This is a genomic window from Pseudomonas sp. LM13, assembly GCF_041381355.1.
Taxonomy (GTDB): domain Bacteria; phylum Pseudomonadota; class Gammaproteobacteria; order Pseudomonadales; family Pseudomonadaceae; genus Stutzerimonas; species Stutzerimonas frequens.
Genome location: NZ_JACBXH010000027.1, coordinates 1 through 56056 on the forward strand (window position 1 = coordinate 1; position 56056 = coordinate 56056).

The 56056-nt window shown below is 63.6% G+C and carries 54 protein-coding genes and 5 tRNA genes (1 of these 59 cut by a window edge); 23 read left to right on the plus strand and 36 right to left on the minus strand.

What is annotated here, in order from left to right; translation table 11 throughout:
• Positions 1-2640, plus strand: a 2640-nt coding sequence (gene pulA / locus HZR81_RS16095; RefSeq protein WP_500128692.1) for a pullulanase-type alpha-1,6-glucosidase, incomplete at its 5' end; no start/stop codon positions are given.
• Positions 2641-2709: 69 nt separating this feature from the next.
• Here the strand turns inward: pulA and ccoM are convergent.
• From ccoM to HZR81_RS16115, 4 genes are all read right to left on the minus strand, one after another.
• The gene (gene ccoM / locus HZR81_RS16100) at positions 2710-2820 is read right to left on the minus strand and encodes a cytochrome c oxidase subunit CcoM (RefSeq protein ID WP_011914065.1); all 111 of its coding nucleotides are present in this window, start codon (positions 2818-2820) and stop codon (positions 2710-2712) included.
• Positions 2821-3083: 263 nt separating this feature from the next.
• Complete coding sequence (locus tag HZR81_RS16105) at positions 3084-3245, minus strand: hypothetical protein (protein WP_166082524.1); 162 nt, start codon at positions 3243-3245, stop codon at positions 3084-3086.
• Positions 3242-3859 (minus strand): alpha-ketoglutarate-dependent dioxygenase AlkB family protein, encoded by a 618-nt coding sequence (locus HZR81_RS16110; protein WP_500128693.1) that lies wholly within the window; start codon positions 3857-3859, stop codon positions 3242-3244. The genes HZR81_RS16105 and HZR81_RS16110 overlap by 4 nt, the downstream gene beginning before the upstream one ends.
• A 1-nt stretch (position 3860) precedes the next feature.
• The gene (locus HZR81_RS16115; protein ID WP_102839914.1) at positions 3861-4157 is read right to left on the minus strand and encodes an aspartate-semialdehyde dehydrogenase; all 297 of its coding nucleotides are present in this window, start codon (positions 4155-4157) and stop codon (positions 3861-3863) included.
• A 148-nt stretch (positions 4158-4305) separates the two neighbouring features.
• Between HZR81_RS16115 and rapA the strand changes: the two genes are divergently transcribed.
• Positions 4306-7155 carry an RNA polymerase-associated protein RapA gene (gene rapA / locus HZR81_RS16120; protein ID WP_500128694.1) on the plus strand — a complete coding sequence of 950 codons (2850 nt, stop codon included), beginning with the start codon at positions 4306-4308 and terminating at the stop codon, positions 7153-7155.
• A 60-nt stretch (positions 7156-7215) separates the two neighbouring features.
• Here rapA and HZR81_RS16125 read toward each other — a convergent pair whose 3' ends face one another.
• The 5 genes from HZR81_RS16125 to HZR81_RS16145 all read right to left on the minus strand — a co-directional run bounded on the left by HZR81_RS16125 (position 7216) and on the right by HZR81_RS16145 (position 12801).
• A complete protein-coding gene (locus tag HZR81_RS16125) occupies positions 7216-8139 on the minus strand; it encodes a CHAD domain-containing protein (protein WP_500128695.1) in 924 nt (307 codons plus the stop codon).
• Positions 8140-8243: 104 nt separating this feature from the next.
• A complete protein-coding gene (locus HZR81_RS16130) occupies positions 8244-9509 on the minus strand; it encodes an Hsp70 family protein (RefSeq protein ID WP_500128696.1) in 1266 nt (421 codons plus the stop codon).
• 159 nt (positions 9510-9668) lie between these two features.
• The gene (locus tag HZR81_RS16135) at positions 9669-11015 is read right to left on the minus strand and encodes a spinster family MFS transporter (RefSeq protein WP_500128697.1); all 1347 of its coding nucleotides are present in this window, start codon (positions 11013-11015) and stop codon (positions 9669-9671) included.
• Between the two features lie 119 nt (positions 11016-11134).
• Complete coding sequence (locus tag HZR81_RS16140; RefSeq protein ID WP_500128698.1) at positions 11135-11917, minus strand: hydroxypyruvate isomerase family protein; 783 nt, start codon at positions 11915-11917, stop codon at positions 11135-11137.
• Positions 11914-12801, minus strand: a complete 888-nt coding sequence (locus HZR81_RS16145) for an NAD(P)-dependent oxidoreductase (RefSeq protein ID WP_500128699.1) — start codon at positions 12799-12801, stop codon at positions 11914-11916. The genes HZR81_RS16140 and HZR81_RS16145 overlap by 4 nt, the downstream gene beginning before the upstream one ends.
• A gap of 245 nt (positions 12802-13046) precedes the next feature.
• Between HZR81_RS16145 and HZR81_RS16150 the strand changes: the two genes are divergently transcribed.
• From HZR81_RS16150 to HZR81_RS16185, 8 genes are all read left to right on the plus strand, one after another.
• Positions 13047-13859 carry an undecaprenyl-diphosphate phosphatase gene (locus HZR81_RS16150; RefSeq protein ID WP_102839908.1) on the plus strand — a complete coding sequence of 271 codons (813 nt, stop codon included), beginning with the start codon at positions 13047-13049 and terminating at the stop codon, positions 13857-13859.
• A gap of 470 nt (positions 13860-14329) precedes the next feature.
• A complete protein-coding gene (locus HZR81_RS16155; RefSeq protein ID WP_063542571.1) occupies positions 14330-15181 on the plus strand; it encodes a putative selenate ABC transporter substrate-binding protein in 852 nt (283 codons plus the stop codon).
• Between the two features lie 19 nt (positions 15182-15200).
• Entirely contained in the window at positions 15201-16055 is an 855-nt protein-coding gene (locus HZR81_RS16160; RefSeq protein ID WP_500128700.1) for a phosphonate ABC transporter ATP-binding protein, read from the plus strand.
• On the plus strand, positions 16049-16882 hold the full coding sequence (locus tag HZR81_RS16165; protein WP_500128701.1) for a PhnE/PtxC family ABC transporter permease: 834 nt from the start codon (positions 16049-16051) through the stop codon (positions 16880-16882). The genes HZR81_RS16160 and HZR81_RS16165 overlap by 7 nt, the downstream gene beginning before the upstream one ends.
• On the plus strand, positions 16879-17646 hold the full coding sequence (phnE, locus tag HZR81_RS16170) for a phosphonate ABC transporter, permease protein PhnE (RefSeq protein WP_500128702.1): 768 nt from the start codon (positions 16879-16881) through the stop codon (positions 17644-17646). The genes HZR81_RS16165 and phnE overlap by 4 nt, the downstream gene beginning before the upstream one ends.
• Positions 17647-17730: 84 nt before the next feature.
• On the plus strand, positions 17731-19089 hold the full coding sequence (locus HZR81_RS16175) for a CHASE2 domain-containing protein (RefSeq protein WP_500128703.1): 1359 nt from the start codon (positions 17731-17733) through the stop codon (positions 19087-19089).
• The gene (locus HZR81_RS16180; protein WP_500128704.1) at positions 19023-19481 is read left to right on the plus strand and encodes a hypothetical protein; all 459 of its coding nucleotides are present in this window, start codon (positions 19023-19025) and stop codon (positions 19479-19481) included. The genes HZR81_RS16175 and HZR81_RS16180 overlap by 67 nt, the downstream gene beginning before the upstream one ends.
• Positions 19394-20959, plus strand: coding sequence for a M48 family metalloprotease (locus HZR81_RS16185; RefSeq protein WP_500128705.1), 1566 nt, complete (start codon positions 19394-19396; stop codon positions 20957-20959). The genes HZR81_RS16180 and HZR81_RS16185 overlap by 88 nt, the downstream gene beginning before the upstream one ends.
• Positions 20960-21013: 54 nt before the next feature.
• Here the strand turns inward: HZR81_RS16185 and HZR81_RS16190 are convergent, their stop codons facing one another.
• Entirely contained in the window at positions 21014-21331 is a 318-nt protein-coding gene (locus tag HZR81_RS16190; RefSeq protein ID WP_500128706.1) for a DUF2288 domain-containing protein, read from the minus strand.
• Between the two features lie 200 nt (positions 21332-21531).
• On the opposite strand from HZR81_RS16190, the gene HZR81_RS16195 reads away from it, so the two are divergent.
• From HZR81_RS16195 to HZR81_RS16230, 8 genes are all read left to right on the plus strand, one after another.
• Positions 21532-22650 (plus strand): branched-chain amino acid ABC transporter substrate-binding protein, encoded by a 1119-nt coding sequence (locus tag HZR81_RS16195; protein WP_500128707.1) that lies wholly within the window; start codon positions 21532-21534, stop codon positions 22648-22650.
• Positions 22651-22904: 254 nt separating this feature from the next.
• Positions 22905-23828, plus strand: coding sequence for a high-affinity branched-chain amino acid ABC transporter permease LivH (livH, locus tag HZR81_RS16200; protein ID WP_102839898.1), 924 nt, complete (start codon positions 22905-22907; stop codon positions 23826-23828).
• The gene (locus HZR81_RS16205; protein ID WP_102839897.1) at positions 23825-25081 is read left to right on the plus strand and encodes a high-affinity branched-chain amino acid ABC transporter permease LivM; all 1257 of its coding nucleotides are present in this window, start codon (positions 23825-23827) and stop codon (positions 25079-25081) included. The genes livH and HZR81_RS16205 overlap by 4 nt, the downstream gene beginning before the upstream one ends.
• Positions 25078-25845 carry a high-affinity branched-chain amino acid ABC transporter ATP-binding protein LivG gene (gene livG / locus HZR81_RS16210; protein WP_500128708.1) on the plus strand — a complete coding sequence of 256 codons (768 nt, stop codon included), beginning with the start codon at positions 25078-25080 and terminating at the stop codon, positions 25843-25845. The genes HZR81_RS16205 and livG overlap by 4 nt, the downstream gene beginning before the upstream one ends.
• 2 nt (positions 25846-25847) lie before the next feature.
• The gene (locus HZR81_RS16215) at positions 25848-26549 is read left to right on the plus strand and encodes an ABC transporter ATP-binding protein (protein ID WP_063542550.1); all 702 of its coding nucleotides are present in this window, start codon (positions 25848-25850) and stop codon (positions 26547-26549) included.
• Between the two features lie 171 nt (positions 26550-26720).
• Positions 26721-27527 carry a dienelactone hydrolase family protein gene (locus tag HZR81_RS16220; protein ID WP_500128726.1) on the plus strand — a complete coding sequence of 269 codons (807 nt, stop codon included), beginning with the start codon at positions 26721-26723 and terminating at the stop codon, positions 27525-27527.
• A gap of 95 nt (positions 27528-27622) precedes the next feature.
• On the plus strand, positions 27623-28057 hold the full coding sequence (locus HZR81_RS16225) for a hypothetical protein (protein WP_417797288.1): 435 nt from the start codon (positions 27623-27625) through the stop codon (positions 28055-28057).
• Positions 28057-28461 carry an META domain-containing protein gene (locus tag HZR81_RS16230; protein ID WP_500128727.1) on the plus strand — a complete coding sequence of 135 codons (405 nt, stop codon included), beginning with the start codon at positions 28057-28059 and terminating at the stop codon, positions 28459-28461. Before HZR81_RS16225 ends, HZR81_RS16230 begins: the two co-directional genes overlap by 1 nt.
• A gap of 251 nt (positions 28462-28712) precedes the next feature.
• Here the strand turns inward: HZR81_RS16230 and HZR81_RS16235 are convergent, their stop codons facing one another.
• From HZR81_RS16235 to dinB, 17 genes are all read right to left on the minus strand, one after another.
• Positions 28713-32078 (minus strand): DUF6701 domain-containing protein, encoded by a 3366-nt coding sequence (locus tag HZR81_RS16235; RefSeq protein ID WP_500128709.1) that lies wholly within the window; start codon positions 32076-32078, stop codon positions 28713-28715.
• Between the two features lies 1 nt (position 32079).
• A complete protein-coding gene (locus HZR81_RS16240) occupies positions 32080-32436 on the minus strand; it encodes a pilus assembly protein MshP (RefSeq protein WP_247655402.1) in 357 nt (118 codons plus the stop codon).
• 49 nt (positions 32437-32485) lie between these two features.
• Positions 32486-33328, minus strand: a complete 843-nt coding sequence (locus HZR81_RS16245; RefSeq protein ID WP_500128710.1) for a prepilin-type N-terminal cleavage/methylation domain-containing protein — start codon at positions 33326-33328, stop codon at positions 32486-32488.
• Between the two features lie 56 nt (positions 33329-33384).
• Positions 33385-33816, minus strand: coding sequence for a type IV pilus modification PilV family protein (locus HZR81_RS16250; RefSeq protein ID WP_267935082.1), 432 nt, complete (start codon positions 33814-33816; stop codon positions 33385-33387).
• A 259-nt stretch (positions 33817-34075) separates the two neighbouring features.
• The gene (locus HZR81_RS16255) at positions 34076-34513 is read right to left on the minus strand and encodes a pilus assembly FimT family protein (protein WP_500128711.1); all 438 of its coding nucleotides are present in this window, start codon (positions 34511-34513) and stop codon (positions 34076-34078) included.
• A gap of 183 nt (positions 34514-34696) precedes the next feature.
• Positions 34697-35143, minus strand: coding sequence for a prepilin-type N-terminal cleavage/methylation domain-containing protein (locus HZR81_RS16260; RefSeq protein ID WP_500128712.1), 447 nt, complete (start codon positions 35141-35143; stop codon positions 34697-34699).
• A 23-nt stretch (positions 35144-35166) separates the two neighbouring features.
• On the minus strand, positions 35167-35691 hold the full coding sequence (locus HZR81_RS16265) for a prepilin-type N-terminal cleavage/methylation domain-containing protein (RefSeq protein ID WP_110776224.1): 525 nt from the start codon (positions 35689-35691) through the stop codon (positions 35167-35169).
• A 44-nt stretch (positions 35692-35735) separates the two neighbouring features.
• Complete coding sequence (locus tag HZR81_RS16270; protein ID WP_500128713.1) at positions 35736-36974, minus strand: type II secretion system F family protein; 1239 nt, start codon at positions 36972-36974, stop codon at positions 35736-35738.
• A 57-nt stretch (positions 36975-37031) separates the two neighbouring features.
• Positions 37032-38756, minus strand: a complete 1725-nt coding sequence (locus tag HZR81_RS16275) for a GspE/PulE family protein (RefSeq protein WP_500128714.1) — start codon at positions 38754-38756, stop codon at positions 37032-37034.
• The gene (locus HZR81_RS16280) at positions 38753-40114 is read right to left on the minus strand and encodes a tetratricopeptide repeat protein (protein ID WP_500128715.1); all 1362 of its coding nucleotides are present in this window, start codon (positions 40112-40114) and stop codon (positions 38753-38755) included. Before HZR81_RS16280 ends, HZR81_RS16275 begins: the two co-directional genes overlap by 4 nt.
• A complete protein-coding gene (locus HZR81_RS16285) occupies positions 40111-41040 on the minus strand; it encodes an ExeA family protein (RefSeq protein WP_500128716.1) in 930 nt (309 codons plus the stop codon). The genes HZR81_RS16280 and HZR81_RS16285 overlap by 4 nt, the downstream gene beginning before the upstream one ends.
• A gap of 5 nt (positions 41041-41045) precedes the next feature.
• Complete coding sequence (gene mshL / locus HZR81_RS16290; RefSeq protein WP_156244663.1) at positions 41046-42647, minus strand: pilus (MSHA type) biogenesis protein MshL; 1602 nt, start codon at positions 42645-42647, stop codon at positions 41046-41048.
• A complete protein-coding gene (locus HZR81_RS16295) occupies positions 42644-42871 on the minus strand; it encodes a Type II secretory pathway component (protein ID WP_232244563.1) in 228 nt (75 codons plus the stop codon). Before HZR81_RS16295 ends, mshL begins: the two co-directional genes overlap by 4 nt.
• A gap of 91 nt (positions 42872-42962) precedes the next feature.
• Positions 42963-43637 (minus strand): type II secretion system protein GspM, encoded by a 675-nt coding sequence (locus tag HZR81_RS16300; protein ID WP_500128717.1) that lies wholly within the window; start codon positions 43635-43637, stop codon positions 42963-42965.
• Positions 43630-44235 (minus strand): PilN domain-containing protein, encoded by a 606-nt coding sequence (locus HZR81_RS16305; RefSeq protein ID WP_102839881.1) that lies wholly within the window; start codon positions 44233-44235, stop codon positions 43630-43632. Before HZR81_RS16305 ends, HZR81_RS16300 begins: the two co-directional genes overlap by 8 nt.
• Positions 44235-45155 carry an MSHA biogenesis protein MshI gene (locus HZR81_RS16310; protein ID WP_500128718.1) on the minus strand — a complete coding sequence of 307 codons (921 nt, stop codon included), beginning with the start codon at positions 45153-45155 and terminating at the stop codon, positions 44235-44237. Before HZR81_RS16310 ends, HZR81_RS16305 begins: the two co-directional genes overlap by 1 nt.
• A gap of 325 nt (positions 45156-45480) precedes the next feature.
• On the minus strand, positions 45481-46545 hold the full coding sequence (gene dinB, locus HZR81_RS16315; RefSeq protein WP_500128719.1) for a DNA polymerase IV: 1065 nt from the start codon (positions 46543-46545) through the stop codon (positions 45481-45483).
• A gap of 94 nt (positions 46546-46639) precedes the next feature.
• Here dinB and HZR81_RS16320 point away from each other — a divergent pair, with 94 nt between their 5' ends.
• Positions 46640-46891 carry a hypothetical protein gene (locus tag HZR81_RS16320; protein ID WP_500128720.1) on the plus strand — a complete coding sequence of 84 codons (252 nt, stop codon included), beginning with the start codon at positions 46640-46642 and terminating at the stop codon, positions 46889-46891.
• A 9-nt stretch (positions 46892-46900) separates the two neighbouring features.
• Here HZR81_RS16320 and HZR81_RS16325 read toward each other — a convergent pair whose 3' ends face one another.
• The 7 genes from HZR81_RS16325 to uvrB all read right to left on the minus strand — a co-directional run bounded on the left by HZR81_RS16325 (position 46901) and on the right by uvrB (position 51794).
• Entirely contained in the window at positions 46901-47350 is a 450-nt protein-coding gene (locus HZR81_RS16325) for a thioesterase family protein (RefSeq protein ID WP_494319906.1), read from the minus strand.
• 183 nt (positions 47351-47533) lie between these two features.
• Positions 47534-47609: transfer RNA gene (locus HZR81_RS16330), tRNA-Glu, on the minus strand.
• Positions 47610-47651: 42 nt separating this feature from the next.
• Positions 47652-47727: transfer RNA gene (locus HZR81_RS16335), tRNA-Ala, on the minus strand.
• 44 nt (positions 47728-47771) lie between these two features.
• Positions 47772-47847, minus strand: a tRNA-Glu gene (locus HZR81_RS16340).
• Positions 47848-47914: 67 nt separating this feature from the next.
• Positions 47915-47990, minus strand: a tRNA-Ala gene (locus tag HZR81_RS16345).
• 177 nt (positions 47991-48167) lie between these two features.
• Positions 48168-49649, minus strand: coding sequence for a glutamate--tRNA ligase (gene gltX / locus HZR81_RS16350; protein ID WP_500128721.1), 1482 nt, complete (start codon positions 49647-49649; stop codon positions 48168-48170).
• 129 nt (positions 49650-49778) lie between these two features.
• Positions 49779-51794: an excinuclease ABC subunit UvrB gene (gene uvrB, locus HZR81_RS16355; protein WP_063542512.1), complete on the minus strand. Its 2016-nt coding sequence runs from the start codon at positions 51792-51794 to the stop codon at positions 49779-49781.
• A gap of 274 nt (positions 51795-52068) precedes the next feature.
• Here uvrB and HZR81_RS16360 point away from each other — a divergent pair, with 274 nt between their 5' ends.
• Both HZR81_RS16360 and HZR81_RS16365 read left to right on the plus strand, forming a co-directional pair.
• Positions 52069-53265 carry an amino acid aminotransferase gene (locus tag HZR81_RS16360; protein WP_500128722.1) on the plus strand — a complete coding sequence of 399 codons (1197 nt, stop codon included), beginning with the start codon at positions 52069-52071 and terminating at the stop codon, positions 53263-53265.
• Between the two features lie 99 nt (positions 53266-53364).
• Positions 53365-53440: transfer RNA gene (locus HZR81_RS16365), tRNA-Asn, on the plus strand.
• A gap of 141 nt (positions 53441-53581) precedes the next feature.
• Here HZR81_RS16365 and HZR81_RS16370 read toward each other — a convergent pair.
• Together HZR81_RS16370 and grxD are read right to left on the minus strand one after the other, a co-directional pair.
• The gene (locus HZR81_RS16370; RefSeq protein ID WP_063542508.1) at positions 53582-53944 is read right to left on the minus strand and encodes a VanZ family protein; all 363 of its coding nucleotides are present in this window, start codon (positions 53942-53944) and stop codon (positions 53582-53584) included.
• 195 nt (positions 53945-54139) lie between these two features.
• The gene (grxD, locus tag HZR81_RS16375) at positions 54140-54466 is read right to left on the minus strand and encodes a Grx4 family monothiol glutaredoxin (RefSeq protein ID WP_003299217.1); all 327 of its coding nucleotides are present in this window, start codon (positions 54464-54466) and stop codon (positions 54140-54142) included.
• 274 nt (positions 54467-54740) lie between these two features.
• On the opposite strand from grxD, the gene argF reads away from it, so the two are divergent.
• Together argF and HZR81_RS16385 are read left to right on the plus strand one after the other, a co-directional pair.
• Positions 54741-55661, plus strand: coding sequence for an ornithine carbamoyltransferase (gene argF / locus HZR81_RS16380; protein ID WP_013983610.1), 921 nt, complete (start codon positions 54741-54743; stop codon positions 55659-55661).
• Positions 55658-56056 carry the start of an ABC transporter ATP-binding protein gene (locus HZR81_RS16385; protein WP_500128723.1) on the plus strand. It continues 699 nt past the right edge of the window, so 399 of the gene's 1098 nt are visible here — the first part of the coding sequence; it begins with the start codon at positions 55658-55660; the stop codon falls past the right edge of the window. Before argF ends, HZR81_RS16385 begins: the two co-directional genes overlap by 4 nt.

Here is a 56056-nt window from a genome sequence, read left to right on the forward strand (position 1 = left end):
CTAGCGCTGGTGGGCGGCGCACCGGGCGCCAGCCGCGTCGAGTTGCGCTATGCCCACGATGCCAGCATCCGCATCGACGGCGAGGCGCGCACTGTCAGCGGCGGGCAGGTCCTGGCGATGCAGCCGTCCAGCCTGCGCAACGGCCTCAGGCGCCAGCACCCGCATCTGGCCGACGCCCCCGCTTACCAACTCACGGCAGGTGTGAGAGACATTCGCCGCGCCGTGATGAGCCAGCTGGTGGTAATTGCCTATGATGCGGACGAGCGGGTCATCGATGCCACCGAAGTGCAGACCGCCGGCATCCTCGACATGCTGTTCGCCTACAACGGCAAGCTGGGCGCGACGCTCGATGCCAGAGGTGTGTCCTTCAAGCTCTGGGCACCGACCGCGCAGCGGGTTCGCCTGCATGTCTTCGATGCCGCCAAACGGCTGCTACCGGGATACCCCAAGCCTATGCGAGAGCGGCTCGGCGTCTGGAGCCTGGAAGGCCCGCGCTCGCTGGATCGGCAGTATTACCAGTATGAAGTCACTGCCTACCGACCCAGTACCGGCAGCGTCGAGACGACGCTGGTCAGCGACCCCTACGCCCTGAGCCTGTCACGCAACAGCCAGTACGCCCAGGTGGTCGACCTGAACGCCGATGACCTCAAGCCCGCCGGCTGGGATGCGGTGCGCCCGCCACGCCCGGAGCGTCCCGAAGCGAGCGTGATCTACGAAACCCATCTGCGCGACTTCAGCGCCAGCGACACCAGCCTGCCGGCGGAGCTGCGCGGCACCTACGCCGCGTTTACCCAACAGCACAGCAACGGCATGCGTCACCTGCGTGACCTGCAGAAGGCCGGGCTCACCCACGTTCAGCTGCTGCCGGTGTTCGACATCGCCACCATCGACGAGGACCCCGCCCGGCGGGTCGGCCTCGACGACCCCTTCGCCAAACTCTGCGACCTGTCGGATCAGGCCCGCCAGCGCTGGGCGCAGCATTGCGGAGCGGCGAGCATCCGTCAGGTGCTCGAGGGCTTCGATCCGGCCAGCGGCCAGGCGCAATCGCTGTACGACGACCTGCGCGGTCTGGACGATTTCAACTGGGGTTACGACCCCTTCCACTTCACCGCGCCCGAGGGCAGCTACGCCAGTGACGCCGAAGGCGTGCAACGCATCATCGAGTTCCGCCAGATGGTGCAGTCGCTCGCCAATAACGGACTGGCCACGGTGATGGACGTGGTCTACAACCACACGAACGCCTCGGGTCTGGCCGACAAACCGGTTCTGGACAAGGTCGTGCCCGGCTATTACCACCGCCGCAACCCCACCACCGGCGCGGTGGAAACCTCGACCTGCTGCGAGAACACCGCCAGCGAACATCGCATGATGGCCAAGCTGATGATCAACTCGCTGAAGGTCTGGGCCCGCGACTACAAGATCGCCGGCTTTCGCTTCGATCTGATGGGTCACCACATGCGCGAGCAGATCGTCGATGCCTATCGCGCGGTCCGCCGCATCGATCGCGAGACCTATTTCTACGGCGAAGGCTGGGAATTCGGCGAGGTCGCCGGCAACGCACGCGGCATCAATGCCAACCAGCTGAACATGGCCGGCACCGGCGTAGGCACCTTCAATGATCGGCAACGTGATGCAGTCCGTGGCGGCAGCCCCTTCGATGGTGGCGACAGCATCCGTCGCAACCAGGGCTTCGCCAACGGCCTCTACCTGCGGCCCAACGAGCTGAGCGGTACCGGGGCTCAGGAAAAAGCGCAGCTGCTGCACGCCGCCGATCTGATCCGCGTCGGCATCGCCGGCGGGCTGCGTGATTTCCAGTTCGTCACCGCCGACGGCAGCACGCGCAAGGGCAGCGAGATCGACTACAACGGCCAGCCCGCCGGCTATACGCTGGACCCGCAGGAAACGGTCAATTACGTCTCCAAGCACGATAACCAGACACTGTGGGACAACAACCAGTACAAGTTCGCCAGCAGCCTGTCGGTTGCCGACCGGGTCCGCCTGCACCTGGTGGCGCTGTCGGTGCCGCTGTTCAGTCAGGGCGTGCCGTTCATCCATCTCGGCTCGGACATCCTGCGTTCAAAGTCCATGCAGCGCGACAGCTACGACTCGGGGGATTGGTTCAATGCGGTGGATTTCGGCTACCAGGACAACAATTGGAACAAGGGCTTGCCGCGTGCAGACAAGGACGGCGACAACTGGCCGCTGATTCGCAGGATCATCGTCGACCCACAGGCCGAACCGGGCGCTGCCGACATCGTCACCGCAAAGCGGCGCTTTCTGGAGCTGCTGAAAATTCGCAGCGACAGCGCACTGTTCCAGCTCGACAGCGCCCGCGAGGTGCAACGGCGTCTGCGGTTTCACAACACCGGTCCCGAACAGAAGCCTGGCGTGATCGCTTTCAGCCTGGCCGATGGCCCGCGTGACGGCCGCGACCTGGACCGCCGCTACAGCTCGCTGATGGTGGTAATCAATGCTTCGGACAAGCGGGTTCGCCTGCCGGGCGCGGACGGCTACGCGTTGCATCCACTACTGAAGAACTCCGTCGACCCGATCATCCGCCAGGCCGAGGTAGCCGGTGGGAAGTTCGAGATACCGGCGTTCACCACAGTCGTGTTCAGCCAACCTCAGACCCGTCGATAAATCGTGGGCAAAAAAAAGGCGACCATAGGTCGCCTAAATGCCTTGCGTGCTCTTTGAATCGGGAAGAACTCAGCGCTTCTTGTGCGCGTCCTTCCAGATGAAATATCCGAAGCCTCCGAGGAAGGCGACCATCAGGCCGACCGTGACCACCCCTGCGAGCACCACATTATCGACAAACATGAGACCTACCTCCGAAACCTGATTCGCTGTTCGATGGGTGCAAGGTAAACCCGGGTGATCGGGAAAAAATTGACCCGGGTCAATGGCCGCAAAATGCCGATCCCAGGCGCGCGCAACGACTGATCCAGGTCAAGAAAATGGGGGTATTGGAGGAAGGGTTCGGCCGAATTCGCCCTGAAATGGGCAGGCCGCAAATAGCGGAGGCGATCGCTAATAGCGAATCGGTATGGACTGCCGGTGTGGCGCGCGAGCTGGCATGCCGATCAACGTTTCTTTGTCGGCTTCTTGCCCTTCTTCTTCGATTTGCCAAGCGGCAGGACCTGCTCGAAGGTCTTGCGCATCTCCTCGAGTCGCTTGTCGTTCAGGTCATGAATGCGGCGTGCACGCTCGGCGCTGAAATCGATCAGGTTCTCGTCACTGCTCATGCGTTCGTTCCCGGCCGGATAAGGCGAAAGGTCAGGTTGAGGCGCGGCTGCGATACCTTGCTGGTCCGCGCGATCTGGTGCTGCCAATGATGCTGCGTCGCGCCGCTCATGACCAGCAACGAGCCATGCCCAAGCAGCAGCGAGTGCTGAATACGCCCGCTGCCCTTGCGCCGCAGGTCGAAGCGTCGTTCGGCTCCCAGGCTCAGCGACGCCACGACCGGATCGCGACCCAGCTCGGCTTCGTCGTCGCTATGCCAGCCCATGGCATCGCCTCCGTCGCGATACAGGTTGAGCAATACGCCATTGAAGCGATGGCCAGTTTCGTTCTGCAGACGCTGACGGATGTCTTGCAACAGCGGTGTCCAGGCCAGCGGGTCATGCCGCAAGCCGGAATAGCGGTATCCGGCCTCGGCGTCGCCATACCAGGCGACCAGCCGCGGTACCGCAACCCGGCGGCCGTAGATGCGTATCTCCGGTTGCGTCCAGGGCGTGGCGCGGAGCAGCTCCTGCTGCCAGGCGTCGGCAGTATCGCCGTCTACCCAGCCCGCCCGGTAGTCCAACACGGCGCCAGGCAACCCGATCGATGAAACAACGCTTGGGTCGGTCGTCAACACCTCAGACCTCGACGTCGACCCAGAGGCCCTGCCGTGGAAGCTCTTCCAAACCGGCCTGATCCTGCTCGTCGGTCTCGCCCTTCGCCAGCTCTTCCGGGGTGTAACCGCGGCGTTGCCGGCGCCTTTGCTCGTCGCGCAGCATTTCCGCGCTCTCCTGCGGATGCCGACGATCGAGGGTGACGGCGCTTTCGCCGGAACTTGGCTGCACCGGAGCCACCGGCGCCACCTCGGGGCGCGGCTTGACCGCGTCCTGCTGGGCGCTGACCGGGAATACGCCGCTTGGAATGGGTGGCAGCATGTTTGAGCCCTCTTTGCCGATGAGTCGGCGCAACACCGGCCAACTTTAGCAGGACCGCTACACTTCATGCGTCGAGCAGTCGCCATCGGCGTCGCTCTCCCGGCGACGTTCCGTTACCATAGCCGGCTTTTTCACAGCGGGAGGCAGCATGGCGCAGCAGTATCTACCGGGGCAACGCTGGATCAGCGACAGCGAGGCGGAACTCGGCCTCGGAACCATCCTCACCCAGGATGGACGGATGCTCACCGTGCTTTACCCGGCGACCGGCGAGACCCGCCAGTATGCGACGCGCAGTGCGCCACTGACCCGCGTACGCTTCGTCCCGGGAGACGAGATCACCCACTTCGAAGGTTGGAAGATGACCGTGCGCGAGGTCGATGACGTCGATGGCCTGCTGGTCTATCACGGCCTGACCGCGCAGAACGAAGCCCGCACCCTGCCGGAAACCCAGCTGTCGAACTTCATTCAGTTCCGCCTGGCCAGCGACCGCCTGTTCGCCGCGCAGATCGACCCACTGGCCTGGTTCAGCCTGCGCTACCACACCCTGCAGCATCAGAGCGCCCAGTTGCAGTCCTCGCTGTGGGGCCTCGGTGGCGTGCGGGCGCAACCCATCGCGCACCAGCTGCACATCGCCAAGGAAGTCGCCGACCGCATCGCCCCGCGCGTGCTGCTGGCCGACGAAGTGGGTCTGGGCAAGACCATCGAGGCCGGCCTGATCATCCATCGCCAGCTGCTCTCCGGCCGCGCCAGCCGGGTGCTGATCCTGGTACCGGAGAACCTCCAGCACCAGTGGCTGGTGGAGATGCGCCGCCGCTTCAATCTGGAAGTTGCGCTGTTCGATGCCGAGCGCTTCATCGAGAGCGATGCCAGCAACCCGTTCGAAGACACCCAACTGGCGCTGGTGTCGCTGGAGTGGCTGAAGGAAGACGAGCGCGCCCAGGATGCGGCCTTCGCCGCCGGCTGGGACCTGCTGGTGGTGGACGAGGCGCACCATCTGGTCTGGCACCCGGAAAGTGCCAGCGCCGAATACCGGCTGGTCGAACAGCTGGCGGAAGTGATCCCCGGCGTGCTGCTGCTGACCGCAACCCCGGAACAGCTGGGCCTGGACAGCCACTTCGCCCGTCTGCGCCTGCTCGACCCGAATCGCTTTCACGACCTCGACGCCTTCCGCGCCGAGAGCTCCAGCTACCAGCCAGTGGCCGAAGCCGTGCAGGAACTGCTCGACGAGGGTCGTCTCTCGCAGCAGGCTCATCAGACCATCCATGATTTCCTCGGCGCCGAAGGCGAAGCCCTGCTCGCCGCCGCCACCGATGGCGATATCGAGGCCAGCAGTCGGCTGATCCGCGAGCTGCTCGACCGTCACGGCACCGGCCGCCTGCTGTTCCGCAATACGCGCGCCGCCGTGCAGGGCTTTCCCGAGCGCCAGCTGCACCCCTACCCGCTGCCCTGCCCCGCCGAATACATGGAGCTGCCGCTGGGCGAGCACGCCGAGCTGTATCCGGAAGTCGCCTTCCAGAGTCAGCAGGAACCGGCCGACGAGCAGAACCGCTGGTGGCAGTTCGACCCGCGTGTCGAGTGGCTGATCGACACCCTGAAGATGCTGAAGAAGTACAAGGTGCTGGTCATCTGCGCCCACGCCGAGACTGCGCTGGATCTGGAGGACGCGCTGCGCGTGCGCTCCGGCATCCCGGCCACGGTATTCCACGAAGGCATGAGCATCCTCGAACGCGACCGCGCCGCGGCCTACTTCGCCGACGAGGAGTTCGGCGCGCAGGTGCTGATCTGCTCGGAAATCGGCAGCGAAGGCCGCAACTTCCAGTTCAGCCACCATCTGGTGCTGTTCGATCTGCCGGCTCATCCGGACCTGCTCGAGCAGCGCATCGGCCGCCTCGACCGTATCGGCCAGCAGCACACCATCCAGCTGCACGTGCCGTACCTGGAGACCAGCCCGCAGGAGCGCCTGTTCCAGTGGTATCACCAGGCCCTGAACGCCTTCCTCAACACCTGCCCGACCGGCAACGCACTGCAGCACCGCTTTGGTCAGCGGCTGCTGGCGCAGCTGGAAGAAGGTGACGACGACGCTTATCAACTGCTGATCGACGAAGCCCGCGCCGAGCGTGAACGCCTGGAAGCCGAGCTGCATGCCGGCCGTGACCGCCTGCTGGAGCTCAATTCCGGCGGCGGCGAACAAGGCAAGGCGCTGGTCGAAGCCATCGAGGAGCAGGACGACCAGTTCGCCCTGCCGATCTACATGGAGCAGCTGTTCGATGCATTCGGCATCGACAGCGAAGATCATTCGGAAAACGCTCTGGTACTGCGCCCCAGCGAAAAGATGCTGGACGCCAGTTTCCCGCTGGGCGACGACGAGGCCGTGACCATCACCTACGACCGCGAGCAGGCGCTGGCCCGCGAGGACATGCAATTCCTCACCTGGGAGCATCCCATGGTGCAGGGCGGCATGGACCTGGTGCTGTCCGGCTCCATGGGCAACACCGCGGTGGCGCTGATCAAGAACAAGGCGCTCAAGCCGGGCACCGTGCTGCTAGAACTGTTGTTCGTCAGCGAGGTGGTGGCGCCGCGCGCCCTGCAGCTGAGCCGCTTCCTGCCGCCGCTGGCGCTGCGCTGCCTACTCGACGGCAACGGCAACGACCTGGCGGCCAAGGTGGCCTTCGACACGCTCAACGATCAGCTGGAAAGCGTGCCACGCGCCAGCGCCAACAAGTTCGTCCAGGCCCAGCGCGACGTACTGGCCACGCAGATCGCCGCCGCCGAGGCGAAGATCAAGCCGCGCCATGTCGAACGGGTCGCCGAAGCCCAGCGCAAGCTCAAGGCCGGGCTGGACGAGGAACTGGCGCGACTGGTGGCGCTGCAGGCGGTCAACCCGAGCGTACGTGACAGCGAGATCGACGCCCTGCGCCAGCAGCGCGAAGACGGCCTGGCAGCGCTGGAGAAGGCTGCCTTGCGCCTGGAAGCGATACGCGTGCTGGTTGCCGGATAAGCTGGCGCATCCCGGCCATGATCGGCGGGCTGAGGCCCGCCCTCAGGGCCACGTGCGAAGCTAACGGCGCTCCGCCCGGGCGATGCACCAGTAGGCCGCAATTCGGGTGACCAGCGCCTTCGGCCCTTCGGCGTAGAGCCGCCGACCAAGGCGCAGCGCTCGTTGCTGCAGCTGCTCGCGGCGCTGTTCGATACAACACCGCAACTGTTCTCGAGTCTCCGGCGCGCCGAACAGGTCGGGCTCGCGTTGCATCAGATGCGCCATCATCGCCAGATCGTGGTCATCGCCCAAGGCATCGGCGACCTGCTTGAGCTGCTCGGCGCGGCTTTCCAGCGCATCCGGCCAGCACGGCGAGAGCAGCTGGCAGTGATACCAGTGATCCTTTACCCGCTTGCGCCATTCGTGCAGCAATTCATCCGAACCGTCCCGCTCAGCCCGTTCCAGGTCCCGCAGCCCATCGCTGTAGGTGCGGCGCAGCCCATTGGCGAGCAGCCCGAAACCCTTGCCCGACAGCTTCCAGTGCTGCACATCCTGGGTCAGCGCACGCAGTTCGCCCAGCACCTCGGTCAGCTCCGTCTCGAAATTCCCGTGCACCTCACCATCCGGCGCAGCGCGCTGCTGCAATTGCAGACGGATCTGGCGGAACGCGTCGCTGACGAACAATGGCTGGTTGGCCCGCGCCAGCGCATCCCAGCTTTCCAGCATCGCCGTAGCATCGCGAGACTCGGCCAGGCACCGCCCCACGTCGCGCAGCCGCCGGTTGTCGAGCTTGAAACGTGCACCGAGCGGCTCGCGTACCAGCCGCAACAAGGCTCGCAGTTCCTTGAAGCGCTTACGCGCCTGATGCACCCCTTCCGCGCGCTCATCCGCCTCGACCGTAAGCGCCTGGATCGCCTTGTCGATGCGCTGCAGGGCGGCCTTGCGCACTTCCTTGGCGGCATTGCGAGTAGGTCGGATGCGATAGGCCATCGAATTGCTCTCCATGAAGACGCTCCGCTTGAGCACCGTTAATGGGACCCGCAGCCTGCACCCGACGTTGACCCGTCAGTGTGAAGTTTTTGTGTCAGCGAATGACGTTGCGGCCCGGCTCAACCGTAGCGTTTGCGCGCCTCGATGGCCAACCCGCTGCCGATGCTGCCGAAGCGGTTGCCCTCGACATGACGCGCCCGCGGCAGCAGCTCGGCGACGCTGTCGCGCAGCGCGGGAATGGCACTGGAACCGCCGGTGAAGAACACCGTGTCGACCTCCTCGGCACGCACCCCGGCATCGGCCAGTAGCTGTCCAATGCTGACGCCGATGCGTTCGAGCAGCGCGGCGATGGCGCTCTCGAAACCCTGCCGGCTCAGCTCGAAGCGCAGATCCGGCTCGATGCGCTGGAAGTCGATGGCGAAGCGCTGCTGCTCGGTCAGCTCGATCTTGCCCTGCTCCACCTGCATCGCCAGCCAGTGCCCGGCGCGCTGCTCGATCAGGCGGAACAAGCGGTCGATACCGGTGGGATCGACGATGTCGTAGCGCATGCTCTGCAGCGCGCGCTGCGACGCTGGCGCGTAGACCGCATTGATGGTGTGCCAGGTGGCGAGGTTGAGGTGGGTGCTGGTGGGCATCGGCGCATCGCTCTTCATCCGGCTGCCATAGCCGAACAGCGGCATCACCCCGTGCAGGCTGAGTTGCTTGTCGAAGTCGGTGCCTCCAATATGCACGCCACCAGTGGCGAGGATATCCGCCTGCCGGTCGTCCACCGCGCGGCGCTCGGGCGCCAGACGCACCAGCGAGAAGTCGGATGTACCGCCGCCGATATCCACGATCAGAACACGCTCCTCGCGTTCGATGCGCGACTCGTAGTCGAAGGCCGCGGCGATCGGCTCGTACTGGAACGACACCTCCTTGAAGCCGATCTTGCGGGCGGCAGCGGCGAGGGTGTCCGATGCCTCGCGGTCCGCCTGTGGGTCGTCGTCGACGAAGAACACCGGCCGCCCCAGCACGACTTCCTCGAATGGCCGGCCGGCGGCCGTCTCGGCACGCTGCTTGAGAGTGCCGAGGAACAGGCCAAGGATCTCCTTGAACGGCATGGCGCTACCGAGCACGGTGGTTTCGCTCTTCAGCAGCTTGGAGCCGAGCAGGCTCTTGAGCGAGCGCATCAGCCGGCCTTCGTAGCCTTCGAGGTATTCGTGCAGCGCCTGGCGACCGTAGACCGGGCGGCGCTCTTCGAGGTTGAAAAACACCACCGAGGGCAGCGTCGGCTGATCACCCTCGAGGGCGATCAGCGGATCGGCATCCGGCCGCCACCAGCCGACCGTGGAGTTGGAGGTGCCGAAATCGATGCCGCAGGCGCGGGCGGGTGAAGCATTGAGCATGGCGTGGTCCGCGGGTACAGAAAAAACGGCCGCGCAGTGTAAAGGAGGTGGTCCACCGTTGCAGGCCTATCGTCGGTCAACCCCTCGCCGGCTTTGTCCAGATGAAAAAAATGCCCGGCCATTGCTGGTCCGGGCACAAACCCCATGACGCAACGTGTATCAGGCAGGCACCGCCTCCGCGCCGGGCGCTGCGGCGGTCATCCCCGCCGTCATGCGTTTGGCATCGGCACAGAAGGTCCGCGAGGCCTGGAACAGGAACACCATGGTCAGCAGCAGCGACGCCGGAATCAGGTACATCGCCCCGTGCAGCCCTTCGGCACGGAAGGCCTCGGCCATCTCGCTGGCGCCTGCCGCGAGCATCGCCGCCTCGGCGAAGTGGTCCGAAAGCAGCCCCACCACCACGGTGCCCATGCCGCCACCGAGCAGGTACAGACCGGCGAAGAACAGCGCCATGGCCGTGGCCCGCAGGCGCGGTTCGACGACGTCCTGGATCGCGGTGTAGACGCAGGTATAGAAGTTGTAGGAGAACAGCCAGCCGATGCTGAACACCGCAACGAACACGCCCACGTCGATCCGCCCGGCGAGCAAGGCGTAGCCGGTCGCGAGCGTGGCGACCAGCATGCTCACCGCGGCGAATATCAGCCGGCCACGGGCAAAGCGCTGATGGATGCGGTCAGCGACCCAGCCGCCCAAGGTCAGCCCGATCAAACCGGTCAGGCCGACGATCACGCCGGTGGCGACCGATGCATTGACCAAAGAGACCCCGTGGTAACGCATCAGCAGCGGCACCATGAAGGCGTTGCAGGCGTAGGTGGCGAAGTTGAACGCCAACCCGGCCAGCACCAGCCACCAGAAGGTACGAATGGCCAGGACTTTGCGCACCGGCTGCTGCACCGGCTCCTGCGAGACCTTGACGGTCTCCGCCGCACCGCGCTTAGGCTCGCGGATCAGGAAGATGAACAGCGCCAGCACCAGCCCCGGCACCGCGGCGATGAAGAAGGGCGCACGCCAACTGCCGAACGCCTCGACCATGGAGCCGATGGTGAAGAATGCCAACAGCAGTCCCAGCGGCAGGCCCAGCATGAAGATGCCCATGGCCCGTGCCCGCTTGTGTGCCGGGAACAGGTCGCCGATCAGCGAGTTGGCGGCCGGCGCGTAGCTGGCCTCGCCGATGCCGATGCCCATACGCACCAGCAGGAAGCTCCAGAAATTCCAGGCCAGCCCGTTGATCGCCGTCAGGCCGCTCCAGGCGGTGAGCCCCCAGCCCATGATCTTGCGCCGCGAACCGAGGTCGGCCATGCGCCCCAGCGGCAGACCGGCAATGGCATAGACGATGGTGAAGGCGGTGCCGATCAGGCCGAGCTGGAAGTCGTTGAGGCTCCATTCCAGACGAATCGGCTCGGCGATGATCGCCGGGATGGTGCGATCGAAGAAGTTGAACAGGTTCGCCAGAAACAGCAGAAACAGCACGCGCCAGGCGTTGGAAGCTTGGGTGGAAGGCTGCATGACGTCGGTCTCGATTGTTCTTATATTCCGGCCGCAGACCAGCCGGGACTCGACGATGACTCTAGAGTCTGTACCTGATCCTGTCTCCGAACATCAGCCTCGCTTATGCCGCGCGATGGTCAGCGGGCACGCCAATCGGCCAGCCATCCCAGACTGGCCTCGCTGCCCTGCTCGCCCGGCTTGTATTCCGCGCCCAGCCAGCCCTGGTAGCCGCTGGTCTGCAATGCCTGCAGCGCACCCGCAAAGTCCACTTCGCCGCTGCCCGGGGCGCCGCGCCCGGGGCAATCGGCGAACTGTACGTGACCGATACGCCCGGCCAGCTGGGTGATGCACCCCGGCAGGTCCAGTCCCTGGCGGGCCATGTGGTAGAAGTCCAGCTGCGCCATGCAGTTGGGGTGGTCAACCCGCTCCAGCAACGTCGCCAGATCCGCCGCGCTGTTGACCAGAAAGCCCGGCATGTCGAGCGGGTTGATCGCCTCGCAGAGCACGCGGATGCCGAGCATGTCGAAGGCATCGGCGGTCTTCCACAGGTTGTGCTCCAACGTCTCCAGCGCCAGTTCGCGCTCAACGCCCTCCGCCAGTCGGCCCGGCAGCACGTTGACACACGCCGGGCGCGCCATCAGTGCGTAGGTCAGCGCCTCCTGCAAGGCATTGTCGAAGGCTTCCTGCCGCTCCGGCACGGCCGCCAACCCGGGACCGCCCTGCATCAGATCGCCGGCCGGCAGGTTGATCAGCACCAGTGGCAGGCCGGCGCGCTCGAGTTGCGCGCGCAACTGGATGGCCGGCACCTCATAGGGAAACTGGATTTCCACGCCATCGAAGCCGGCGACGCGGGCGGCGAGGATGCGCTCGGCCAGGGGCAGCTCGGTAAACAGCAGCGAGAGGTTGGCGGCGATCTTCACTGGTCGCCCTCCCGGTACATCTCGACCAGCGTTGCCGGATCGCGCTCCAGATTGACCTGGCTGCCGTGCAAGCGCATCAGCTGCGCGGCCAAACCGCTCAAGGGGGTCGCCGAGCCCTGCTCGCGGGACAGTTTCACTGCGGTGTCGAGATCCTTGAGCAAGGTGCGCACGTGCCATTTCACCGGCTCGAACTCACTTGCAGCCATCTGCGGGGCAAGAATCTGCAACGGTCTGGAATCAGCGAAACCGCCCGCCAGTGCCGGCGCCAGCAGGCTGGCATCGACCCCGGCGCGCTCGGCCAGCGCCACCACCTCGGCGATCACCAGGGCGTTACAGGCGACGATCATCTGGTTGCAGACCTTGGTCACCTGCCCGGCACCCACCTCACCCATATGGGTCAGACGCTGGCCCAGGTTCATCAGGATCGGGCGCACCCGTTCGACGTCCTCGGCGCGCCCGCCGGCCATGATCGCCAGCGTGCCGGCTTCCGCGCCGGCGGTGCCACCGGAGACCGGCGCATCGACCCAGCGCATGCCACTGCGGAATTCCAGCTCGGCGGCCATGTCGCGGGTCGCTGTCGGCTCCAGGCTGGAATGGTCGACCAGCAGCTTGCCGGCCTTGCCGCCCTCGGCGATGCCCCCCTTGCCGAACAGCACCTCGCGCACGGCGGCGGTATCGGCCAGGCAAAGCAGCACGATGTCGGCCTCGGCACACAGCTCCGCGGGGGTCGCCACGGCCCTGGCGCCAAGTTCGATCAGCGGCTGGCACTTGTCGGGCGAGCGGTTCCAGACGACCAGCTGATAACCTGCCGCGAGCAGGCGGCGACACATCGGCAGGCCCATCAGACCGATACCGGCGAAGGCGAGAGTTGGCAGATCGGACATGGACGGCTCCTTGGCAAACAAGGCCCTGATTCTAGCGCCGCACCATCGCGAACGGCCATGTGATCCGCCTTCGGTTCGCGCCGACGAGCCGTACATCGAGACGACCGACGAGCAAATCGCCAAGCCAACCGGAACGATCCGCCCTCGTGCGCCTCTGAAGGAAGCTCCGAGGCCCGGCCTCATCACGCCACTCAACCACGCGCCCTGCTGCGGCGCGCATTCGAACAGATCGCAGGAAGTACGCAATGGAATTAGTTCAGATCATCGTCCTGGCCATCGTGCAGGGGCTTACCGAGTTCTTGCCGGTTTCGAGCTCGGCTCATCTGATCCTCTTCCCACACCTCGTGGGCTGGGACGACCAGGGACTGGCATTCGACGTGGCGGTTCACCTCGGCACGCTCGCCGCCGTGGTCTGGTATTTCCGCCAGGAGGTGTTCGGCATGACCCGCGACTGGTTTACCTCGCTCGGACGCCGCGAGCGCGTCGGCGACAGTCGGCTCGCCTGGGCGGTGATTCTCGGCACGATTCCGGTGGGCATCGCCGGTCTGCTGTTCAAGGGCTTCATCGAAGTGCACATGCGCTCACCGCTGGTGATCGCCTGGGCCACCATCGGCTTTGGCATATTGCTGTGGTGGGCGGATGTGGTCAGCCGGCGTACCGCGCAACCGCGCGACGAGCACAGCCTCTCCTGGAAGGACATTCTGCTGATCGGCTGTGCCCAGGCACTGGCGCTGATTCCTGGTACCTCGCGCTCGGGTGTGACCATGACCGCCGGCCTGCTGCTCGGCTTGTCGCGCTCGGGCGCGGCGCGCTTCTCTTTTCTGCTGTCGATTCCGGTGATCGTGCTCGCCAGTGCGCTGAGCACACTGGATCTGGTCGAAGGCGGCGCGCCAGTGGATTGGCCGGCGATGGGGCTGGGCGTGGTGCTGTCGGCGGTGAGCGCCTATCTGTGCATCCACCTCTTCCTCAAGCTGCTTGAGCGTGTCGGCATGCTGCCATTCGTGATCTACCGACTGATACTCGGTGTCGTGCTGCTGTTGCTGTTCAGCGCTGTCTGAGCAGCCCGCCGCGAATGCCCTGCCGCAGTGATCCGCGGCAGGGAGGTCGAGGTTCGGCCTCAGGTCTGGGGCAGGTCGATGAGCAGTGGCCCGAGCAGAACCACGGCCAGACGCGCCTCGACCAACATCTTCTCGCCAAGCGGTGCATTGCGCGGGGGCACGGTGTCCGGCGAGCTAGCCTCTATCCGTGCAACCTCCCTGAAGGAATGACCATCCGCCCAGACCATCGTCGTTTTCCGCCGCTTACCGCCTTTCACATTCGTATCCCTTGCCCTGCGCGGGTGGCACTTTGCTGATATTCGGCCACTACAGATTCCTTAGGTATGGCCGCTGAAAAAAGTTCGCCGAGCGAGCCGATTTCCTTGCCTGGCGCCGCGCCGAGGCACGGATGGCGCTTTCCCTTGCCGCGATGTGCCGCAGAGGTTCTATAATCCGCGCGCTTTTTCCGCTATTGAACCGGAGAACCCTCAATGCTGAAGCGCTCCCTGGCAGCCGTCGCCGGCCTTGCCCTGTCCCTGTCTATTACGGCCACCCATGCGGCTGAAACCCTTCGGGTTTCCGCCATCCCCGACGAAGCACCGACCGAGCTGATCCGCAAGTTCAAGCCGCTGGGCGAGTATCTGGAACAGCAACTGGGCATGCCGGTGAAATTCACCCCGGTGTCAGATTACGCCGCCGTCGTCGAATCCCTGGCCTCCGATCGCCTCGACCTCGCCTGGCTCGGCGGTTTCACCTTCGTCCAGACCCGCCTGAAGACCGGCGATGCGATCCCGCTGGTGCAGCGCGAGCAGGACGAGCAGTTCACCAGCAAGTTCATCACCGCCGACCCCGAAGTCAAATCGCTGGCCGACCTGAAGGGCAAGACCTTCGCGTTCGGCTCGGTGTCCTCCACCTCCGGCAGCCTGATGCCGCGCTACTTCATGCTCAAGGATGGCATCGAGCCGGAGAAGTACTTCAAGCGCATCGCCTACTCCGGTGCCCACGACGCCACCGCCGCCTGGGTCGAAGCTGGCAAGGCCGACGCCGGCGTGCTCAACGCCTCGGTCTGGGACAAGCTCGTTGCGGCCGGCAAGGTCGATACCGATAAGGTCCGGGTGATCTCCACCACCCCGCCCTACTACGACTACAACTGGACGGTACGCGGCAATCTCGATCCGGCGCTGGTCGAAAAGATCAGGGCAGCCTTCCTCGCCCTCGATCCGGCCAACCCGGAGCACAAGGCGATTCTCGACCTGCAGGCCGCCTCGCGCTTCATCGAGACCAAGCCGGAAAACTACAAAGGCATCGAGGAGGCTGCGCGCGCGGCCGGCCTGCTGAAGTGACGCCACGTTCGCGTCGCTCATGAACAACTTGCAAACCACCCAGACGCCGGACCATGCCGCAGCGCACGGCCCGGCGCTGAGGCTTGCCGGTGTCGATCACACGCACGCTGGTGGCCAGCTGGCGCTACGGGGCATCGACCTGGCGGTCGCACCCGGCGAGCGCGTCGCCATCATCGGCCCGTCTGGCGCCGGCAAGACCACCCTGCTGCGTCTGCTGGCCACGGCACTCAAGCCCGCCAGCGGCGAAGTCGAGCTGCTCGGACAGCGTCCCTGGTCGCTCTCCGCCGGGGCTCGCCAGCGCCTGCGCACGCGCATTGGCCTGATCCACCAGGCGCCGCCGCTGCCACCTCGGCAACGGGTCATCACCGCGGTGCTGGCCGGGCGTCTTGGCCAGTGGTCGCTCGCCAAAAGCCTGCTCAGCCTGATCTACCCGCTGGATCGCCAGGGCGCTGCCGACGCACTCGGTCGCCTGGACCTGGCAGACAAGCTGTACATGCGCTGCGATCAGCTCTCCGGCGGCCAGCTGCAGCGCGTCGGTATCGCCCGCATCCTCTACCAGGGTGCGGACCTGATCCTCGCTGACGAACCCGTTTCGGCAATGGACCCGGTGTTGGCTAACCACACCCTCGGCCTGCTCAATCGCGAGGCGCAACGGCGAAACGCCACCCTGCTGGCCAGCCTGCATGCGGTGGAGCTGGCACTGGAGCATTTCCCGCGCATCGTCGGCGTGCGGGACGGTCGCATCCTGTTCGACAAACCCGCCGCCGCGGTCGGTCAGGACGAGCTGACCGCGCTGTACGCCAACGAGCAGCTCGGACGCCCGCCAGCATCGGCACCGGCGCCGCGCGTGCAGCTGAACATTCCGCGATGCTGAACCCCGCGCTCGTTCCCCGCGACCCTGCCGCCACCTCTCGCCTGCTGCTGACACTGCTGGCCGTGGCGCTGCTCTGGCCGGGCCTGCGGCTGAGCGAGCTGGACCTGAGCGTCCTGTTCGACGGCAGCAACGCCGATACCATGGGCAGCTTCGTTTCGGCCTTCTGGCCGCCGGAACATGGCGGCGAATTCCTCGCCCTGCTCTGGCAGGCGACGCTGGAAACCCTCGCCATCGCCACCGCCGGCATGACCCTGGCGCTGGCCATCGCCATCCCTTGCGCCCTTCTCGCCACCCGCGCGCTGTCACTTTCGGCGCTCAGTCGAGGCGGCCGTCCGGCCTGGTGGACCCACGCCCTGCGCTGGCCGGTGCGCGGCCTGCTGATCGTGCTGCGCAGCATCCCGGAAATCGTCTGGGCACTGCTGTTCGTCCGCGCCGTCGGCCTCGGCCCAACGGCCGGCGTGCTGGCCATCACCATCACCTACGCCGGCATGCTCGGCAAGGTCTACGCAGAGATTTTCGAATCGGTCGACCCGCTGCCGGCCCGCGCGCTGCTCGGCGGCGGCGCATCGCGGCTGCAGGCGTTCTTCTACGGCGTGCTGCCGCAGGCCACCGGAGAGATGCTGTCCTACAGCGTCTACCGCTGGGAATGCGCGATTCGTGCATCGGTGGTGATGGGCTTCGTCGGTGCCGGCGGACTGGGTCAGCAGATGGATCTGTCGATGCGCATGTTCGCCGGCGGCGAGGTGGCCAGCATGCTGTTGACCTTCCTCGCCCTGGTGCTGCTGGCGGACCTGCTCAGCCGGCTGCTGCGCTGGAGGTTCGCATGAGGCTGCTGTCGCGCCTGCTCATCCCGCTGGGTCTGCTCGGTGCCGTGGTGGCAGCATTCGCCTTCCTGCAACTGGACAGCGCCGCGCTGCTCAGCCGCGACGGCCTGACCCAGATGGCTGCCTACGCGTCGGGTTTCACGACCCCGGATCTATCGGCCAGTCATCTGCGGGCGATCGCCCACGGCACGCTGGAAACCCTGGCCATGTCGGCCATCGGCACCCTGCTCGCGGCAATTCTTGGCCTGTTGCTGGCGCTACCGGCCGCGGGGCGCTTCGGCCTGGTTGCGCAAGCTGCATCGCGGCTGTTGCTCAATGCGCTGCGGGCGATTCCGGAACTGGTGTGGGCGGCGCTGATGGTGCTCGCCGCTGGCCTAGGACCGAACGCCGGCACCCTGGCGCTGGCCCTGCACACGGCCGGAGTGTTGGGGCGGCTGTTCGCCGAGGCGCTGGAGAACACCCCGCCGCCCCCCGCCGACGCCCTGCGCCTGGCCGGTAGCGGCCGGGTCGCCGCGTTCTGCTACGGCACCCTGCCGACTTTGTGGCCGCAGCTGGTGGCCTACACGCTGTACCGCTGGGAGAACAACATCCGCATGGCCAGCGTGCTGGGCTTCGTCGGCGCCGGCGGCCTGGGGCAGATGCTCTACATGAGCCTCAGCCTGTTCCAGGAAGCCCAGGCCTCGACCGTGATCCTCGCCATGCTGGCGATCGTGCTGGCGGTGGACAGTCTGAGCGCCTGGGCCAGGCAGCGCTGGGTAAGAGGCTAATCGTCGCGGCCGACTCCGTTGACTTTTGTGAGCTAATTCACCGAACATCCGTGATGTCGTTTTGGAATCATCAAGGATGATGAAGTGCCGGCCCTACCGCGCCAGTTGTCTACGTTAAGAACCGTATTGGCATTGCTGGCAATCCTGCTCGATCCCTTCGGCCTGACTACGGCCACCGATGGCGCATCGTCCCGCCTGCTCAACCAATTGCAAGCCAACGCCTACGGCGATGCCGGCGCCAGAGAGCAAATCGCCGTTGTCATCATCGATGACGCTTTTCTGCGCCAGCGCGAAAGCCATTGGCCACTGCCCTACAGCGAACAGAGCAAGCTTTTCCGCCAACTCCTGGCCTATCGGCCAGCCGCGGTCATGGTTGACCTGATGTACAGCTATGACCACTCCCGCGGACGCAACAGCGATAGCAGCCGACTCCTGTCCAACGTGTTCGAACGCTATCGAGCTGCCGGCGTGCCGCTGTATCTCGCCAACTCCGGCAGCGCTGAATCCAATGCCCTGCCGATCTTTACCGAAGTCAGCGAGCCGGCACTCGTGAGCTGGAGCGGTTATGAAGATCAGTATCCGCTGGCAGCCGAAACCGCGTACGGCTGGATGGACAGTGCGGCCTTCGCGTTGTACCGACGCTACTGCTCAAGCCATGCCTGCCCGCCGCTACCAGCAACGGCGCAGCTCGCCGGGGAGCAGCCGCCGATCGCTCTGCAATGGGGCGGTGACCCGGCGCGAGAGCAGCGTCTGGTGAGCGACGTCAGCCAATGTGCTTCGTCATCCGGACTCTGGAGCAGAATTCTTAGCCAGATTGCTCAGGCAGTGTTCTGGCGCATCAGCGCTCCTGCGGAAGCACGCTGTCCGTATCACCTGACGATTACCGCGAGTGCTCTGGCTACGACCGTACCGGAGGAGCGAGCCTTGTTGCGAGAGCTGCTTGGCGATCGCCTGGTTTTGGTCGGTGCCTCGATCAGCTCCGCCGAGGACCTCACCAGCTCCCCAGTTCACGGCAAGCTGCCGGGCGTTTACGCCCACGCCATGGCGCTGGATAACTTGATCGAGTACGACCAGAAATACATCGCCGCACCACCCCAGCTGTTGAATACCGAAATCGATGTCCTGGACCTGCTCGAGTTCTTCTTTGCCCTGATCATTCTCTGGTTTCACTCGGCCCGCGCAGGACTATCGCCCAAGCATCGCCTGGCGTTCGCGCTCGGCGCGACGCTCTGTCTGCTGCTAATCAGTCTGCTGCTTTATCACTTGCGTGTCTCTCCAGTGAACATCCTTGGCTTGTTGCTGCTGATTGGCGTGCTATTGCCAGAAGAACCGGAATGCCCCTCCCTCCCCTCGACCAGCACACGAAAGGAGTCATCATGCGCACCCCCCTCACCCTGCTCTGCGCCCTGCTGCTCAGCAGTACCAGCTACGCGGCCGGATTGACCGTCGAGCAATACACCAACGATCCGATCGCCCTCCTTGATGCGGAGGGTCGTTTGCTGAAGAAGGTTGCACGCGCCGAGTTACCCGCCACACCACTGGCCGCACAGCAGTGGAATGACGATCTTGAACTGGTGCAGGTCGAGGTAGCCGGGCAGCTGGTCTGGCTGGACGGTGTGGATGTCCGCCTGAGTCAAGGCAAGACCGTGCCCAATGCCGTGTGCAGCGCTACCCAAGGCCCGCGCAGAAAGCGCAACCAATCTCTCCACCATTGGGTACGGGGCCGGCTGTGCGAAGAACTGATCTATTGCCTAAGCCGGCCGCATTGGCGTCGGCCCTACTGCTGGCTTGTCTCGGCGGATGCAGCACGCTCAAAGGAGCACCCGACGCGCTGATCAATCTTGCCGGGCAAAGCACACAAAGCAGATTCCAGGGCAAATACCTGGAGCAGGAGGAGGTTCGCAGTTACTTCCGCCTCGATCCGCAACACACCCAAAACCTGCGACTTAGCTATGACGGTCGTAACCTGCCAGCCAATGAAATCCGCCAACAGAACGTAGTGCTGATTCCTGCGCTGCAGAACTATCTGCAAGGCATCGTCGAACGCCTCGCCAAGGGTTGGCCTGGTGAACAGCCACAGTTGCGGATAACGGTCACCGACAGTTACTCGTTCGGGCCATCAGCCGACCCGTACGGCAATCTCTACGTGCCGCTCGGCATGCTGGAAAGCGTAGAAAGCGAGGACGAAATCGCGGCGATGCTGGCCCATGAAATGAGCCATGTGCTGCTGCGTCACCATGATCGCCGCCAAGCCTTCAACGAGCAGCGCGAACTGCTGACCAACATTGCCACTACCGCGGTCATTGCGACGATGGTCGCAGACTCTCGTCTGGATCGCGGAGCATCGAAGTGGAAGGTGGTCAGCAAGAATCCGCAAGCCACGCAGAGGGCTATCGGCGATACAGTGCTCTACACCTCTCTCGCCAACACCTTTTCGGACAACGTATGGAACACCGCCTGGGGTCGTGCCCAGGAAGACCAGGCAGATCTGCTAGGTACCGATCTGCTAATCCGCGCGCATTACGCGCCGCGCGGTGCCAGCCATAGCCTGCAGCGACTCAGCGACTTTCAGGGCAAGCAGGAACCCCTCATGGCTGGTTTCATACAGGCTAGACGGAGCGCGATGCAGGATTCGCTGCAGCGCCTCGACCTGAACGGCTTTACTCAGGAGATCAACACGTTCGTCAATCAGGGCCTGATGACCACCGTCAGCGCAGTCGGCCAACACCTCACCCGCTCACACATGTCAGCCCAGCGTCGCGACGACGACCTGCGCCATTATCTGCAGCGCGAGTACGATGCCGAGCGCTACAACCGGGTGAATAAACGGAACTGGCTTACAGTCCGCAACGCGCCAAGCGTGAAAGCCTCACTGGACGCGTACAGGAACGCCTACGGAGCCAATGAAGCCCTGGCTCAGAAGAATCTCAAGGATGCCCGAACCTTGGCCGAGCGAGCCCTCAAGTCTCCGGTGGCTAACCAGCCAGGCATTCGTCGTAGCCTTTTCAACGTCCACATGGCAACCGGAGACAAACGTCGTGCCCTGGCACAGCTCAACGCGATCAAGGACTGGTCGCTAGCGGGACCGGAAGTCTACGAACAACTGGTTCACTACCATCTGAACAATGGCGATCCAGGTGCAGCCCTTGCGACCATTGAACGGGCTGAACGCCACCTGGGTTCACAGGAACAGTTCATTGTCGAAAAGATGCTCGCCCATAAGCTCAAGAACAATGAGAGTGAACTGCGCGCACTCAGCGAAAAATGCAAGCAGATGCCAAACCGCAAAGAGGTCTGCAAGAAGCTCGGCTAAACCTTCGGGTGCGGGCTGGCTCCACACCTGGCAGCTCGCGAGCCTCGCCCCTTTTCAGTGCAGTGCAGGTTTGCCGACGCGTTCCTGCACCAGCACCCAGGGCGCGACGACCACGGCCCAGAGGTCAGGATCGCGCTCCAGCCAGTCTTGCGCCTGCTCGGCAGGCATCTTCGTCAACTGCCCACTGGTCAGCCAGGCGGCCACCTTGGCCTGATCGTCCTCGGCTACCGCCACCGCTACCTCGACCAGATCGGCCTCGCCAGCCACCTGCAGCAACGCGCCGCGGGCGAAGAAAGGCTGCAGTTCCTGCCAGGTGATCGCTGCGGTTTCGCCCAACAGCTTGGCATAAAGAGTGCTTGCGTCGTCGGCCATGGGATTCGTCCGTAACGAAAAAGGCGCCATGATACCCGCGCCCCGATTCCCATCAAACGGTTGAATCTGCCGGCTGTGCAAACGGGAGGAGACACTTCTACACTGTGCCGGTACAGTTGCCGGAGCGTTTCGGGATGTTCGCCTCTTAACGGCACTCCGGCCCGCAGGATTCAAACAATAACGATGCAAGTGGAGCACTTATGAAGACCAACCAGCGTCTTTCGAAAATTTTCCTGGCAATGGCACTGACCGGCGCAGCCAGCTACAGCCTGGCCGCCGACACGATCCGCATCGGATTGGCAGGGCCGGTAACCGGGCCGGTGGCGCAGTACGGGGACATGCAGTTCATCGGGGCCGAAATGGCCATCGAGCAGATCAACAAGGCCGGCGGGGTGAACGGTCAGCAACTCGAGGGCGTTCGCTACGACGATGCCTGCGATCCGAAACAGGCCGTGGCGGTGGCCAACAAGATCGTCAATGACAACGTCAAGTTCGTCGTTGGCCACCTCTGCTCCAGCTCCACTCAGCCGGCGTCCGATATCTACGAGGACGAAGGCATCCTGATGATCACCGCGGCGTCCACCAGCCCGGACATCACCTCCCGCGGTTACGAACTGATCTTCCGCACCATCGGCCTCGACAGCCTGCAAGGCCCGACCGCCGGCAACTTCATTGCCGACCACGTCAAGCCGAAGAACGTCGCGGTCATCCACGACAAGCAGCAGTACGGTGAAGGCATCGCCACTGCCGTCAAGCAGACCCTGGAAAGCAAGAACGTCAAGGTCGGCCTGTTCGAAGGCATCAATGCCGGCGACAAGGATTTCTCCTCGCTGATCGCCAAGCTCAAGCGCGAAGGCGTGGACTTCGTCTATTACGGCGGCTACCACCCGGAACTGGGTCTGCTGCTGCGCCAGTCCAAGGAAAAGGGCCTGAATGTACGCTTCATGGGTCCGGAAGGCGTCGGCAACTCGGAAATCTCCGCCATCGCCGGCCCGGCCTCCGAAGGCATGTACGTGACACTGCCGAAATCCTTCGACCAGGATCCGCGCAACAAGGAATTGGTCGAGGCCTTCAAGGCCAAGAAGCAGGATCCGAGCGGCCCGTTCGTGTTCCCGGCCTATGCTGCGGTTCAGGTCATCGCCGAAGGCATCGAGAAGGCGGGCAGCACCGACACCGACAAGGTCGCCGAAGCGCTGCGCAGCAACAGCTTCGATACCCCGACCGGCGTTCTGGAGTTCGACGAGAAAGGCGACCTGAAGAACTTCAACTTCGTCGTCTATGAATGGCACCAGGACGGCACCAAGACCGAAGCCAAGTAATTTCCATCAGCCTCGCAAAGCCCACACTCGCTTGTGGGCTTTGTTTTAGCGGGCGGCCCTGCCACAAGCACCGGGCCGTCTTGCCATACCTGTAATCCAGCGAGCGGCCTGAACAGCAGGCCCGCCTCGAACCGGCGCCGTGCGTGATCCGCAGGGGGCCGTACCGCAGTGGCGCCGCGCCAGGGTGGGCGGTGTGTTCGACGTGGGCAGCGCAGCCAGACCGGATGGAATTGCAGGGACTTCGGAGAGCAGTGATGCCTGAGCTTTACCACTACCTACAACAGCTGATCAACGGGCTGACCGTTGGCAGCACCTACGCGCTGATCGCCATCGGCTACACGATGGTGTACGGCATCATCGGCATGATCAACTTCGCCCACGGCGAGGTGTACATGATCGGCTCGTATGTCACGTTCATCGCCATTGTCGGCCTGTCGATGATGGGCCTGGACGCCCTGCCCATCCTGATGATCGGCGCCTTCGTCGCGGCCATGATCGTCACCAGCGCCTACGGCTACAGCATCGAACGGGTCGCCTACCGCCCGCTGCGCGGCAGTAATCGGCTGATCCCGCTGATCTCGGCGATCGGCATGTCGATTTTCCTGCAGAACGTCGTGCTGCTGGCCCAGGACTCCAAGGACAAGGCCATCCCCAACCTGATGCCGGGCAATCTGGTCTTCGGCGAAAGCACCATGAATGGCGTGGTGATCTCCTACATGCAGATCCTAATCTTCGTGGTCACCTTCGTCGCCATGTACGGCCTCACGCTGTTCATCTCCCGCTCGCGCTTGGGCCGTGCCTGCCGCGCCTGCGCCGAGGATCTGAAGATGGCCAACCTGCTGGGCATCAACACCAACGGCATCATCGCGCTGACCTTCGTCATCGGCGCAGCTCTGGCTGCCGTCGCGGCGGTGCTGATCAGTATGCAGTACGGCGTGATCAACCCGCACATTGGCTTCCTGGCCGGCATCAAGGCATTCACCGCCGCGGTTCTCGGCGGCATCGGCAGCATCCCCGGGGCCATGCTCGGTGGTCTGGTGCTCGGCGTGGCCGAAGCCTTCGGCGCCGACATCTTCGGTGATCAGTACAAGGATGTGGTGGCCTTCAGCCTGCTCGTGCTCGTGTTGCTGTTCCGCCCCACCGGCATCCTCGGCCGCCCGGAGGTCGAAAAGGTATGACCGGCAATCTTCGTACAGCCTTCTTCAGCGCCCTGCTGGTCATCGCCGTGGCGGTGCCGGTGTTCGGCCTGAAGCTCACCACCGTCGGCATCCGCGTCGAAGTGCATGGCGCCGAGGCGAGCACCTTCTGGATCATCGCCGCCTGTGCGGTGGCCATGTTCGTCTGGCAACTGTTCCGCACCCATCTGGCCGCCGGCTGGGCGGCCAGCCCGAGCCTGCCGAGCGTGCCAGCCGGTGCCGGTAGCTTCCTTACCCTGCCGTCGACCCAGCGCTGGATCATTCTGGGCCTGATCGTGCTCGCGCTGGCGTGGCCGTTCTATGGTTCGCGCGGCGCGGTGGATATCGCCACCCTGATCCTGATCTACGTGATGCTCGGCCTCGGCCTGAACATCGTCGTGGGATTGGCCGGCCTGCTCGACCTGGGTTATGTCGGTTTCTACGCCGTCGGCGCCTATACCTATGCGCTGCTCTCGCATTACTACGGGGTCGGTTTCTGGACCGCGCTGCCGATCGCCGGGGCGATGGCCGCACTGTTCGGCTTCCTGCTCGGCTTCCCGGTCCTACGCCTGCGCGGTGACTACCTGGCTATCGTGACCCTCGGCTTCGGCGAGATCATCCGCATCCTGCTGCGCAACATGACCGATCTCACCGGCGGCCCGAACGGCATCAGCGGCATCGAAAAACCGACGCTGTTCGGCCTGTCCTTCGACCGCCGCGCCGCCGAGGGCATGCAGACGTTCCACGAGTATTTCGGCATCGCCTACAACTCGGTGAACAAGGTGATCTTTCTCTACCTGATCGCCCTGCTGCTGGTGCTGCTGACGCTGTTCGTGATCAACCGTCTGCTGCGCATGCCGATCGGTCGCGCCTGGGAAGCCCTGCGCGAAGACGAGATCGCCTGCCGCGCCCTGGGCATGAACCCCACCGTGATCAAGCTCTCGGCCTTCACCCTCGGCGCGACCTTCGCCGGCTTCGCCGGCAGCTTCTTCGCCGCACGCCAGGGGCTGGTCTCGCCGGAGTCGTTCACCTTCATCGAGTCGGCGATCATTCTCGCCATCGTCGTGCTGGGCGGCATGGGCTCGCAGCTCGGGGTGATCCTCGCCGCCATCGTGATGATCCTGCTGCCTGAGCTGATGCGCGAATTCAGCGAATACCGCATGTTGATGTTCGGCGCCCTGATGGTGCTGATGATGATCTGGCGTCCGCAAGGCCTGCTGCCGATGCAACGCCCACACCTGGAGCTGAAGCAATGAGCCGCCCGATTCTAGAAGTACGCGGCCTGATGATGCGTTTTGGCGGCCTGCTGGCTGTCAACGAGGTGGGGCTGAAGGTACATGACAAGCAAGTGGTATCGATGATCGGCCCCAACGGCGCCGGCAAGACCACGGTGTTCAACTGCCTGACCGGCTTCTATCAGCCGACTGCGGGGGAAATCCTCCTCGACGGCACGCCGATCCACGGCCTACCTGGCCACAAGATCGCGCGTCAGGGCGTGGTGCGCACCTTCCAGAACGTCCGCCTGTTCAAGGACATGACGGCGGTGGAGAACCTGCTGGTGGCGCAACACCGGCACCTGAACACCAACTTTCTCGCAGGTCTGCTGAAGACGCCGGCGTTCCGCCAGAGCGAACGCGAGGCCATGGAGTTCGCTGCACACTGGCTGGAACAGGTGAACCTCACGGATATCGCCAACCGCCCGGCGGGCACCCTCGCTTACGGCCAGCAGCGCCGCCTGGAGATCGCCCGCTGCATGATGACGCGCCCGCGCATCCTCATGCTCGACGAGCCGGCCGCCGGCCTGAACCCGAAGGAGACCGAGGACCTCAAGGCGCTGATCGCCATGCTGCGCGACGAGCACGGCGTCACCGTGCTGCTGATCGAGCACGACATGAAGCTGGTCATGAGCATTTCCGACCACATCTACGTGATCAACCAGGGCACCCCGCTGGCCAACAGTACGCCCGAGCAGGTCCGCAACAACCCGGACGTGATCAAAGCCTATCTGGGAGAGGCGTAAGCATGCTGACTTTCGAAAACGTCTCGACCTTCTACGGCAAGATCCAGGCCCTGCACGACATCAACGTGCAGGTTGAACAGGGCGAAATCGTCACCCTGATCGGCGCCAACGGTGCCGGCAAGTCGACCCTGCTGATGACCCTCTGCGGCACGCCGCAGGCGGCCAGCGGCAGCATCCGTTTCCAGGGTGAAGAGCTGGTCGGCCAGCAGACCTGCGACATCATGCGCAAGGCCATTGCCGTGGTGCCTGAAGGGCGGCGGATCTTTGCTCGTCTGACCGTTGAAGAGAACCTCTCCATGGGCGGTTTCTTCACTGGCAAGGCCGATTTCCAGGAGCAGCTGGACAAGGTGCTCGGCCTGTTTCCGCGGCTCAAGGAGCGCTATCAGCAGCGCGGCGGCACCATGTCCGGTGGTGAACAGCAGATGCTCGCCATCGCCCGCGCGCTGATGAGCAAGCCCAAGCTGCTGCTGCTCGACGAGCCGTCGCTGGGACTGGCGCCGATCATCATCCAGCAGATCTTCGAGATCATCGAACAGCTGCGCGAGGATGGCGTGACCGTGTTCCTGGTCGAGCAGAACGCCAACCAGGCGCTCAAGCTGGCTGATCGGGGCTATGTGCTGGAGAACGGCCACATCGTCATGCAGGGTAGCGGCGAGGATCTGCTGACCGATCCGAAGGTGCGCGACGCCTACCTGGGCGGCTGACACCGCAACCATGCTCGACGAACGAAGCCCTGCCAGCCGGCGGGGCTTTTTCGTTTTCAGCCATCCCCATCGCGTCGCCAGACGAACCCGGGCGCTGCGCGCGCAGTCGAACACCCGCTATTCTTCGTCGAACCGCCTCTTTCACCTCATGCCCGTCAAGGAGACCTCATGATGCGCCACTGCCTACTCGGCCTGCTCATGGCTGCCAGCGCTACCGCCAACGCCGCGGTACAAACCCAGGAACTCCCCTATACCGCTGCCGACGGCACCAAGATGATCGGCTATTACGCCTACGACGACGCCATCGAAGGCAAGCGCCCCGGCATCGTCGTGGTGCACGAATGGTGGGGCCTGAACGACTACGCCAAGCAACGCGCCCGCGACCTCGCCGAACTCGGCTACAGCGCTCTGGCCATCGACATGTACGGTGAAGGCAAGAACACCGAGCACCCCAAGGACGCCATGAGCTTCATGCAGGCCGCACTGAAGGACGCCGATGCGGCCAAGGGCCGCTTCAATGCCGGGCTGGACCTGCTCAAGGAGCAGGCACAGACGGATACCGACAAGCTGGGCGCGGTCGGCTACTGCTTTGGCGGCAAGGTGGTGCTGGACATGGCGCGCCAGGGCGTGCCGCTGGACGGCGTGGTTAGCTTCCACGGCGCATTGGCCACCGAAACCCGCGCCGCGCCGGGTAGCGTCAAGGCGCGAGTGCTGGTCGAGCACGGCGCCGAAGACAGCATGATCAGCGCCGACGATGTCGCGGCCCTGAACGTCGAGATGGTCAAGGCCGGCGCCGACTACCAGTTCGTCAGCCTGCCGGGGGCCAAGCACGGTTTCACCAACCCCGGTGCCGATGCCCATCAGAAGAACGGCCTCGACGTGGCCTATCAGAAAGCCGCGGACGAACGCTCCTGGCGCGACATGCAGCGCTTCTTCGAGGACACCTTCGGCAAGTCGAACCCCGCTCCGGCACAGTGACCTTCGATCCCTCACGCTCGATTCGTCCCGGCGGCGCGCCTGCCGCCGGGGCTCGTGCTAGCATTGCACGCACAACTCAGCGTCGAACACGAGTCATGGCCGAACACGACTTCCGCTACACCCTGCTCAACCCCGCCCACACGCTCACCGAATGCCGCGCACTGGCGCCGGGCCGCTATCAGGTCACCGGTAATGGCGGTTCGATTCGCAGCGGCGACACCCTGCTGGTAACCCTCAAAGGCAGCCGCGACCTTTCCCAGCGGCTGACCGTTGAAAAGGTCCGTCACCTGATCAACCCGCCCGGGCAATGGATGGCCGTGGCCAGCGGGCCGGTATTTCGCGAGCTGGCAATCCATAACTGGCAGGTCGACTGCAATGGCTGCGGCAAACAGCTGGCCTTCGAGTTCGCCGTCGACGCGGCACTCGGTGCAACCGCACAGTCCCCGGCAGCCGAAGCCCGGATCGCCGAACTCGGCTGGGCCAGCCGGGACGGTCAGCATTTCTGCCCCACTTGCAAGGAAGCTCGATGATGCACCGCTACACCCTCCCGTTGCTCGCCATCACGCTGGCCGCCTCCGGCTGCGCCGTGGAACCGCTGACACTGCAGAACGACGTCACCTATGTCGCCGAATGGATCGGTGATGATGCGGTGGTCGGCCGCACGCCGGTTTCGCTGACCCTCTCGGCCGAGCGCGCCTACGGCAATGCCGGCTGCAACCACTGGTTCGCCAGCTATCACCTGGAAGGTGAAACCCTGCGCTTCGAGAACATCGGCAGCACGCGCAAGATGTGCATGCCAGAGCTCATGGAGCAGGAACAGCACTTCCTCGATCTGCTCAGCCGAGTCGAGCGCTGGGACGTGTCGAACATCGACCAGTTGCGCCTGTGGCCAGCAGAGGGCGCGCCAATCCGCTTCTGGCCCGACCAGAACTGACGCGCCACAATCGGGCACAGCAGCCAGCGCTGCACCGAATCCGAACGCAGACCGTTACCTCGACCCGTCGGCCAATCGCAGCAGCGCGACCGCCGCCAGGCAGATCGCGCCCTTGGCCGGTCACCGAGACTGAAACGAAACTGGCACACGCAGTGCATATACTCTAGCGACCAGTTTCGGGGACCTCGGTACAGGCAGGCCGGGAATCCCCTCTTTTATTCGTAACGCCCGACGGCCGCTCACTGAGCTGCTCACATACCGCGGTAGATCTCGCGACGGAAGATCAAAGGTCGCGGGCCAAGGTAGATACCAAAGCTGGCAAGGCCCCGACTCGCCTCGCGCCCCTTGCCCTGCCAGTCATACCAGAGCCATTCCGGCACATCGGGAAACCCGATACGAGCTTCGCCGGTGGCTTCTGGCTTACCGATCACCAGGCTGCCTTCATACCCCGTCTGTCCGCCGTCGATCTGAAGGCTCTTACTCGCCAGGTTGCCCACCTGTTCGAATGCCTGCGCGTTTCCCCAAATCGGAGCACTGCAGGTATCACCGCCTTCAGGGAGAAAGATATTCGATGCCTGCCAGGTCTCGATGACCCAAGGCAGGCTCAAGTCCTGCAACTCCGAGCCATGGCCATTGCCGATGCGCAGCCGGCCCAGGCGGAACTCGCTTTGATCAAGGATTGTCTCGGAATCCTGGCAACCGCTGCCGTTACAGACACCGTCTCTGTCGGTCAGCTCTTGCGCAGTGAAGCGCAAGAGCATCTGGAATGGATGATCATCGGCATCCGGTTGCTCAGCGCGAAGGTAGCGTAACCAGCCCGCATCCCAGGTATAGGTGCGCTGCCCGTCACCGTCGTTATCCCCGCTCTGGCTGGGCATGAGGTCTTTGATGGACTGCCAGGTCAGCGCCTCCGGCATGCCCTTTCCCTGGTCCAGTCGAGGGGTGAGGTCCAGATTCCCGCCAGCCGCCAACCAACTCGGGGCTGGGCTGCTAGCGAACCCCCAGAAGCCATCGAAATCGTAGTTCTCGGTGGGGTACTCCGCCCCGTCGGCAACGCCGTAGCCGGTGATCGTCAGCGCAGGCGGCGTAGCCACGGCGACTGGCTGATCCTGATAGCTGAACACGCCACACCCCGCCTTCAGCGCGCCCTCGATTCTTGCCTTCAGGTATCGCGGGATAAACCGCCCGATCGGAGCCGAATCGCTGGCTGGCACTGCCACACCGAGATAGGGAGGCGGCTCGACGCGCAGGCGAAAAACGCCAACCTCCGAGAGCGCCACATCCTCGACAACGGTTCCATCCCAATTCGCTGGCGATCCGGATGGCAGATGATCGTAGTGCCCGTCTACCGGTGCGAGCACCCGTCCAACCACCCCACCGATAAGCGGAGAGGGGGCTAACACCACCGGGCGTAGCTGCAGCTGATCCTGTCGATAGTTTCTTGTCGTGCTCGCCTTACAGAGTTCGCCATCGGCACGCCAGGCTACCGGTCTGATCGTTGTTGAAAATGTCTGCCCAACCTTCCGGAACACATCGCAGCTGCTGTCTCCCGCCGAGCAGGTCTGCGATGGCTCGATGCAGAACCCCGCCGGCGTAGAAACGAAGTCATCGCTGCCGCTCATCGGCCCGCTGTCACCCTCCTCCGCGCTGCCCGGATAGTAGGCATTGAGCAGCATCCGGCCGGCTTCGGCGTAGTTCACGTCGAGCGAGGTGGCGCCGTTCTGATCGAAACGAAGCGCGAACGGCCGAGCCTCTGCAAAGTTCTGCCCGACCGATTCGGCATTCACCTGAACTGGTTTCGAGCTGTCCGACAGCTCGCTGACTGACGGAGTGACGAAGCTGCTCCAGAAACGCACCTCACGCGTGCTGTCGGTGAACGCCGGCTCGCAGCGTGGGCTTCCTTCGTCACCGACGTCGATGACCGCACGCATGGGCACAATTGGCTGCCCGCGACCGGCCTGCATATCCGGAACATCGAAGATGAAGCCGCTCTGCGCGAAGTTCAGCAGGCAGTCGGAAGAAAGCGGCGCATCGCCAATGCGGCAAAGTGTCGATCTAAGAGCATCGGGCTTTGAAGCGTCGACGGCCAAGGGCATCTGCAGCTGTAGCCCCTGCAGCTTAAAGGTCCCTATGCCGCCACTGAGCGTCTGCTGATTGCCGCCGAGCCAACCCTCCCCCCTGAGCGTTACCGATACGTCACCCTGGTAGGGCTGGCAGGCGCCGGGCGGGGCGTTGGTACAGGCCATGAGCGTGACCGTTTGGGGGCTGCAGGTATGTGCCAAGGCACTGGTGGTGAACTCGAAGTGATCAATGCTTGCTGGCGTGCCACACCAATGGCGCGCTGCCATCTGCCTCTTGTAGTCATCTATTGTCCAAAGCCCTTGCTGTAACCGAACCTCGTCGATCGATCCGACCAGACCACTTGGATCACCTGCGATGATAAGAGGCGCAGTGTCGTTCGGAGTTGAACCAAACAAGAATGTCTCACTGGATACCGACTCGGCAGTTCCATCCAAATAGAGTGCCCCTTCTAGCCTGTCTATGCCTAAGAAGACGACCGTTAGTTTGAGGTGAAAGCCTACATGGACCCACTTACCAATCGGGAGTGGACCAGATTCAACCGTCAAAGCCCTTCCGCCGAACCAGGTAGGTGCTCGCGAAGTTAGTACCAACCGCCGTTGGTTATCTAACTCGAGCCTGTATGTAGCTCCCTTCGTAAATACGGCGACGTTACCGCTCGGCGTTGCCTCCACCTTGAGCCAGAAACTCGCACTCAATTCACGCTTGAGATCAAGTGAGTCGTGATCTCGTACCCATACCGCGCTTGCGGGCGCATCGAATCGCCCATATCGACACGTACCTTCGCCCAGACGATCCACCGGCCAGGCTGGATCAGCCCCGGCGGTAACCGCCCCGCCAAGCACCTGGATGTCGAACGCCCCTCGCCCGGTATTGGCCGGTACGCCCCAGCTAGCCTCGTCGAAGCGCAGGTAAAGCGGAATGTTCTCCGAATCCTGGCAAAGATCGCCTTGAGCAAAGGCCGAGGCGGCCACCTCGTCGTAGGTAATGATGTCCTTGACCTTGGTATCGATGCTGCCTTCGGCTGTTAGGGCGCCCTCTATGTGGGCGCTGGGATTGGCGGTGACATCGCCGGTCACATACACCAAGGCATTGATATCGTTCTTGGTGCCGATGCTCAGATTGCCGCGCACGACAATCAGCAAGTCGGACGCCGAGCCGTTCGGGTTGATTCTGCTATGCGGCGCGAGCTCGAGATCGCCATCGACGAACATCCGCACAGGCCGGCCGGCCGTTACCGAGATGGTCTCGCCATTGTCCAGCTTGCCAGCGTTGTAGAAATAATCCCCAGCCGTGGCGTACGCCGCGCCGCGGGAGGGAAAGGGGCCGTAGGGCTGGCGATCCATTACGGCAAGGACGAGTGTCGCGCCAGTATCCGGTGTCGCGTCCTGCGGAAAGACATTTGAACAGAGCGCCGCCGACGCGGTTGAGCTGCCCAGACAGGCAATAGCGAGCAAGCAGAGCACTGCGAGCGACGATGTTTTCACCCGCATCCAGCCCGCCAGTCTCCGCCAGCTGCCCCGTGTGCTCTCGGGCATGTCAGTCATCCTTTTCCACGACGGCACTCAACTGCCGATACACATAATCCGGGCTGCCCGGCGAGGCGTATTGTGCGCTGGCCTGCAGCGAGATGAAGCGCAGGCTACGGTCTTCCTCAGGCAGGGAAACGGCAGTAGCGGACTTGTCGCACTTCACCTCTACCTTGAAGCCCTCCAGCATGAACTGATCTTCACAAGAAAGATCGGCCATTGCCCTATGGATCCCCCACTCAATCCCGGCCCGCGCTGCCTGATAGGCCCGCGCCTGCTGGATCGCCATGCTGCTGGTGGCGCTCTGGGTTGCGGACATCCGCGCCATGGCCGCGACCGCGCCGGCGATGACGATGATGACGAACATCGCGGCGACTAGCCCGAAGCCGCCCTGGCGACCCTGTAGGAAGGAAGAGTCAGGGCGCATTATCGACCTGGACCTGCTGCAAGAGGGTGACGGTTCCGCCAGCACCAGCCAGCACCAGCTTGAGTGTCACCAAGCCGTTGCGCGTGTTGTTGCCGGGGTCGTAGCTGAACTGGCTCTGGCCGCAATCGACACTATCGATCAACGTGGCGGCACCGGAATAATCAGATGCGGCCAGTTCGCCAAATTCAGCGCGAACAAGCACACCATTTTGGCAGCGATAGCCGACGACCCGGTCGGCCAGAAAAAACCGATGTTGCGGAGAGGCAAACTCGAAGCGGAAAGCCGAGAGGTCAGCCTCAAGCACGCCGTTCTTCCAGGTGAAGGACTTGGGTGAAATCGGCGAAACCGCCCCATCGACGGGCTCGGGGCGCCCGACGAGCGAACCGGTGTTATAGATAATCAGCCAATGCTTGTTTTCTCCGCTATCTGCCGGCGCTATCGGGCTGAGGATATCGATCACGCAGCGGCCGGATGTCTGCGTACAGGCCGGTGGATCCTGACGTGGCCCATCGGACACAGGCAGATTGGCCCGATAGCGTCCTGCGGCCGCAATCGGAACGAGCCTGATTTCATCGCCCGTGTTGGCTACAAGGACGGAGTTTGGTACGGCTAGCCGAATGTCGCGCGCCATCCGGTTGAGCGCGATCGCCGCCCGATCGGTCAGTTCGGCCCGCTGACTATTGTCGGCGAAGCCTAGCAACGGCCGCGACATGACCGTACCGACCATCACCGCAACGAGTCCGGCCAGCGCGATCACCATGATCAGCTCGACCAGCGTGAACCCATTGGTACTGCCGACGGTTTGCCTGAAGCCCTTGCGGGAGAATGCCAAGCCAGCGCCCGCAAAGGGCGCTTCTCGCCGACTGTGCTGGCGCCCCGGCGCTCGCATCAGAGGCATAGGTCATTCCCCGCCGCATCGTACTCGCCGTAGCAGGTGCGCCAACCGGAGAGCTGTAACGACTGGTTCTGCGGATCGGTCACCGTCACCTCGATGCGGGTGGCGTCAACACCGTTCAGCTTGGCAGCACCATCGACCGACAGCGCGACCGAGTAGCCGGCCAGTTCGTTAACCGGTTCGCCAGCAAGATTCCGCGGGGCAGCGGGCGATTGCGCCGCGCTGCTCAACTGCGCGTAGGGCAACGCCAGCGCCGTCGACAGATAGCTTTCGGCGATCATCACGCTCTGCTGGCGCAGCAGCGGATCGGCCGAGCGCGCGGTGATGCTGGCCATGGCGGAAAACAATGTCGCTGCGGCGATGCCGATGATGACGATGGTGATAACCAGCTCGACCAGAGTCATGCCGCGTTGAGGTCGGATCACGGCTGATACCTCGGTCCCGTGGCACAGCTGTAGGGTGGAAAACCGCGCAGCGTTTTCCACCGCGGATTCGGATTATGACCGGTGGCATAAGGCACGTTCATGGATGGGTGAAGCGTCATCCATCCTACGTTGAAGCCCGCTAGGCTGTGGGGGCAAATGGCGGCGATGTTTAATGCGCATCGAAGCAATGACCGGAGCGTACCGATACTCTGCTCGTTGGGCTTCGCAGGCTCAACCCAACCTACGGACCGGAATCGAGTCATTGGCCCACCTCGATAAAGCCGGTGGCGGCGTGCACGGTGAAGGTGTGGCTGCCAATCGTGGCCACACACCGCCCGCCTGGGCAGGTTTCGTTTACGCTACCGAGGGAATTGAAACTTATGGCGAGTGTTTTAGTGACAGCAACGCCAATCGGCAGCGACTTAACGTATTCGTTTCCGACAGACATAACACCGCAATCGCCACCGCTGTAACTCAATGAATACCCAGAACTATCGATTTGAAAGGCAATGGGGCAACCACTCGCCACAGCCAGTTTCTGCCCATAGCGAAAAGTCGAGAGTGCCTCCTCGAAGTAAAAGCGTTCATCGAAATTCTTGCGATCAAAAAAGCGCGGAACGGCTACGGCGGAGATGATGCCGAGAATCACGATCACCATGATCAACTCGACGATCGTAAAACCGCGCTGTTTAACCATTGGCCGGTCCTTTCATCGAAACGGGTTGGAGCCTGGAATAAACCATCCTCCGGAAATTGTGGCACCCGGTCGAAGCCGGGTTGCGGTATAGCACCGTAGGGCGAATGCAACAGTCGAAGCATGTCGAAATGACTATCAGCGGCGGGTTGCACCCCACCCTACATGACTGCACAAGTTTAAAAATTAGCAATCCGTCCCAGTAATGTCAGAAACTACCGAACTTTCATCAGCCGAGTCAGCTTCTGTATAAGTAAAGGAGCAGTTCCCTAGCGTCACTGTTGTCACTCCCGAATCGTGGCCTATCGTATAGTCATTTGTAGACAATTGAGCCGCACGAACAATCCCGTTAGCGCTAGCCTGCGGATAGCCAAAAACAACGCTAATATCTGCTCCTTCTAAGGTAATAGTCGCCGGAGTTGTAGAGTTCCCCGTCACATTACCAACCAAAGCGGCCGAATGAACAATAGCATTGGAGCTCTTAACTGCACCAAGCGCACCTTCCAACGAGGCACGACGAGCATCAGCCCCAAAATCCGCAAACTTCGGCAATGCAAACGCCGCCAAAATCCCCAAGATTACAATCACCATAATCAATTCAATCATGGTGAAACCGCTCTGCTGCTTCTTCATAGTTGTCGCTCCTTGTTTCTGAATCATTGAAAGTTGACGAAGACTTCGCCGGTATTGGCGTTGTATTCGATGACGTCGTCGCCGCCATCGAGGTTGTAGGTGAACAGGCAGCGGGTGCCGTTGGCCGTGGCGGTGAATGCCGGATTGGTGCCGGTCAGGCTCTGCGAGGACGCCTGCAGCAGGTTGCTCCAGAGGTTGCGGCATTCATCGGCGGACATGCTGGTGTTGGCGAGCGGAGTGCCGCTGCGTTCGGTGCCGATGGGCCAGCCAGCGGCATTCACATCCATCGCGCCGTTGCCGTAGCCCTGGACGTTGATCTGGCAGTTGCCGGCCAGGCAGGCATTGCTGCCGCCGCCGCGATTCAGCTCGTACTGGCCGCGCACAAGCGAGACGGCGGATGTGAGCGCACCACCAGCGCTGCGTACGCTGGCGCGGTGGGCGTCCTTGGCCGAGTCGATGAAGTGCGGCAAGGCCACCGCGGCCAGGATGCCGAGGATGGCGATGACCACGACCAGTTCGATCATGGTGAAACCCTTGTGTCGTTGCATCGTGCCTCCGTGGCTTCTGTGGAATGTCGCGATTCGTATGTCCATCAACCCCTCCCCTGTGCCGCGCTACCCAGCTCCCACATCGGCAGAAACACGCCGAGCGCGAGAACCAGCACCATCACGCCCATGGCGACGATAAGAATCGGCTCGATGGCATCGGCCAGCTGCTTGAGGTCGTAGTCCACCTCCTGCTCGTAGAAGTCGGCGACTTCGATGAACAGGTCATCCAGCGCGCCGGTTTCTTCGCCGACGGCCATCATCTGCAGTACCAATGGAGTGAACAGGCCGGAGTTGTGCGCCGAGCGGGTCAGCGCTTCGCCGCGTTCTACGCTTTCGCGGATGCCGAGAATCGCCTGGCCGATATGCTGGTTGCCGACGCTGGCGCTGTTGATCGAGAGGGTCTGCAGCAACGGCACGCCGGCGCGGTACATCATCGCGAAGGTGCGGGTGAAGCGCGCCAGGGCGATGCGTTCGAAGATGCCGCCGACGATGGGCAGGCGCAGCTTGATGCGGTCCCAGCGCAAGCGGCCGGCGTCGGTTTCGATCCATTTGAAGAAGGCGTAAAGCCCGCCAACGATGCCCAGCAGCAACAGCCACCAATAGTCGCGCATGAAGTTGGAGGTGCCGATCAGCACGCGCGTGGCCCACGGCAGTTGCGCGTGGAACTGGGCGAAGACTTTGGCGAACGCCGGGATCACCAGGAGGTTGATGACGCCCAGCGCCACCCCCATGGCCACCAGCACGAAGACCGGATAACGCGTGGCCTGCTTGATGCGCTTGCGGGTCTCGCGTTCCAGCTCGAGATAGGCAGACAGCTGCTTGAACGCCTGATCGAGCTGGCCGGTGTTCTCGCCAACGCTGACCATGCTGACGAACAGATTGTTGAACACCTTGGGATGCGCGTTCAGCGCCACGGCCATGGACTGGCCGCTTTCGAGGCTGGCGCGCACGTCCTGCAGGATGCCGCGGAAATACAGGTTGCGATTGGATTCGGCCAGGCCGCCGATGGCGCGAATGATCGGGACGCCAGCCTTGTTCAGGCTGTACATCTGGCGGCTGAAGATGATCAGTTCGTCCAGATCGACACGTTTGCGCCGCAGCTTCTCGCGCAGCACGGCAAACACGTCGACGCTATCGGCCTGGGCACGCTCCGCATCGATGGTCAGCGGGGTGATCTGCCGCGAGATCAGCTCGCTGGCCACGGCGTCGGCACTGGCACCTTCCAGCGCGCCGCTTACCCGCGCGCCACGCATATCGCGGCCGGTGTAGCGAAAGCTAGGCATCGCCGGCGGCCCCCCGTTGGCGAGCCGGGCCGGTCGAACGCGTCATGCGCCGCAGCATCATGCCGCCACCTCATCATCGGCGAGCGTCGCGCAGACTTTCAGCACCTCTTCGATACTGGTGACGCCGGCGATGGCGTAATCCAGCGCGCAGGCCGCCAAGGGTCGATAGTGCGCCTGCAGGCGCGCGGCCTCGGCGAAGCCTTGCGGATCACCCCGACGAAGCGCGGCGATCATCGGCTCGTCCAGTTCGAGCAGTTCGTAGACGCCAACGCGGCCGGCATAACCGGAGTTGTGGCAATGGTGGCAACCGCTGCCACGCTTGAAGCGGTAGTCGCTGAGCGGCGCGTCATGCAGGCTCTGCAGCCAGGCCAGCTGGCGCGGATCGGGCGTGTCGTCCTCCATGCAGTTCTCGCACACCCGGCGCACCAGACGCTGGGCCAGCACGGCGTTGAGCGCGGTGGCGACGAGGAAGGGCTCGACGCCCATGTCGATCAGGCGCATGGCGGAGGTCAGGGCATCGTTGGTGTGCAGCGTCGAGAGCACGAGGTGGCCGGTCAGCGCGGCGCGCAGGCCGATCTCGGCGGTTTCCTGGTCGCGGATCTCACCGACCAGCACGATGTCCGGGTCCTGGCGCAGCGCGGCGCGCAGCACGCGGGCGAAGGTCAGCTCGATCTTGGCGTTGACCTGCACCTGATTGATCCGCGGCAGGCGGTACTCCACCGGGTCCTCGACGGTGATGATCTTTTTCTCCGGGCTGTTCAGCTCGGAAAGCCCGGCGTAGAGCGTGGTGGTCTTGCCCGAGCCGGTCGGGCCGGTGACCAGCACCATGCCGTGCGGACGCTGCAACAGGCGCCGGAAGCGCTCGAGCATCGCCGGCGGCATGCCGGTGCCTTCGAGCTTGAACATCGCGCCGCTCTGGTCGAGCAGACGCATGACCACCGACTCGCCGAACTGCACCGGCATGGTGGAGACCCGCACATCGAGGTTGCGGTTCTTCACGCGGATGTTGAAACGGCCGTCCTGCGGCAGGCGCTTTTCCGAGATATCCAGGCCGGACATGATCTTCAGACGCATGACCAGCGCCGAAGCCACACGGTGTTCCTTCATCACCTGTTCGTTGAGCACACCGTCGATACGCTGGCGAATCCGCACCACGCCTTCGTCCGGTTCGATGTGAATGTCCGAGGCCTTCATTTGCACGGCGTCCTCGAACAGCGTCTGCAGCAGGCGCACCACCGGCGCGTCGCTGTTGCTTTCACCGAGGCGCGAGAGGTCGAAGTCGCTTTCCTGCAGCTCGCCTTCCAACTCGCCGGCCAGCGAGGCGATTTCGCTGGTGCGGCGGTAGAGCTGGTCCAGGGCGCCGAGCAACTCGCTCTCACGCACCACCGCCGGGTGGACGCGCTTGCCCAGCAGGCGCTCGATCTCGTCCTGGGCGAAGATGTCCAGCGGATCGGTCATACCCACCAGCAAGCCGTCGCCCTGTCGCGACAGCACGATGACGCGGAAGCGCCGGGCGACCGCCTCGGGCAGGCTCTGGGTCAGCCCATTGTCGAATTTGTAATGCTTGAGTTCGACGAAGGGGATCTGCAGCTGCTCGGACAGGGCGCGCAACAGACGGCCTTCGTCGATGAAGCCGAGGTCGAGCACAGTACGGCCGAGCTTGGAGCCGGTTCGTTTCTGATCCTGCAGGGCCAGTTGCAGCTGAGCCTCGCTGATCAGCCCGGCCTGGACCAGCAGGTCGCCCAGGCGGATCTTGCGTTGACGCATGTCTTGCTGGGTCATCGACCATCTCCCAGGGCGGCAGCCCGTTCGGCGGCGAAACGCCGTGCATTGCCGTCCAGCCCCTGGCCACGTACGGCCAGCTGATAGCGTTCGGCGGCCTGGGTCGGCTGGTCGAGCTGCTCCAGCGCGATGGCCAGACCCAGCTGCCAGGCGGCCTGCTGCGGCTGTAGCGCGACCAGCTGCCGATAGAGCGCAGCGCTGCCCGACCAATCGCCGACCTGCTGCCGCAATGCGGCCAGCAGCGCGTGATAGCCCGGGTTGGCCGCAACAGCTGGCGAATTCTGTTCGAGGGTGGCGAGCGCCGCGGCCTTGTCGCCGCCAAGCAGCTGTGCCCGACCCAGCAGCATGCGCAGCTCGGCATCCTCAGGCCGGGCCCGCAGCTGCCCAGGCAACCAGGCCAGGAGCGCTTCGAGCTGGTTGTCAGCCAGGTAGGCCCGGGCCAACCAGCGCGTTGCCTCCGGGTTGTCCGGTTGTGCCTCGTGCAGCGATTGCAGCAGCTCGACGGCACGTGGGTAGTTCTGCTGCTGCAAGGCCTGCTGCGCCTCGAGCAACGGGTCCGGCCGGTGGCTGCCGATACGCAGCGATGCCTGCGCGGCAACCTCCGGCGCGGGCACGGGCTCGACGGTCGTTTCGGTGGGCTGTCGCGCAGGTGGCACAACCTCGGCGGTCACGGCTTCCGGCACGGTGCGGGTCACCCAGTCGGGTAGATCCGCTTGCACGTCGGCGGCTTCGGCCACCGGCAATGCAAGGGCCTCGCTCGTAACCGCCGGCTCGTTCGCTTGCCGCTTCACCTCCAGCCAGAGCTGAGCATGGCCACCGGCCGGCTCGAGGCGATCACGGATGTCGAGACGCTCGGTCAAGCCGAACAGCAGCACTCGCACCTCGTCGCCGCGAGCCTCGACACGCCAGGACAGGCTCAGCCCATCCTGTTCGAAACGTCCGCTAAGCGCCTCACCGGCAAGCTCGGCACCAGACAATCGCAGACTGACCGCGCCACCCTCATCGGTACGCTGGTAACTGACCGGGCGATCCAGCAGCAGCTGCAGCACGAAACGGCCTGGCTCCTGATGCGGCAGCACATCGAGCAGGCGTACCACCTCGACCGACGTCGAAGCGGGCACGGCTGCAGGCGCCTCGGCGCGTTCGGGCACCGCCGCCCAGCGCTCCACGGCAAGCCCGGCGCCGGCCGCCACAACGACCACCGCCGCCAGCAGCAGCCAGCGCCTGATGCGCGCCGACCGCTGCCGGCGTAGCGCCGCAGCTTCATCCACCGCTTGCATGCCGAGCAGCGGCCCTTGCCCGCCGGATGCGGCGCCGCGGGCTTCCAGATCACGCAGCATGTCGTTGACCAGACTCATGGCTGCACCTCGATCAGGCGCGACAGCCAAGGCCAAACACCCAGCAACAGGCTCAGGGTGGCGACGCCGGCAGCCATCGCCCAGCGCAGTGGCGACGCGCTCTGCAGGAACGGGCGCGCCCCTTCGGTATCCGCCAGTGCCCTTTGCACGTGACGCCGCGTGATCCGTGGTCGCCCCTCACCGAAGGCGACCATCAGGCATTTGTTGGCGAGAATGTTGAGCAGGCGCGGAATGCCGCCGCTGCCCCTGGCCAGCAATCGCACCGCGGCAGGCCCGAACAGCGGGCTGCCCTGGTAGCCGGCCACCGCCAGGCGCTCATGCAGATAGCGACCGACATCGCTGGCATCGAGCGGCCGCAACCGATAGGAAAAGGTGATGCGCTGGCGCAGCTGGCGAAAGCTCACATGGCTCAGCGTCGCGTCCAGTTCTGGCTGACCGAACAACACCACCTGCAACAGCTTGCGCTGCTCGGTCTCCAGGTTGGTCAGCAAGCGCAGGGCCTCCAGCGTCTGCGCGGGCAGCGCCTGAGCCTCATCGATCAACAGCACGGTGCTACGTCCGGCGGCTGCCAGCTCGATCAGCCGACGATGCAACGCGCTCAGCAGACCGTGATCGTCCAGGCGCTCGACATGGGCGACATGCAGCTCATGCGCCAGTGCCTGACGCAACGCCATCGGGCCGAGCGCCGGGTTCGGCAACCAGGCGACCTGATAGCGTTCGGCGTCCAGCCGCTTGAGCAGCTCGCGGCAGAGCAGCGTCTTGCCAGTTCCGACCTCCCCGGTCACCTTGATGAAGCCCTCGCCTTCGGCCAGCGCCACGCGCAGCAGGTTCAGGCAGTCCTGATACGACGGCAGGCGCACCATGAAGCCGGTGTTGGGCGTCAGTGCGAACGGCTTTTCGCGTAGCCCGAAGAATGCCTCGTACATGCGCCCTACCTGACCTGGCGGAACGATTCGGCGCTGCGCCGCAGCTCGTCCAGCCAGACCTGATCATCGATCACCTGCGGGCGCATCAGAATCACCAGCTCGGTCTGCTGGAACGCCTTGCGTTGCTGCTGGAACAGGCCGCCGACGATGGGCAGCTTGGACGCCCAGGGAATGTTGGCATCGTTGTTGGTATTGCGGTTCTCCAGCAGACCGCCGATCACCACCACCTGACCGCTACGAGCGCGCACGATGGAATCCGACTGGCGCGTGGTAGACAGCGCCAGGGGCAGGTTGAAGACATTGTCGGAGCTGCCCAGCTGGATGCTCTTGTTCTGGTCCTGCACGCGGCTGACGGTCGGCCGCACATGCAGCGTGACCTGCTCGTGCTCGTCGATCTGGGGGGTTACGTCCAGCGAAATACCGGAGAAGAACGGCGTCAGGGTGATGTCCAGGTCGGGCGCGGTGGTACCGCCGGCGAGCGACGTGGTGGTGGTCGAGACGTCGGTGACGAAGAACTCGTCGGTGCCAACCTTGATCACTGCCTTCTGGTTGTTCAGCGTGGAAATGCGCGGGCTGGACAGTACCCGCACATCACCCTGGGTCTCGAGCAGCTGCAGCACACCGCTGAAATCGCCGACGCTGACTGCTGCGCTGAACACGCCGCCGACGTTGTTCACGCCACTCAGCGCGTCGCCCTGCACGCCCAGGGCGAACTCGGCGTTGCCCATCGATCCCAGCTGCGCCCAGTTGATGCCGGACTGGAATCCGTCGGAGAGATTCACCTCGAGAATCTTGGTCTCCAGAATCACCTGGCGCTGCAGATTGCGCTGGGCCTGCTGCAGGAAGCGCTCGACGCTTTGCTGGTCGCTGCTCGACGCGCGCACCACCAGCAGGCCGGCCTGCGGATTGACTACCACACTGTTGCCAGCCTCGCCGCCAATCATCATCGCCACCACCTCGCGTACTTCGCTCCAGAAGTCGACATTGCTGCTGGTCAGCAGCTGGCTGGCATTGACGGTGCTCGAAGTGGTGCTGGTCGTGGTGCCGCCAGCACCCGTGCCGGTATTGTCGCTGGTCGTGACCTGGCCGGAGCTGACCCGCGTATCGCTCATGCCCTGGCGCTGCAGGTTGAGGTAGTTCAGGTCATAGGTGCGCGTCACCGCGGTATTGGCCTGGATCTGATAGCCGTAGCTGGTGCGGCGGTAGTCATAACCGTAGCTGTCACGCACCGCTGCCAGCACCTCCTCTAGCGTCACGTTGCGCAGGCTGAAGGTGATATTGCCGGTCACGTCAGGGTGTACCAGCAGGTTCTGCCCGGCGTTGTCCATGAGACTGAGAAAGAACTCGCGGGCCGGCATGTCGTTGGCCACCACGTCGAAGCGCGGACCGCTGGCGAGTGCGTCGCCCGCGATGTCGAGCGGCGGAATCAGCGCCGCCTGTACCGAAGGTGGTGGCACTGCCTTGGCCTGGCTCTGTTCCAGGCTCTGCTCGAACAGCCGATTGCTCTGCTCGTAAAGACGCTGATCGCCATCCTCGAAGGTCTGACAGGCGGCCAGAAGACAGAACAGGCTCAGCAAGCCGAGGCGCGGCAGAAAGGTCGGCATCATGGTCGGGTTTGGCTCGGGGTGACGATAGGCGCAACCAGACGCAGCAGTTGCCGCTGGCCGTCGCGCTCGATCAGAACGGAGTTGGTATTGATGGCCAGCAGCCGGGCCTCGGCCAGGCTGTCGCCGACTCGCAGCGAACGACCATTGAGAACGGCTCGCGCGCCTTGCGCGCCACGGAAGATCGCCTGCAATTGCAACGCGGCCGATGGCTGTTGTGCAGGCATCGCCGAGACAAGCGCCGCCGGCGGTCGCGTCGGATCAAGGGCGAATGCCGAAGCCGGCAGCAGGCACATCAGACAAACGAGGGGTAGAACTCTAGACACCGACCCACCCCGCATGGCGACTGAGGGTATGCAGTTCCAAAGTAATGCGCGCCGCGTCCGGGCCGGCGTCCTCGATCAGGTAGTCGAGGCTGTCCCAATGCAGGCGCCAGCCGCTGTCCTGCACCGCCTGCAGATAGCTGAGCAGGTCGAAATAACCGCCCTGCAGCGTCAGGCGCAGACCGTGGCGATAGAAGCCTGGCGCGGCTGAAGTCGCGTCGGCGTCCACCGAGGCGGCGCCCGGCAGCTCCAGCGGCGTACTGAAGCTCTGCAATCCAACCATCTGCAGCCGCGGCTGGCGACGCAACAGGTCCTGCAGCAGGACCTTCATGCGGGACGGCGACACCAGCGAGCTGGTCTGCTCGTCGATACGTCGCAGGATCTGTTCGCGGCTGGCATCAGCCGCCTCGATCGCGCGCTGGTAAGGCAGATTTGGATCGGCAGCCAGTCTCGCCTGTAGCTCCAGGCGCGTATTGGTCGCCTCCAGTCGACGGGCCTCCGCGAGGCGACGCTGGCTGTCCTCTTCTGCGATGCGCCGGGTCAGCGGATCGGCAACCAGAAGCACATAAAGCAGCGACAGCAAGGTCAGGCCTACCAGCAAGCACAACCACTGCTCACGCGGAGCCAGCGCCTGCCAGCGTTGCCGCAAGCTATCCACGCGATCATTCATTCTCGCTCTCCTTGATGGCACGGGACGACAGGTGAAACAGCAGCAGGCCATCGTCTTCGCGCTGCAGGTCGAAGCTGCCGAACTCACGTCCGCGCAGGGCGTCGCTGCGTCCCAGGCTTTCCAGGTAGAGCGGCAGCAGCTCCTGGTCCTGGCTCAGCCCTCTCAGCAGTATGTCGCTGCCTCCGGCCTGCAGGCGGATGCGCGTCAGCCAGAGCCCGCTGGGTGGATGGCGCTCGGAGAGCGCCGCGAGCAGCGGTGCGAAACCGTCACGCAGCTGGCTGTCGAGCGTTTGCAGGTGAGTCGCCAGCGCCTGCAGCTGGCGGTTTCGCGCCTCGCGTTCCGCCAGCTGTGCCGGCAACCGGTTATCCAGCGTCGGCTCGCGATAACCGGCCCTGAAGGCCGTCAGCTCGGATTCGGCAGCCAGCGCCTGCGCCTCGGCCGCCTGGCGCGCAAGCGCGCTCTGCTTCAGCATCCAGCCCTGCCAGGCAGCATGCGCCAGCAGCGCCACGAGCAGCGCGCATGCACCGAGCAGAATCATCCGCGGGCGCGGCCCACCCTGTGCGCGGCGTTCACGCTGATAGAGGTTGACGTTTTGCATCAGGGGGCGTCCTGCCGCAGCGCGGCGCCAACGGCGCCGAGGCAGAAGGCCTGCTGCGCTTCGCTCAGATCCGCGGCCGGCTGGCCCGGGAACAGATCGCGCAGATCGAGGCGCTGAAGGTTGACTGCCAACCCGCCGGCAAGCCCCTGGTAGGTCCGCTCGCCGTCCTGCTTCATGGGGAGAAGCATCAGCCGGTTGATGTAGCCCTTGCCGAGCTGACTCTCGAAATAGTCGAGCGAGCGCTGGATCTCCAGCGTCATGCTGCCCAGCTCCTGGGCGGCACGAGCCAGGCCCTGTTCGATGCGCCGCGCCATGTAGAGATCCGCACCGTTCTGAATGCAGATCAGGCCTTCGCTGGTACGCAGACGCAGCAGGGCGAGATTCATGCCTTCGGCGCCGGCGAGCGAGCCCAGGTTGCGAAACGCCATCTCGGTGATGTCGATGCTCGCCATATGCAGACCGGCCTGGCGGACGAGCTGGGCGTAGTGCTGCATCCGGCTTTTCTCGAGAACAGCGCAATAGACCATGCGCGTGCGTCCGCGATAGGCATCCTCGGGCAGCGCGAAGCAGTCGATCACCACATCATCCAAGGGCTGACTGATCATGTCCTTGATGCGCCAGCGCATGGCGTCACGCAGCTCCTGCGGCGCCACTTCAGGCGCTTCGAGAAGGAACATTTGGTATTCGGAAGGATGCAGCAGCACGTTCGTCGGCAAACCCTGCAAGGAACGTTCGCTCACGGCCTTCTCCAGCAGCGCGCCCTGCGCGTCGGGGCTGCCTTCCAGGTGTTCGCAGTACGGCAGCAGCGGCCGCGCACCGGGCGCCCGAACGACCTGCGCCAACGCGATGCCTTGCGGACCAGCCTCGATGCCGAGCATGCCGGCTGGTTTTGATTTCTTGGTTTTGGAAAACAGACCCACCAATGGCTCCCTCGCCAAGACGTCGGTGCTCAACTGCCAAAAAGCAGAGAATCGATACTGAGGGCGTCAATAGATAGCACATTGCCATCTGGCGTGACTCTAACAATATCCGATGGGCGCGTCCAAATATTGTCGTGAATCAATCGCGCAACAGAAAACCGTCAATCCAAGGACGTCAAAGATCGCGCGCATTCTGGGTTAATTGATTAGCTCGCGCTATATCGGCTTAAGTCCTTTCGTCGCGCGAGGTCATCACAAACTCCGCACCTGACGAACGGTAACCGGCAGAGCGCCAAGCGACGGCGCCACCAAAGCAAATGACGGGCTAAAACAGAGTGAGCTGCTCGAAGCCTCCACGCAGGTCGATCAGACGAACGCCGATTCCAATCAACCGCACCGGGCGGCCACCACGCGCGAAAGCACCGGCAAGCAGCTCCGCGTAGTCGCCAAGCTCCAGCCCGGCACCGGCCTGTTCCAGCGTGGTCTGGGTAAAGTCATGGAACTTCAGCTTGACGAATGGCTTGCCGGGCCGATAGCCGCTGTCCAAGCGCGCCATGCGCGTAGCCAGCTGCTGCAGCAGCTCCGGCAGACGCTCAAGGCACGCCGCCAGGTCCGGCAGATCGCGGTCGTAGGTCTGCTCGACACTCACCGACTGGCGCCGGCTTTCCACCTGTACCGGACGCTCATCGATGCCGCGCGCCAGCCCCCAGAGGCGCTCACCAAAGGCGCCAAACTCGCGAACCAGGTCCAATCTGCGCCACTCGCGCAAGTCTCTACAGGTGCGGATGCCGAGCCGGCCCAGCTTCTCGGCGGTCACCCGACCGACACCATGCAACCGCTTGACCTCCAGCATCTGCACGAACTCCTCGACCTGCGTCGGGGTGATCACGAACAGACCGTCGGGCTTGTTCCATTCGCTGGCAATCTTGGCCAGGAACTTGTTGGGCGCCACGCCTGCCGACACGGTGATGCGCAACTGCTGCCAGACGCGCCGGCGGATGTCCTCCGCTATGCGAGTGGCGCTACCGGAAAAGTGCTCGCAGGCGGTGACGTCCAGGTAGGCCTCATCCAGCGACAGCGGCTCGATCTGCTCGGTATAGGTCCGAAAGATGTTATGGATCTCACGCGAGGCTTCACGGTAGGCATCCATCCGAGGACGCAGGATCAGCAGGTCTGGGCAGAGCTTGAGGGCGTGGCCGGACGCCATGGCCGAGCGGACCCCGTACGCGCGCGCCTCGTAGTTGCAGGTGGCGATGACGCCACGCCTGTCCGCTGCGCCGCCGACCGCGATCGGCCGGCGCGCCAGGCTCGGATCGTCGCGCATTTCGATCGCGGCATAGAAGCAATCGCAATCGATATGGATGATCTTGCGGGAACTGGCCTGACTCACGGAACCGCTACCGGAATGGAATGAACGAAACTTCAGCACGACGGGTCGTTAATGAAAGGGCAAGCCCCTTACCACCCCATAGTCGGAGGCTCAGATGAAAATCTTGTACGCAGGCATCATCACGCTAGGCAGCTTGTTCTCCGCGATGGCGATCGCCGATCAGGACATGATGAACACGCAGCCGCAAGGTACCAACATCCAGCAGCAGAAGCATGGCGAAGACCAGATGCACGACAACAAGGATGGCGATAAACAGCGGATGAAGGAAGAAGTCCAGGACGACTGGCGCGACGACGCCGAGAAGCGCCGCGAAAGCGACGTGATGAAACCGGAGCAACGCGGCTAAGCCACCCCATTAGAGCTCTAGCGGATAGGGCTGTATCAACGCCTTGCCATAGCTCTCAATGAATTCCGGCGGCATGCGCTTGGGCCTGCCGCTGGAAAGCTCGATGCAGACGAAGGTGGTCTGAGCGCGCAGCAGCGTCGCGCCGTCGGCGGGCCTGATCAGCTGAAAACTGCGCTTCATCTTCAGGCGCTGATCGGACTCCGAAATCCAGGTGCCGAGCTGTAGCTCATCGCCTTCATAGGCCGCGGCGAGGTAATCGATTTCATGGCGCAGCACCGCCATGGCCCGGTCGAGCCGCCGATAGTCGGCTATTCCCAGCCCCAGGCTCTGCGAGTGCTGCCAGGCGCACTGCTCCAGCCATGTCACATAGACCGCGTTATTGGCATGCCCAAGCTCGTCGATATGTTCCACCTCGACTTGCAGGTCAATGATGAACGCCTGCGGCTGGTCCCAGCTCATTCGTCAGATACCCTTGATGACCGATGCGATGACCTATGAAAGCGCAGCTGAGCCGGCAAGTCACGCCCGCTGCCGACGGCTATGACAAGCCATTCAGCCAACGCAACGCATTTTCGTCGCGCAAAACAAAAAGGGCCATCTCATGAAAGATGACCCCTTGAAGCCCAAAACGGGCAATAAAAATGGCGTCCCCTAGGGGACTCGAACCCCTGTTACCGCCGTGAAAGGGCGGTGTCCTAGGCCACTAGACGAAGGGGACGAAACCTTCGACGATTCCGAAATTTTGGAATCGCTGGCAATTTGGTGGAGCTAGACGGGATCGAACCGTCGACCTCTTGCATGCCATGCAAGCGCTCTCCCAGCTGAGCTATAGCCCCGGATTTAGCGTCTCTCGACGTGCGATGCGAACATCGCTGAATAGTGGCGTCCCCTAGGGGACTCGAACCCCTGTTACCGCCGTGAAAGGGCGGTGTCCTAGGCCACTAGACGAAGGGGACGCAAACCCTTCAAGCGCAACCTGTATTTCGATAGCTACAGGCTGGTGGCAATTCTGCTCTTCGAGATTGGTGGAGCTAGACGGGATCGAACCGTCGACCTCTTGCATGCCATGCAAGCGCTCTCCCAGCTGAGCTATAGCCCCATCTCGAGGACGGGGCGCATATTAGGGGCGCCCCTGGGCAGTGTCAACAACAAATTTCGGCGCGACCGCAGTTTTTTTGGCAGCAGGAACAATTACTTACCGCCGACCAACGGTCGCAACACGATGCTGCCGAACCACCAAGCAGCATGGCGGTGCCTGAGTCGGCACCGCCTCGGCTCAGGCGAGGCTGGCCAGAAGCTTCTCCCACTCCTTGACTTCCTTCTTCGACGCCCCGCCAAGCAGCTCCAGCGCGTTGCGCAGGCGGAAGCGCGTCAGATCCGGGCCGAGAATCTCCATTGCATCGAGCACGGAGACAGAACTGGCCTGACCGGTAATCGCGGCGAACATCAACGGCATCACGTCGCGCAGCTTCAAGCCAAGGTGTTCGGCGACCTGAGTGATGCACGTGGTGATGCGTTCCTTCTCCCACTGGCGCAGTGCCTCGAGCTTCCACAGGATCAGTTGCATGACCTGGCGCACCTGCGTCGCATCGAGCTTCTTGTGAGCGAACAATGCCGGGTCGAGCGGCAATGCGCCAGAGAAGAAGAAGCCAGCCAATGGCGCAATCTGACTGAAGGTTTCCACGCGCTGCTGCACGTGCGGCGCGATCTGCATCATGTACTCGGGATTGAACGCCCACTTCTGTACTTCGGCAGCGAACTGCTCGACCGGCAGCTCGCGCAGCCACTGGCCGTTGAGCCAGGAGAGCTTCTCCAGATCGAAGATCGGTCCACCGAGCGATACCCGGCTGATATCGAAGTGCTCGATCATCTCGTCGAGGGTGAACTTCTCGCGCTCGTCAGGCATCGACCAACCCATACGGCCGAGATAGTTGAGCATTGCCTGCGGCAGGAAGCCCATGCGCTCGTAGAAGGTCACCGAGGTCGGGTTCTTGCGCTTCGAGAGCTTGCTCTTGTCCGGATTGCGCAGCAGCGGCATGTAGCACAGCTGTGGCTGTTCCCAGCCGAAGTATTCGTACAGCTTGATCAGCTTGGGCGCCGATGGCAGCCACTCCTCACCGCGCAGCACATGGGTGATGCCCATCAGGTGGTCATCGACCACGTTGGCGAGGAAGTAGGTCGGCAGCCCATCGGCCTTCATCAGCACCTGCATGTCCATGCGGTCCCAACCGATCTCGACGGTGCCGCGCAGCATGTCGTTGACCTGACACACGCCTTCGCTCGGCACCTTCATGCGGATCACATGCGACTCACCAGCAGCAATGCGACGCTCGGCTTCGGCCGGATCGAGGTGCATGCAATGGCCGTCGTAACGCGGCGTTTCCTTGTTCGCCATCTGCTCGGCACGCACCTGATCCAGGCGCTCGGCGCTACAGAAGCAGGGAAAGGCGTGGCCGTTGGCGACCAGCTCATCCGAATATTTCTTGTAGATCTCGCCGCGCTCGCTCTGCCGGTACGGGCCATGCGGGCCACCGACATCCGGGCCCTCGTCCCACTCGATACCCAGCCAGCGCAACGCGTCGTAAATCTGCTGTTCGGATTCGCGGGTCGAGCGCACCTGATCGGTATCCTCGATGCGCAGGATGAACTGGCCGCCGTGCTGACGGGCGAAGCACAGATTGAACAGCGCAATGTAGGCGGTGCCGACGTGAGGATCGCCGGTCGGGGAAGGCGCAATGCGGGTGCGAACCGTGGTCATGGAAGCTCTCGGACGGAAAAGGACGGACGAAAATCGAAGGGGCGAATGTTAGCAGGCCCGCCGCGCTGGGCTCCAGCCGAACACCGGAGCACGCACCATTGCGCACCTGGCTCATGCCGCTGCAGGTATTCAGACCTGCAGCAACAGCTCGCGCAGCTTGTGAATCTCGTCGCGCGCCTCGGCGGCCGCCTCGAATTCCAGATCGCGCGCCAGGCTCAGCATTTTCTCCTCCAGCTGGCGAATCCGCTTGGTGATCTCGCTCGGCGAACGCAGCTCCTTCTCGTAGCGCGCACTCTCCTCCGCCGCTTTGGCCTCGCCACGGCGCTTCTTGCTGCGCGAGCCGGGGACCGTGGCGCCCTCGAGAATGTCCTGCACATCCTTCTTGACACCCTTGGGCACGATGCCATGAGCCTCGTTGAAGGCGATCTGCTTGGCGCGACGGCGCTCGGTCTCGTCGATGGCGCGCTGCATGGACCCGGTGACATTGTCGGCGTAGAGAATCGCCCGGCCATTGAGGTTGCGCGCGGCGCGGCCGATGGTCTGGATCAGCGAACGCTCCGAGCGGAGGAAGCCTTCCTTGTCCGCGTCGAGAATCGCCACCAGCGACACCTCAGGCATGTCCAGGCCTTCGCGCAGCAGGTTGATGCCCACCAGCACATCGAACGTGCCCAGGCGCAGGTCACGGATGATCTCCACCCGCTCCACGGTATCGATGTCCGAATGCAGGTAGCGCACCCGCACATCGTGATCGCCGAGGTAGTCGGTCAGGTCTTCGGCCATGCGCTTGGTCAGCGTGGTGACCAGCACCCGCTCCTCCTTGGCCACGCACTTGCGGATCTCCGACAGCAGGTCGTCGACCTGCGTCAGCGCCGGACGCACCTCGATCTGCGGATCGACCAGCCCCGTCGGACGCACAACCTGCTCCACCACGCGGCCTGCATGTTCGGCCTCGTAAGGTCCGGGTGTCGCGGAGACAAAGATGGTCTGCGGGCAGATCGCTTCCCATTCGTCGAAGCGCATCGGCCGGTTGTCCAGCGCCGATGGCAGGCGGAAGCCGTACTCCACCAGGGTTTCCTTGCGCGAGCGGTCGCCCTTGTACATCGCACCGACCTGCGGCACCGAAACGTGTGATTCGTCGATCACCAGCAGGGCATCGGCCGGCAGGTAGTCGAACAGCGTCGGTGGCGGCTCGCCAGCATCACGCCCGGACAGATAGCGCGAGTAGTTTTCGATGCCGTTGCAGTAGCCCAGCTCCATGATCATTTCCAGATCGAAACGCGTGCGCTGCTCCAGACGCTGCGCCTCCACCAGTTTGTTCTGGCTACGCAGGTAGTCGAGGCGCTCGCGCAGCTCGTCCTTGATCTTCTCGATGGCATCGAGCAGCGTCTCGCGCGGCGTCACGTAATGACTCTTGGGGTAGAAGGTGAAGCGCGGCAGCTTGCGGATCACTTCGCCGGTCAGCGGATCGAAGGCCGACAGGCTCTCCACCTCGTCGTCGAACAGCTCGATGCGCACCGCTTCGAGGTCCGATTCCGCCGGAAAGATATCGATCACGTCACCGCGCACGCGGAAGGTGGCGCGGGCGAAGTCCATGTCGTTGCGCGTGTACTGCAGCCCGGTCAGCCGGCGCAGCAGCTCGCGCTGATCGAGGCGGTCGCCACGATCGACGTGCAACACCATCTTCAGGTACGACTGCGGATCACCCAGGCCGTAGATGCACGACACCGTGGTGACGATGATCGCATCCGGCCGCTCCAGCAATGCCTTGGTCGCCGACAGGCGCATCTGCTCGATGTGATCGTTGATCGAGGCGTCCTTCTCGATGAAGGTGTCCGACGACGGCACATAGGCTTCCGGCTGATAGTAGTCGTAGTAGGAAACGAAATACTCCACCGCGTTGTTCGGGAAGAACGCCTTGAACTCGCCATAGAGCTGCGCGGCGAGCGTCTTGTTCGGCGCCAGCACCAGCGTGGGTCGCTGCACGTGGGCGATGACGTTGGCGATGCTGAAGGTCTTGCCCGAGCCGGTAACGCCCAGCAGCGTCTGGTGCGACAGCCCCGCCTCGATGCCTTCGATCATCTGCCGAATGGCCTCCGGCTGATCGCCGGCCGGCTTGAAACGGGTGACCAGTTCGAACTTGGACATTTCGCCTCTCTAGGTAACGTGTGCGAGCTTGGCAGCCGGACTTTCGACAGCCTTCCAGCGGTTCCTGAAGTACGCCCCTGCGATTGGCGCGCAGGGCTGAGAAACCGCCCATCTTTTCAGTACGCAAAACGCACCGAAAGTGATCAGAAAACCTCGGTAGCATATCGCAGGCAACAGGCTTGACCGCTATACTACCGCCCCGTTTGCGCATCACCCTGCGCGCCGACGCGAGGGTGGTGAATCTAGTCACTCTTCTCTTTCGAGCCCCCTCACCATGAGTTTGTTCTCTGCTGTCGAAATGGCGCCACGCGATCCTATCCTCGGCCTCAATGAAGCCTTCAACGCCGACACGCGGCCGAACAAGGTCAACCTCGGTGTCGGTGTCTACTACAACGAAGAAGGTCGCATTCCGCTGCTGCGCGCCGTGGTAGAGGCAGAGCATGCCCGCATCGCCGCCCACGCGCCGCGCGGCTACCTGCCGATCGAAGGCATCGCCGCTTACGATGCTGCCGTACAGAAGCTGCTGTTCGGCAACGATTCTCCGCTGATCGCCGAAGGCCGGGTGGTGACTACCCAGGCGCTCGGCGGTACCGGCGCACTCAAGGTTGGCGCAGACTTCCTCAAGCGCCTGCTGCCGGACGCCGTGGTTGCCATCAGCAACCCGAGCTGGGAAAACCATCGCGCGCTGTTCGAGTCGGCCGGCTTCCCGGTGCAGAACTACAGCTACTACAACGCCAGCACTCATGGCATCGACCGCGCCGGTCTGCTGCAGGACCTGAAGAACCTGCCGCCGCGCTCCATCGTCGTACTGCACGCCTGCTGCCACAACCCGACCGGCGTCGATCTGAACCTGGATGACTGGAAGCAAATTCTCGACGTGCTGCGCGCCCAGGATCACGTGCCGTTCATCGACATCGCCTACCAGGGCTTCGGTGACAGCATCGAAGAGGACGCCGCGGCGGTACGCCTGTTCGCCGAGTCGGGCATGACCTTCTTCGTGTCCAGCTCGTTCTCCAAGTCCTTCTCGTTGTACGGCGAACGTGTCGGCGCGCTGTCGATGGTCACCCAGAGCCGCGATGAGTCAGCTCGCGTGCTGTCGCAGGTCAAGCGCGTGATCCGCACCAACTATTCCAACCCGCCGACCCATGGCGCCATGATCGTCTCCGCTGTACTCAATAGCCCGGAACTGCGCGCCATGTGGGAAGCCGAACAGGGCGAGATGCGCAGCCGCATCCGTGAGATGCGCCTGAGCATGGTCGAGCTGCTGGCATCCAAGGGCGCGAAGACGGACTTCAGTTTCGTCGCTGCGCAGCGCGGCATGTTCTCCTATTCGGGGCTCACCGCCGAACAGGTCGAGCGGCTGCGGGTCGAGTTCGGCGTCTACGCCATCAGCACCGGCCGGATCTGCGCCGCGGCACTGAATCGCAGCAATATCGGCCACGTCACCGACGCCATCGTCCAGGTGCTCTGAGCTGACGCGTCGGGGCCATGGCGTACCACGCGCCTGGCCCCGACGCACTGTGGGAGGGGTTGACTTCTCCTTTCCAAACAGTAGGATACGCACCGTTGTTCCGCGATAGCTCAGTCGGTAGAGCAAATGACTGTTAATCATTGGGTCCCTGGTTCGAGTCCAGGTCGCGGAGCCAAATTCGAAAGCCTCGGTTAATACCGGGGCTTTTTTATTGTTGCCGGACTCTCACCAGGGACCATGTCCCAGGTTATTCGCTTCGCTCACCCCTTCGGGGCCGCGCATTCCCACTAGCGCATCGATCCCAGATTGCCGAATCCTACTCGGTCAGCGGCTCGCCCAGCCGCTGACGCCACCAGCCCTGCGCAATCAGTGAACAGCCCCAGCCCAGCAGCACACCCAGCACATTGGCCAACATGTCCCAGCGCGAAGCGGTCCGATAAGGCAGCAAGCCCTGCCCTATCTCGATCGACAGGGCAGCGACGAGCGTCAGGCCCAGCCCCCATAGGAACGGTACCCGCGGAAACGCCAGGCGCAGCGTAAAAGCCAGCGCGGCGAAACCCAGCAGATGATGCAGCTTGTCCTGCTGATCGAACAGTTGCGGCACCGGCTCCGGCTTCAGGCCGTTGAAAAGGACGACCGCCAACACGATCAGAAAGGGCAGCATTCGCATATAGGGCATCGGGTGGCGTCTCTCACTTCAAATGGGCGAAACAGAACAGAGGGAAAACGCCCTCACAGCGAACTGTGACTGCGAAAAGACCATAACGATCAACGACGTCAGCCGAGCGGCATTTTTTTCGAGACGCAGCACAAACAAAAATGCCCGCATCCTTCGATGCGGGCATCAGGCAACGCCTACGCGGTCAGCCTGGGCTCAGGCTTCGGCCTTGCCGACAGCGGACTTGATCAGGGTCTGCAGCTCACCCTTCTCGAACATCTCGAGGATGATGTCGCTGCCACCGACCAGCTCACCGTTCACCCACAGCTGCGGGAAGGTCGGCCAGTTGGCGTAGGTCGGCAGGTTGGCGCGAATCTCCGGGTTCTGCAGGATGTCGACGTAAGCGAACTTCTCGCCACAGCCCATTACCGCCTGGGTCGCGCGGGCGGAGAAGCCACACTGCGGCGCATTGGGCGAGCCCTTCATGTACAGCAGCACCGGGTTGTTGGCGATCTGCTCTTTGATGGTTTCGATGATATCCATGGACTACCTCGGCTAGACACGGTTGCCCGGCATTGTACCGGAAAACCTCTCGGAAAGCCGAGTGCGAGACTCGGCTATGTTGCCGCGCAAAGGCCGTCATTACTGAGATTCAGCCCTGCCAGGCCCCTGGACCGAGGATTTGCGCCTGTGCTTGCTTTCTGGATAAGATCGCGCCTTTCCCGTTTCGTCGCTCCCCGTGCGACTCCCCAGTCGTCGGTCCCCTTTTCTGTCGAAAATCCTCGGATCGCGCGCTGCGGCAATAAAGGTAGTTGATATGAGCGCAAGGCATTTTCTCTCACTGATGGACTGCACGCCCCAGGAGCTGAACAGCCTGGTCCGCCGCGGCATCGAGTTGAAGGATCTGCGCAAGCGCGGCGTCCTGTTCGAGCCCTTGAAGAATCGCGTGCTGGGCATGATCTTCGAGAAGGCCTCGACCCGCACCCGACTGTCCTTCGAAGCCGGCATGATCCAGCTCGGCGGCCAGGCGATCTTCCTTTCTCCGCGCGACACTCAGCTTGGCCGCGGCGAGCCGATCAGCGACTCGGCCATCGTCATGTCGCGCATGCTCGACGCGGTGATGATCCGCACCTTCGCCCATTCGACCCTGACCGACTTCGCCGCCAACTCCAGCGTACCGGTGATCAACGGTCTGTCCGATGACCTGCACCCCTGCCAGCTGATGGCCGACATGCAGACCTACCACGAACACCGCGGCAGCATTGCCGGCAAGACGGTGGCCTGGATCGGCGACGGTAACAACATGTGCAACACCTATATAGAAGCGGCCATCCAGTTCGACTTCCGGCTGAAGGTCGCCTGCCCCGAAGGTTACGAACCCGACGCCGAGCTGCTGGCACGCGCCGGCGAGCGTGTGCAGGTGCTGCGCGACCCACGCGAGGCAGCGGCGGGCGCCAACCTGATCAGCACCGACGTCTGGGCATCCATGGGCCAGGAAGATGAAGTGGCCGCGCGCCTGGCCACCTTCCGCCCCTATCAGGTAAACCGCGCGCTGCTCGACTGCGCCGCCGCGGACGTGCTGTTCATGCACTGCCTGCCGGCCCACCGTGGCGAGGAAATCAGTCACGATCTGCTCGATGACCCCCGCTCGGTCGCCTGGGATCAGGCCGAGAACCGCCTGCACGTGCAGAAGGCACTGCTGGAGTTTCTTGTCGAGCCGGCCTATCACCACGCATGAAACCTGAACTGCCGCTGCTACAACTGCGCGACCTGGCCTGCGGCTATGGTGAGCAGAGCATCGTTCAGCATCTCAACCTGCACCTGAATCGCGGCGACATCGGCTGCCTGTTGGGCCCATCCGGCTGCGGCAAGACCACCACGCTGCGCGCCATCGCCGGCTTCGAGCCCGTGCACCAGGGCGAGATCCAGCTAGCCGACACCGTCATTTCCCGTGCCGGCTTCACCCTGGCGCCGGAGAAGCGCCGCATCGGCATGGTGTTTCAGGATTACGCCCTGTTTCCGCACCTTACCGTGGCGGAGAACATCGCCTTCGGTATCCGCAAACAGCCCGATTGCGCGCGCATCGTCGACGAAATGCTCGAGCTGGTACACCTGAGCGCGCTCGGCAAACGC

Excerpts from the sequence above, each read along its gene's own strand:
- ccoM (WP_011914065.1), bottom strand. The coding sequence starts at position 2,820 with ATGTTTGTCGATAATGTGGTGCTCGCAGGGGTGGTCACGGTCGGCCTG.
- HZR81_RS16105 (WP_166082524.1), bottom strand. The coding sequence starts at position 3,245 with ATGAGCAGTGACGAGAACCTGATCGATTTCAGCGCCGAGCGTGCACGC.
- HZR81_RS16115 (WP_102839914.1), bottom strand. The coding sequence starts at position 4,157 with ATGCTGCCACCCATTCCAAGCGGCGTATTCCCGGTCAGCGCCCAGCAG.
- rapA (WP_500128694.1), top strand. The coding sequence starts at position 4,306 with ATGGCGCAGCAGTATCTACCGGGGCAACGCTGGATCAGCGACAGCGAG.
- HZR81_RS16125 (WP_500128695.1), bottom strand. The coding sequence starts at position 8,139 with ATGGAGAGCAATTCGATGGCCTATCGCATCCGACCTACTCGCAATGCC.
- HZR81_RS16130 (WP_500128696.1), bottom strand. The coding sequence starts at position 9,509 with ATGCTCAATGCTTCACCCGCCCGCGCCTGCGGCATCGATTTCGGCACC.
- HZR81_RS16135 (WP_500128697.1), bottom strand. The coding sequence starts at position 11,015 with ATGCAGCCTTCCACCCAAGCTTCCAACGCCTGGCGCGTGCTGTTTCTG.
- HZR81_RS16145 (WP_500128699.1), bottom strand. The coding sequence starts at position 12,801 with ATGTCCGATCTGCCAACTCTCGCCTTCGCCGGTATCGGTCTGATGGGC.
- HZR81_RS16150 (WP_102839908.1), top strand. The coding sequence starts at position 13,047 with ATGGAATTAGTTCAGATCATCGTCCTGGCCATCGTGCAGGGGCTTACC.
- HZR81_RS16155 (WP_063542571.1), top strand. The coding sequence starts at position 14,330 with ATGCTGAAGCGCTCCCTGGCAGCCGTCGCCGGCCTTGCCCTGTCCCTG.
- HZR81_RS16160 (WP_500128700.1), top strand. The coding sequence starts at position 15,201 with ATGAACAACTTGCAAACCACCCAGACGCCGGACCATGCCGCAGCGCAC.
- HZR81_RS16165 (WP_500128701.1), top strand. The coding sequence starts at position 16,049 with ATGCTGAACCCCGCGCTCGTTCCCCGCGACCCTGCCGCCACCTCTCGC.
- phnE (WP_500128702.1), top strand. The coding sequence starts at position 16,879 with ATGAGGCTGCTGTCGCGCCTGCTCATCCCGCTGGGTCTGCTCGGTGCC.
- HZR81_RS16180 (WP_500128704.1), top strand. The coding sequence starts at position 19,023 with ATGCGCACCCCCCTCACCCTGCTCTGCGCCCTGCTGCTCAGCAGTACC.
- HZR81_RS16190 (WP_500128706.1), bottom strand. The coding sequence starts at position 21,331 with ATGGCCGACGACGCAAGCACTCTTTATGCCAAGCTGTTGGGCGAAACC.
- HZR81_RS16195 (WP_500128707.1), top strand. The coding sequence starts at position 21,532 with ATGAAGACCAACCAGCGTCTTTCGAAAATTTTCCTGGCAATGGCACTG.
- livH (WP_102839898.1), top strand. The coding sequence starts at position 22,905 with ATGCCTGAGCTTTACCACTACCTACAACAGCTGATCAACGGGCTGACC.
- HZR81_RS16205 (WP_102839897.1), top strand. The coding sequence starts at position 23,825 with ATGACCGGCAATCTTCGTACAGCCTTCTTCAGCGCCCTGCTGGTCATC.
- livG (WP_500128708.1), top strand. The coding sequence starts at position 25,078 with ATGAGCCGCCCGATTCTAGAAGTACGCGGCCTGATGATGCGTTTTGGC.
- HZR81_RS16215 (WP_063542550.1), top strand. The coding sequence starts at position 25,848 with ATGCTGACTTTCGAAAACGTCTCGACCTTCTACGGCAAGATCCAGGCC.
- HZR81_RS16220 (WP_500128726.1), top strand. The coding sequence starts at position 26,721 with ATGCGCCACTGCCTACTCGGCCTGCTCATGGCTGCCAGCGCTACCGCC.
- HZR81_RS16225 (WP_417797288.1), top strand. The coding sequence starts at position 27,623 with ATGGCCGAACACGACTTCCGCTACACCCTGCTCAACCCCGCCCACACG.
- HZR81_RS16230 (WP_500128727.1), top strand. The coding sequence starts at position 28,057 with ATGCACCGCTACACCCTCCCGTTGCTCGCCATCACGCTGGCCGCCTCC.
- HZR81_RS16235 (WP_500128709.1), bottom strand. The coding sequence starts at position 32,078 with ATGCCCGAGAGCACACGGGGCAGCTGGCGGAGACTGGCGGGCTGGATG.
- HZR81_RS16240 (WP_247655402.1), bottom strand. The coding sequence starts at position 32,436 with ATGTTCGTCATCATCGTCATCGCCGGCGCGGTCGCGGCCATGGCGCGG.
- HZR81_RS16255 (WP_500128711.1), bottom strand. The coding sequence starts at position 34,513 with ATGGTTAAACAGCGCGGTTTTACGATCGTCGAGTTGATCATGGTGATC.
- HZR81_RS16260 (WP_500128712.1), bottom strand. The coding sequence starts at position 35,143 with ATGAAGAAGCAGCAGAGCGGTTTCACCATGATTGAATTGATTATGGTG.
- HZR81_RS16265 (WP_110776224.1), bottom strand. The coding sequence starts at position 35,691 with ATGCAACGACACAAGGGTTTCACCATGATCGAACTGGTCGTGGTCATC.
- HZR81_RS16270 (WP_500128713.1), bottom strand. The coding sequence starts at position 36,974 with ATGCCTAGCTTTCGCTACACCGGCCGCGATATGCGTGGCGCGCGGGTA.
- HZR81_RS16275 (WP_500128714.1), bottom strand. The coding sequence starts at position 38,756 with ATGACCCAGCAAGACATGCGTCAACGCAAGATCCGCCTGGGCGACCTG.
- HZR81_RS16280 (WP_500128715.1), bottom strand. The coding sequence starts at position 40,114 with ATGAGTCTGGTCAACGACATGCTGCGTGATCTGGAAGCCCGCGGCGCC.
- HZR81_RS16285 (WP_500128716.1), bottom strand. The coding sequence starts at position 41,040 with ATGTACGAGGCATTCTTCGGGCTACGCGAAAAGCCGTTCGCACTGACG.
- mshL (WP_156244663.1), bottom strand. The coding sequence starts at position 42,647 with ATGATGCCGACCTTTCTGCCGCGCCTCGGCTTGCTGAGCCTGTTCTGT.
- HZR81_RS16295 (WP_232244563.1), bottom strand. The coding sequence starts at position 42,871 with ATGCCTGCACAACAGCCATCGGCCGCGTTGCAATTGCAGGCGATCTTC.
- HZR81_RS16300 (WP_500128717.1), bottom strand. The coding sequence starts at position 43,637 with ATGAATGATCGCGTGGATAGCTTGCGGCAACGCTGGCAGGCGCTGGCT.
- HZR81_RS16305 (WP_102839881.1), bottom strand. The coding sequence starts at position 44,235 with ATGCAAAACGTCAACCTCTATCAGCGTGAACGCCGCGCACAGGGTGGG.
- HZR81_RS16320 (WP_500128720.1), top strand. The coding sequence starts at position 46,640 with ATGAAAATCTTGTACGCAGGCATCATCACGCTAGGCAGCTTGTTCTCC.
- HZR81_RS16325 (WP_494319906.1), bottom strand. The coding sequence starts at position 47,350 with ATGAGCTGGGACCAGCCGCAGGCGTTCATCATTGACCTGCAAGTCGAG.
- gltX (WP_500128721.1), bottom strand. The coding sequence starts at position 49,649 with ATGACCACGGTTCGCACCCGCATTGCGCCTTCCCCGACCGGCGATCCT.
- uvrB (WP_063542512.1), bottom strand. The coding sequence starts at position 51,794 with ATGTCCAAGTTCGAACTGGTCACCCGTTTCAAGCCGGCCGGCGATCAG.
- HZR81_RS16360 (WP_500128722.1), top strand. The coding sequence starts at position 52,069 with ATGAGTTTGTTCTCTGCTGTCGAAATGGCGCCACGCGATCCTATCCTC.
- HZR81_RS16370 (WP_063542508.1), bottom strand. The coding sequence starts at position 53,944 with ATGCCCTATATGCGAATGCTGCCCTTTCTGATCGTGTTGGCGGTCGTC.
- grxD (WP_003299217.1), bottom strand. The coding sequence starts at position 54,466 with ATGGATATCATCGAAACCATCAAAGAGCAGATCGCCAACAACCCGGTG.
- argF (WP_013983610.1), top strand. The coding sequence starts at position 54,741 with ATGAGCGCAAGGCATTTTCTCTCACTGATGGACTGCACGCCCCAGGAG.